Source organism: Streptomyces sp. NPDC040405 (assembly GCF_055595765.1).
Genome location: NZ_JBVIVI010000013.1, coordinates 57,672 through 113,978, shown reverse-complemented (window position 1 = coordinate 113,978; position 56,307 = coordinate 57,672). Strand labels below are relative to the sequence as shown.

Here is a 56,307-nt window from a genome sequence, read left to right as displayed (position 1 = left end):
GCGCAGCTTCGCCGCCAGCCCCCACGACTGGCGGCTGAGCTTCGATCCGGTCAGCCGGAGGCAACACGCCTTGGCCTCGTCATAGTCGGACTGCTCCCAGACCTGACGCGGCGGCACCGGGAAGACCCGCGAGCGGTGCGCCCCCAGCAGCGCGGCGGCCGACGCCTCCGCGGCGCGCCACCCGGACTCCAGCAGCCCCAGCGGCATGTCGACCGCGACCACGGCCGCGTCCTCCATCCCGGCCAGCAGATCGCTCAGCCCACCGGCCGTCTCGGCACCGGCGAACGCGCCACCGCGCAGGGTCACCGCGACCCAGCCGGAGGGGCAGGCGTCCACCCCCACAACGGCCGCGGGCGAACGAGGCACAGCATCGCGAGGGGAATCCATGCGCCGTATCCGACCATACGGCCAGGTTCCCGTACAGCCATGGCCAAAGGCTTCGGGCTCAGCCCCTCGCCGCCGTCCGGTACGGGCGGAAGAACGCGCGCAGCTCCTCCGCGTACAGCTCGGGCTCCTCGAACGGCGCGAAGTGGCCGCCGCGCGCGGGCTCGGTCACGCGCGCCACGTTCGCCGTGCGGTCGAGCCACGCCCGCGGCGGGCGGACGATGTCACCGGGGAAGAGCGAGAACCCGGACGGCACCTCGACCCGGCGGGCGTGCTGCTCGGGCGGGATCGCGGCGTTCGCGGCGTACATGCGCATCGAGGAGCCGATCGTCCCGGTGAGCCAGTAGAGCGTGACGTTCGTGAGGATCTCGTCCTTGGTGAAGCTCCGCTCGATGTCGCCGTCGCAGTCGCTCCACACCCGGAGCTTCTCGACGGTCCACGCGGCGAGCCCGACGGGCGAGTCGGTGAGCCCGAAGGCGGCGGTCTGCGGCTTCGTACGGTGCAGGGCGGCGTAGGCGCCCTCGGCCACGCCCCAGGCCATGACGTCCTCGAACCAGGCGTGCTCCTCGGGTGAGAGGTCCGCCGCGTCGCCGGTGAAGACGGGCAGGCCCCCGTCCATGCGGTGGACGCCCACGACCCGTTCGGGGTGGTGGAGCCCGAGGTAGCGGCTCACATGGGCTGCCAATGTCCCCGCCCGCCGCGCCGAACCGCTCATAGCCGAGAACGCCCATCAGCTCGGCCCACAGACGGGCGACCGCAAGGGAGTCGAGCGGCGGGCCGGTGGGGCGGTCGGAGTACCCGTAGCCCGGCATATCGGGCACGACCGCGTCGAACGCGTCGGCGGGGTCGGCCCCGTGGGCGCCGGGGTCGGTGAGGAGCGGGATGACCTTCGCGTAGCGCCAGAACGAGTCCGGCCAGCCGTGGCTGAGGACCAGCGGCAGGGCGGTCCCGGCCGGAGTGGCCGCCGCCCGCGCGTGCACGAAGGGGGCACCTCCCAGCGGTAGCTGGAGGAGGATGCCGAGGCCGCCGAGCCGGACGCGGAAGCGGGGCAGCCGGGCGAGCACCGCCTCCTGCGCGGACCAGTCGAATTCGTCCGCCCAGTAGGCGACGAGTTCGCGGAGGTAGCCGAGGTCGGTCCCGAGCGACCATCCGGCGTCCTCGGGCGCGTCCGGCCAGCGCGTCGCCCGCAGCCGCGCGCGGAGGTCGTCCAGCGCCGCGGGGTCGGTGTGCGGAAGGAACGGCTCGGGGCGGCGGGTGGCGTCGGACATGGGGCTCACCGTAAAGGCGGGCGCCACGGTGGCCTCTCCCCCTGTACGGGTCCCTTGCCACCCGCCCGCCGCACGGCAAGGGACCCGCGCACGCCGGAAATTCGGTGGCCGGACACCGCGCGCCACGCCACGCTTGCTGACCATGGAACACCAGTCCCACCAGATCCGTGCACGGCACACCCCGACCACCGTCACCGTCTACCAGGCGTACGGCCCGCACATCGGCCGTCCCGCGGTCCGCGACAGCCGCTTCCCCGCCGCGTGGAAGCGGGACCGGATGACGTGGATCAAGCCGTCGTTCCTGTGGATGATGTACCGCTGCGGCTGGGGTCTGAAGGAGGGGCAGGAAACGGTCCTGGCCGTCGAGATCAGCCATGAGGGCTTCGCCTGGGCGCTGCGCAACGCCTGCCTCTCCCACTACGTACGCGGCGTCCACTCCGACCAGGCGGCCTGGAAGCGCCAACTGCACCGGTCCCCCACCCGGGTCCAGTGGGACCCGGAACGCGACCTCCACCTGCGGCCGCTCCCGTACCGCTCGCTGCAACTCGGTCTGGCGGGCGAGGCGGCCCGCCGGTACGCGGACGAGTGGACGGTCTCCATCACCGATGTCACGCCCCTCGCCCACGAGGTCCACGCCCTCGTCCGGGCGGGCGACCTCGACGCGGCGGCCGAGCTCCTTCCCGAGGAGCGCCCCTACCCTGCGGCCGACTGCCTTCTCGCCCACCTTCGGGCCGCGTAGCCGAGGCACCGCGGAACCGAGGGGCTTGTCCATGGCGTTGACGCGCCCTGCCCTCCCCCATATCTTTCGTTCGAAGTTCTGAGCGACGTACGGGATTTCGAACGACAAGATTCGGAACGGGAGACGCATGCCCCGCACACGCTGGAGACTCGGCCTCAGCCTCACCATCGGCGCCCTGCTCGCCGGTACCGTCACCGCCGTCCCCACGTCCGCCACCGGCGCTCCCGCGCACACGGCGGCGGACGCCACCGCCTACACGCTGTCCGTCGATCCGGCCGCCAAGGGCCCGTCGATCGACGACTCGATGTACGGGGTGTTCTACGAGGACATCAACCGCGCGGCCGACGGCGGTCTGTACGCCGAGCTGGTCCAGAACCGGTCCTTCGAGTACGACCCCGCCGACCACTCCTCGTACACCCCCCTGACCGCGTGGAGCGAGACCGCGACCGGCGGCGCCACCGGCGAGGCGAAGGTCGTGGACGACGACGGTCGGCTGAACGAGCGCAACCGGCGCTATCTGCGGCTGACGCTCGACGGCACCGGCGGATCGGCGGCCCGGTACGGGGTGGCCAACTCCGGTTACACCACCGGGATGGCCGTCAAGGCGGGCGAGCGTTACGACTTCTCGGTGTGGGCGCGCACCGACCAGGCGTCCGGAACACCGCTGACCATCGGCCTCGACGACGGCTCCGGCGGCGACACGCTCGCGCGTCCGCTGCGCACCACCGTGCGCGGCGACCGCTGGACCAAGTACACCGGCACCCTCACCGCCACCACCTCCAGCACCACCGGACGGCTCGCGGTCGCCGCGGGCGGCGGTGGCACGCTCCGGCTCGACATGGTCTCGCTCTTCCCCCGCGACACCTACAAGCACCGGCCGAACGGCCTGCGCAAGGACCTCGCGCAGAAGATCGCCGCGCTGAAGCCGGGCTTCCTGCGCTTCCCGGGCGGCTGCCTGGTGAACACCGGCAGCCACGAGGCGTACGAGGCGCCGAACTGGCCGCGCAAGCGGTCCTACCAGTGGAAGGACACCGTCGGCCCGGTCGAGCAGCGCGCCGTCAACGCCAACTTCTGGGGCTACAACCAGTCCTACGGCATCGGCTACTACGAGTACTTCCAGTTCGCCGAGGACATCGGCGCTATGGCGCTGCCGGTGGTGCCCGCGCTGGTCACCGGCTGCGGCCAGAACAAGGCCACCGACGACCCGGCGCTGCTGAAGCGCCACATCCAGGACACCCTGGACCTCATCGAGTTCGCCAACGGGCCGGTGACCTCGGTCTGGGGCAAGCTGCGGGCGAAGATGGGCCATCCGAAGCCGTTCGGCCTGACCCATCTGGAGGTCGGCAACGAGGAGAACCTGCCGGACGAGTTCTTCGCGCGGTTCACCGAGTTCCGTAAGGCCATCGAGGCCGAGTACCCCGACATCACGGTGATCAGCAACTCCGGCCCCGACGACAGCGGGCAGACCTTCGACCGTGCCTGGGCGCTGAACCGGGAGGCGGGCGTGGACATGGTCGACGAGCACTACTACAACAGCCCGCAGTGGTTCCTGGAGAACAACAAGCGCTACGACACCTACGACCGCTCGGGCCCGAAGGTGTTCCTGGGCGAGTACGCCTCGCAGGACAACAAGTGGTACAACGCGCTCACCGAGGCGGCGTTCATGACCGGCCTGGAGCGCAATGCCGATGTCGTGAAGCTGGCCTCGTACGCCCCGCTGCTCGCCCATGAGAAGGCGACGCAGTGGCGGCCCGACATGATCTGGTTCGACAACTCCGCCTCCTGGGGCTCGACCAGCTACGAGACGCAGAAGCTGTTCATGAACAACGTCGGCGACGAGGTGGTGCCGAGCAAGGCGTCCGCCACCCCCGCCCCCAGCGAGCCGATCAGCGGCGCCGTCGGCCTGTCGACCTGGGCCACCAGCGCGGCGTACGACGACGTCAAGGTGACCGCGGCGGACGGTTCGACGCTGCTGAGCGACGACTTCTCGGGCGATGACGCCAAGTGGACCAAGGCCACCGGCACCGGGTCGTGGACGGTCCAGGACGGTGCGTACGTCCAGTCCGACGCCGCCGCCGAGAACCCCATGGTCACCGCGGGCGACAAGGCGTGGCGCGACTACGACCTGCGGGTGAAGGCGACGAAGAAGTCCGGCAAGGAGGGCTTCCTCATCGCCTTCGGAGTCAAGGACACCGGCAACTACTACTGGTGGAACCTCGGCGGCTGGGGCAACACCCGCTCCGCCGTGGAGAAGGCGGTGGGCGGCGCCAAGCAGACGATCACCGAGAACGGCACGAAGATCGAGACGGGGCGAACCTACGACGCCCGCGTCGAGGTGCGCGGCCGCCAGGTGACGCTGTACCTGGACGGCAAGAAGTGGGGCGGCTTCACCGACGACAAGGTGGCCGAGCCGTTCCGCCAGGTGGTGACGCGGGACAAGGCCACCGGTGAGCTGATCGTCAAGGTCGTCAACGCCCAGAGCACGGCCGCCCGCACCCGTATCGACCTGGGCGGGGCCAAGGTGGCGCGGACGGCGCGGCTGACCACGCTCCAGGGCGCGCCTGACGCGGTCAACAGCGCCACCGACCAGCCCATCAAGCCGGTCGGATCGAAGCTCGACGGGGTGGCGAACAGCTTCACCCACACCTTCCCGGCGGACTCGGTCACGTTCATGCGGATCAAGACCAAGCGCTGAGCCGGACACCGGATACGCCGCGGGGCGGGCCCCACCGGGCCCGCCCCGCTTCCGTGTCAGTCCTCGCGGGCGGTGGCGCGGCGGGCGCTCTCGCGGCGCGGCCGGAGCGGGGCGTCCTGGTCGCTGAACAGCTCCGGATGCTTGGCGCGGATCTTCTCCACATCGCTGAAGACCAGCCGCAGATGTGAGCGCAGCGCCCCGTCGGCGCGGTCCAGGTCGCCTTCCTCCAGCAGGTCCACCACGTCACGGTGCTGGCCGATCAGCAGCGACATCTGCTGGGTCATGGGCAGCGAGAGCCGACGGGCGCGGTCCAGCTGGGCCTTGGCCTGGCTGACCACCGGCCACGCCGAGCCATGTCCGCTCACCGCCATCAGCCTCTGGTGGAACTGCTCGTCCAGCTGGAAGAAGCCCGCCATGTCGGACTGGGCGTCGGCTTCCTCCTGCGCGGTGAGCAGCACCCGCAGCTCCGCCACATCGCGCGCGGTGGCCTTGCCGACGGCATCGCGCAGCGCCGCGCACTCCAGCGCCTCCCGGATGAACTGGGCGGAGGCCACATCGCGCTCGCGGATGCGCGAGATGAACGTCCCCATTTGCGGATAGATGTCCACCAGCCCCTCATCGGCGAGGAGGATCAGGCTCTCGCGGACGGGGGTGCGGCTGACCCCCAGCTCCGCCGCCAGGTCGTTCTCCGATACGGCCGAGCCGGGGGCCAGCTCCAGGCCGACGATGCGCGCGCGCAGCACCTCGTGGACGAGCTGCCGGGTGTTGCGCCCCCGGGAGCGTGCCGCGTGCAATCCCTCCGCCGATGCCATCCGACCCCTTCCGAACTCTTGACCGATCTCGCTGACGTACTTGTATGGTAGCCGACCAGCAGCCCGGGCTCCACTCCGGAGCCGGCGCAGTGAGGAGCAGATGCATGGCCACGATCACGGAGGCGACGGTCATCGTCACCTCTCCCGGTCGCAATTTCGTGACCCTGAAGGTGACCACGTCCGACGGGGTGACCGGTCTCGGCGACGCGACGCTGAACGGGCGCGAGCTCGCCGTCGCCTCCTATCTGGAGGACCATCTCGTACCGCTGCTGATCGGCCGCGACCCCGCCCGTATCGAGGACATGTGGCAGTACCTCTACAAGGGGGCGTACTGGCGCCGCGGCCCGGTGACCATGACCGCGATCGCGGCGGTGGACACCGCCCTGTGGGACATCAAGGGCAAGGTCGCCGGGATGCCGGTGTACGACCTGCTGGGAGGCAAGGCCCGCGAGGGGGCCATGGTCTACGGCCACGCCAGCGGCGGCGACATCCCCGAGCTGCTCGACGACGTCGCCTCCTTCCAGGAGATGGGCTACCGCGCGATCCGCGCCCAGGCCGCCGTCCCCGGTTCGCCCGGGACCTACGGCATCCGCCACGGCACGGTCGCCACGGTCTACGAGCCCGCCACCGGCGCCCTCCCCGAGGAGCAGCCGTGGTCGACCGAGGAGTATCTGGACTTCGCGCCGCGCTACCTGGAGGCGGTCCGCGAGCGGTTCGGCTTCGGCTTCCATCTGCTGCACGATGTGCACCACCGGCTCAGCCCCACCGAGGCGGGACGGCTCGGCCGCAGCGTGGAAGACCTGCGGCTGTTCTGGATGGAGGACCCCACCCCCGCCGAACTCCAGGACTCCTTCCGCCAGATCCGGCAGTCCACCACCACCCCGATCGCGGTCGGCGAGGTCTTCAACTCCATCTGGGACTGCCAGCAGCTCATCACCGAGCGGCTCATCGACTACATCCGCGCCTCGGTCGTGCACGCGGGCGGCATCACCCATCTGCGGCGCATCTTCCACCTCGCCGAGCTGTACCAGGTGCGCACCGGTTCGCACGGCGCCACCGATCTGTCCCCGGTGAGCATGTCCGCCGCCGTCCATCTGGACGTCACCGTGCCCAACTTCGGCATCCAGGAGTACATGGCGCACGACCCGCTCACCCATGAGGTGTTCCGGCCGACGTACGAGCTGCGCGACGGCGCGCTGCACCCCTCCGAGGCGCCCGGCCTCGGCATCGAGCTGGACGAGGAGGCGGCCGCCCGCTTCCCGTACGACCCCAAGTACCTGCCGGTGAGCCGCCGTACCGACGGGTCGGTGCACGACTGGTGAGCACCGCACAGCGGCTGTCCCTGGCCACCCTGCCCGCCGTCCCCGCGGCACTGCGCCCGCCGGTCGATCCGCGCGCGCTGCGCCCGCGGATCGTGCACCTGGGGATCGGCGCCTTCCACCGCGCCCACCAGGCCCTCGCCACCCAGACCGCCGAGGCGGCGCACGGCGGCGGATGGGGCATCGCCGGGGTCACCCAGCGCAGCCGGGCGGTGGTGGACGCGCTGCGCCCGCAGGACGGGCTGTACTCGTTCACCGAGCGGCGGCCCGAGGGCCCGGCCACCCGCGTGGTCGGCGCGGTGACCGAAGTGCTGCACGCCGCCGACGACGCCGCCCGGCTGAGCGAGCTGCTGGCCTCGGCGGACGTCACCGTGGTGACCCTCACCGTGACCGAGAAGGGCTACCGGCGCGACCCGGCCGGTGGCGGTCTGGCACTGGAGGACCCCCTCGTACGCGCCGACCTCGCGGGCGCCCCCGCCCCCGCCACCGTCGTCGGGCAGCTCGCCGCCGGGCTGCGCGCCCGGCTGCGGGCGAACGGCGCGCCGCTGTCGGTGGTGTCCTGCGACAACATGGCGGCCAACGGCGCGGTCCTGCGGCGTCTGGTACGGGACTTCGTGGCGGCGAGCGGCTGGGACGAGCGCGAGCGCCTCCTCGACTGGATGACCGGCTCGGTGGCCTTCCCCGCCACCGTCGTCGACCGCATCGTGCCCGCCACCACCGACACCGACCGCGAGACCGCGGCCCGTGCGCTCGGCGTGGCGGACGAGGGCGCGGTGACCGGCGAACCGTTCACCCAATGGGTGCTCCAGGACATCTTCGCCACCGAACGCCCGCGCTGGCAGGAGGCGGGCGCCCGGTTCGTCGCCGATGTGGCCCCGTACCAGTCCGCCAAGCTCCGGCTGCTCAACGGCGCACACTCGCTCATCGCCTACCGCGGCCTCGCCGAGGGCTGCGAGACCGTGGCCGACGTGCTCGCCACGCCGTGGGGCGAGGCGGCCGTGCGCGCGTACTGCGCGGAGGCGGCCCAGTCCCTGCCACCGGCCGAGGGCCTCGATCTGGCCGCGTACATCGACAGCCTGGTCGACCGCTTCGCCAACCCCGCCATGCACCACCGGATCCGGCAGATCGCCATGGACGGATCGCTGAAGATCCCCGAACGGTGGCTGGCGCCGCTGCGCGAGCTGCGCGCCACCGGACGGGACACCCCGCATCTGGCGTCCGCCCTCGCCGCCTGGGCCCGCATCACCCGCGACCACCCGCTGGACGACCCCGAGGCCGAAGCGCTGCGCCGGGCCTGGGACGCCCGGCCCGCGCGCGACGCCCTGCGCCGCCTGCTGAGCCTGCTCGGCGCCGACGACCTCGCGGACGACACCTCCCTGGTCACCTCCGTGGAAGCGGAGCTGCGCCCCGGCACCCGGCCGCGCTGACCTCACGCACCACCCCTTCAAAGGAGAGCCGCCTTGAAGACCCCCAGAGCAACCACCGCCACCGACCAGCCACCCCGGGACGAGCCCACGTCCGCCCAGCCGCCGCGCCCGCGCGGCATGCGGCACAACACCCGCTGGCTGATGGCCTTCCTCTGCTTCCTCGGCATGACCGTCAACTACGTCGACCGCGCCACCATCTCCATCTCCCTGCCCTACATGACCGATGACCTGCACATCGGCCCCGAATGGCAGGGCGTCATCCTCAGCATGTTCTTCGTGACCTACGCGCTGGGCCAGCTGCCCGCCGGGGCGCTGATCGACCGGTACGGCGAGAAGAAGATGTTCGCGCTCGGCGGGCTGCTCTGGTCGGTGGTCACCATCGCCACCGGGTTCGTCCGGGGCATCGGCAGCCTGCTCGTCGCGCGGCTGGCGCTGGGCGCGGGCGAGGCCCCGGCGTACCCCTCGTGCGCCAAGTCCGTCTCCCGCTGGTTCCCGGTCCGCGAACGGGCGCTGGCCAACAGCGTCTGGGACAACGGCGCCCGGGCCGGTACCGCGGTCGCCGCCCCGGTGGTGACCGCGCTGATCGCCTGGCAGGGCTGGCGGATGGCGTTCTGGGTCACTGGCGCGGTCGCCCTGCTGTGGGTCGCGCTGTGGCTGAAGGCGTACCGCGAGCCCTCGGCGGCCGGTGGGATCAGCGCCGAGGAACGCGCCTACGTCACGGCGGGCGGCGCCCGGCTGGAGGACGCCCCCGCCGAGGAGACGCCCGCCGGGGAGACGGCACCGGCGGAGCCCGCGGTGCGCTGGCGCGACCTGTTCCGGTACCGCACGGTCTGGGGCATGATGATCGGCTTCTTCTGCCTCAACTACGTGATCTACTTCTTCATCACCTGGTTCCCCAGCTACCTCGTCGACGCCCGCGGCTTCGACCTGCTGAAGCTCGGCTTCTACGGCGCCCTGCCCGGCCTCGTCGCCATCGGCGGCAGCCTGCTCGGCGGCTGGACCAGCGACACCCTGCTGCGCCGCGGCTGGTCGGTGACCCGGGCCCGCAAGACCTGCCTGGTGTGCGGGATGCTCTTCTCCTCCGTCATCGCCTTCGCCGTGCTCGTCCCGAGCGCCATGTGGGCCCTGACCCTGCTCTCCGTCAGCTACGCGAGCCTCGCCTTCTCCGCCGCCTCGGTGGCCAGCCTGCCCGCCGACGTGGCACCCACCCCGCGCCATGTGGCCTCGCTCGGCGGCATCCAGAACTTCGCGTCCAACCTGGCCGGTGTGCTCGGCTCGACCACCACGGGACTGCTGCTGGGCTTCTTCAACCACTCTTTCGTGGCGCCGCTGATGCTGTCCGGCGCCCTGTGCGTGGTCGGGGCCCTCACCTACGGCCTGGTCATCAAGCGCGTCGAACCCCTGCGGATGTCCGCCGCCTGAGCCCCTTTCACATCCGTACGTACCAGGAGAACCACCCCGATGAACGACGCCACCGCCGCCGTCCTGCACGGCCCGAAGGATGTGCGCATCGAGCGGCGCCCGATGCCGGAACCGGCCCCGGGAGAGGTGCTGGTGGAGATCGGCGCCGTGGGACTGTGCGGCTCCGACCTGCACTACTACGCCCACGGCGAGAACGGCCCCAATGTGCTCCGCTCCCCCACCGCGCTCGGCCACGAGGCGGCCGGAACGGTCGTGGCGGGCGACGGCCCCCATCCCGTCGGCACCCGGGTCGCGATCGAGCCCGCCATCCCCTGCGGACGCTGCCCCGCCTGCCGCGGCGGCCGCTACAACCAGTGCCCCTACGGCCACTGCTTCGGCTCCCCGCCCACCGACGGTGCGCTCAGGGGCCATCTGGCGGTGCCTTCGGAGTTCGCCCATCCGCTTCCCGCCGACTTCCCGCTCGCCGCCGGAGCCCTGATCGAACCGCTCGCGGTCGCCCTGCACGCGGTACGCCGCGCAGGCGTCGCGGCCGGGGACCGGGTCCTGATCACCGGCGCCGGGCCGATCGGCCTGCTCGTCCTCCAGGCGGCCCGCGCCGTGGGGGCGGGCGAGACCGTGGTGACCGACATCAACCCCGGCCGGCTCGCCCACGCCAGCCGCCTGGGAGCGGACCGGGTACGGGACACCGCGCACGAACCGCTGCCCCACGAGCAGGTGTTCGACGTCGCCCTCGACTGCTCCGGCATCGAGACCGCCCTCGTCGGCGCCGTCCGGGCGCTGCGCCCGGGTGGTACGGCCGTCGCCGTCGGCAACCCGGTGCGGCCGCTCACCGCGCTGCCCCTGGCCTGGATGCAGCGGCAGGAGCTGACCCTGGTCACCGCCTTCCGCTACGCCGGGGAGTTCCCGGCCGCGGTGGCCCTGGCCGCGGCGGGACGGGTCGACCTGGAGTCCCTGGTGACGGCCCGGTTCCCGCTGGAGCGGGCGGCCGACGCGCTGCACATGTCGCTCACCGACGGCCGGCAGCTGAAGGTCGTCATCGAGCCCTGAGCCGAAGCCGTCGCAGAGGGCGGCGCCGGGCCGTCGCAGGGGACGTCACGGAGACCGTCACAATGGGTCCATGTCCCGACGCACGCGCCGTACCACCCCCGTGACCTGCCCCTGCGGCCTGCCCGCGCCGTACGCCGACTGCTGCGGCCGCCTCCACCGGGGGGAGGCCCAGGCGGCCACGGCCGAACAGCTGATGCGGTCCCGGTACAGCGCCTTCGCGGTGCGGGACGAGGCGTATCTGCTCCGCAGCTGGCACTCGACGACCCGGCCGCCCCGGCTCGAACTCGACCCGGGCCCGCGGTGGGTACGGCTGGAGATCCTCGGTACGACGGACGGCAGCGCGTTCCACGCGACGGGCACGGTGGAGTTCCGGGCGCAGTACGTCGACGGCGGGCACACGGGCGAGCAGCACGAGAACAGCCGCTTCACGCGGGAAGGGGGCGCGTGGGTGTACGTGGACGGCGTGTCCCTGCCCTGACGCGCCCCCGGCGGGGGCGCGTCGGCGGCAGCCGAAGGCGTTTGTTCTTCATGATGTCGTCCACGCCTTCTGGCGCGCCGTCACCTCCATGGCGATGCTGGGGCGCTGTGCGTGGAAGCCACGCGCATCCCATGGCCCCATGGAGTTGCCATGTCTCCTGTCGCGTTCATCAGACCCGTGGCGGCGCTGGCCGCCGCCTGTGCCCTCGTGCTGGGTGCGGACGGCCGGGCCGCCGCCGACAGCACCCCCGCACCCGAGCCCCTTCCCCGCGCCTCTTCGGAGATGCTGCGGCCGATCGCCCCACCGGCCGCCGTCAACCCCCCGCCCGGCGCCCGGTCCATCGCCGACGGCGACGGCATCCGGACCGCCCGCTCGGAGCGGCCGGTGGCCCCGGGGGTGAAGCTGATCTCGTACGACCGGCTGGAGTCGGACAAGTGGCTGCGGGCCGACGCGCTCTCGGTGGACCTCGCGGGCTCCACGAAGGTCGACTATCTGCACCCGGACAAGGTCGCCCGGCGCGAGCCCGTCTCCCGGCTCGCCCAGGAGCACGACGCCGGGCCGGGGCGCCGCACCGTCGCCGCGATCAACGGTGACTTCTTCGACATCAACCAGACCGGCGCCCCCGAGGGCACGGGCATCGGCGACGGCCGGATCGTCAACTCCGCCGCCGCCGGCTCCGGCAGGGCGGTCGGCATCGGTCCGGCCGCCGCGGGGCGCGTCCTGCAGCTGTACTTCGACGGCACGCTGACGCTCCCGGACGGCCCGCGTCCGCTCGCGGCGATCGACGCCGCCAACGTCCCAGGAGGCGGCATCGGCGCGTACAACGCCCAGTGGGGCGAGGCGGACCGGGCGCAGACCGTGGACGGGGCGCGGCGCACCGCCGAGGTCACGGTCGTGGACGGCAAGGTCACCACGGCGGCCGGGGCGCCCGGCAAGGGGGCGATCCCGCAGGGCGCCACCGTGCTGGTCGGCCGCGACGAGGGGGCGGACGCCCTCGGCCGACTGACGGTCGGCGACGCGGTGTCGTGGGAGTACCGGCCCCGCACCGACGGCGGCGACACCCCGCGTACGGCGGTCAGCGGCCGGGAACTCCTCGTCGTGGACGGCGAACCGGTCGGCCACGAGGGCGAGGGCAACAACATCGCGGCGCCGCGCACGGCCGTCGGCTTCTCCCGGGACGGCCGGACGATGCAGGTCCTCACCGTGGACGGGCGGCAGGCGGACAGCGGCGGGGTCACCCTCACCGAGCTGGGCCGGATGATGAAGGACGCGGGCTCCTACAGCGCGCTCAACCTCGACGGCGGCGGCTCGTCCACGCTGCTGGCCCGCGAACCGGGCAGCGACACGGGCCAGGTGGAGAACAGCCCGTCCGACGGCAGCGAGCGCCCCGTGCCCAACGGCCTCGCCTTCACCGCCCCGGACGGCAGCGGACGGGTCCGGGGCTACCGGGTCGAGACGGCGACCGACGCGGCCGACGCGCCCACCGTCGACGCGGTCCGGGGCGGCCATCCGGAGCGGGTGTTCCCGGGGCTGACCCGCCGTCTCACCGCCGCGGGGTACGACGAGACATACGGCCCGGCCGAGGGCTCGCCGCACTGGCGGTCGGCCGACCCCCGGGTCGGACGGGTCGGTGCCGACGGTACGTTCACCGCGCGCCGCGGCGGCGATACGACGGTCATCGCGCGGCGCGGCGCCGCCCACGGCTCGCTCCGGCTGAGCGTGCTGGACGAGCTGGACCGGATCCGGCCCACCACCCGGCTGCTCGGGCTGGCCGACGCCGGGGCCACCGGCCGCTTCGGCGTCGTCGGCCTCGACGCGCACGGCACCAGCGCGCCCATCGAGCCGTCCGACGTCCGGCTGAGTTACGACCATGCGCTCTTCGACATCGCCCCGGACCCGGCGACGGGGAACTTCACCGTCAAGGCCCGCGGTAATCAGGCCGCGGGCCAGGTCAAGGTCGCGGTGGGCGGCGCCGAAACCGTACTCGCCGTCACCGTCGGCCTCACCGAGCGGCCGGAGGCGTCCTTCGACGACGCCGGGCAGTGGACGTTCAGCCAGGCCCGCGCGTCCGGTTCGGCGAAGGCCACGCCCGACGGCCACAGCGGCACCGGGCTGGAGCTGACCTACGACTTCAGCCAGTCCACCGCCACCCGCGCCGCCTATGTCACCCCGCCGCAGCCGATCGCGGTGGAAGGTCAGCCGCAGTCGTTCGGCCTGTGGATCAAGGGCGACGGCAAGGGGGCGTGGCCGACGCTGCACCTCAAGGACGCGACGGGTTCGGACCAGTTGCTGCGCGGCCCGTACGTCACCTGGACCGGATGGCGACATGTCGACTTCACGGTTCCGGCCGGGGTCGCGTATCCGCTGAAGGTGAGCCGCTTCTACCTCGCGGAGACGGCCGCGGGCCGCCAGTACACGGGCGGTGTCACCCTGGACGAGCTCACCGCCGAGGTCCCGCCCGAGGTCGACCTGCCGAAGGAGGACGTACCCCGCGATCCGCTCATCTCCACGGCCGCGCGCACCCAGGGCCGGGACTGGCGGTTCGCGGTGATGTCGGACGCCCAGTTCGTCGCCCGCGCCCCGGACAGCCCGATCGTGGCCCAGGCCCGCCGCACCCTGCGGGAGATCAAGGCGGCGAAGCCCGACTTCCTGGTCATCAACGGCGACTTGGTGGACGAGGGCTCCCCCGCCGATCTCGCCTTCGCCCGCCGCGTCCTCACCGAGGAGCTGGGCGATGAGCTGCCGTGGACGTACGTGCCGGGCAACCACGAGGTGATGGGCGGCTCGATCGGTGACTTCACGGCCGAATTCGGGCCCGCGCACCGCACGTTCGACCACCGGGGCACCCGGTTCCTCACGCTCGACACCTCCAGCCTGAGGCTCCGGGGCGGCGGTTTCGACCAGATCAAGGAGGTGCGCAAGCAGCTGGATACGGCCGCCGCCGATCCGGCCATCGGCTCGGTGATGGTGATCGAGCACGTCCCGCCGCGCGACCCCACCCCGCAGCAGGGCAGCCAGCTGAGCGACCGCAAGGAGGCCGCGCTGCTGGAGAACTGGCTGACCGACTTCCGCCGTACGACGGGCAAGGGCGCGGCGTTCATCGGCAGCCACGTGGGCACCTTCCACGCCTCACGGGTGGACGGCGTCCCGTATCTGATCAACGGCAACGCGGGCAAGAACCCCGCCACCCCGCCCGGCCAGGGCGGCTTCACCGGCTGGTCGATGGTGGGCGTCGATCGCGTCTCGCCGGGGCAGCGGGCGGCGGCGCGGCACGCACCGTGGACCGGCGGGCCCGACTGGGTGTCGGTGCAGACCCGCGCCCATGTGGACGGGCTGACGGTCACCGCACCGGCCGAGCTGCACACCGGACAGGACGCGGACGTCACGGCGGCGGTGCTCCAGGGCGAGGGCGCCGGTGCCCGCAGGGTGCCGGTCGGCTGGCCGCTCAGCGCGGACTGGACCGGCTCGCCCAATGTCTTCGTCGGCAAGGTGGCCCGCGACCGGCACTCGTCCCGCTATGTGGCGGCGTTCGACCCGGCGACCGGGAAGCTCACCGCGCTGCGGCCGGGCACAGCGACCCTCACGGTGACCGTGAACGGTGCGACGGCACAGGCGCGCTTCTCCATCACGGCGGCGGCCCGGGCCGAAGCGCCCGCGGCGTAGCCGGGCCGGTGGGGGCGGGGTGCTCCCGGCTTCCGGGCCGGGCCCCCGCCCCCCACCGGCATCAGGCGTCCCAGACCCGGCGGACCTGCTCGAAGCGGGTCGGCAGCGGAGGACGGCGCGCGGCGTACCGGGCGTTCGTACGGTGGACGAAGCGGCGCCAGGAGAGCACCAGCCCCTGCCGGGTGATGGGCAGTCCGGCGGCGACGGTCACCCCGTTGTCATGGGTGTGGTGCACCGTGAGCAGCAGCGCGTCCGGGATGGATCCCTCCAGTTCGGCGCAGAGCTCCTTGCGCACCAGCAGCCAGCGGCGCAAGACCAGGATCGTGCCCGCGTCCAGACCGTGCCGACGCGGGACCCGGTGCTTGCCGTGTTCGATGGTCACCCATCCCGCGTCCAGGTCGAGCGACGCCATGGTGCAGCGCAGCAGTCCGCCGTAGCGGGCACCGCTGGCCCGGGCCAGCCCCACGATCACCGCGAGCCGCACCGTCTCCGGCTTCGCGCCGTTCTCCAGGGCCTGCACCGACAGCAGCCGCCAGATCCACTCCGCCTCCGCGGCCGACACCACCGGACGCGGATACCGGTCCTCGGCGGTCTCCGTAGTCACACTGCCACCTCCCGCTTGGCACATTATTTACGCCGCCGGGCGGTCACAACCCCAGATCGCTCAGCCCGGGGTGGTCATCGGGGCGGCGGCCGAGCGGCCAGTGGTACTTGCGGTCCGCCTCTGTGATGGGCAGATCGTTGATGGACGCGTGGCGCTGCGTCATCAGACCGTCGGCGTCGAACTGCCAGTTCTCATTGCCGAAGGAGCGGAACCAGTTTCCGGACGTGTCATGGCATTCGTAGGCGAAACGCACCGCGATGCGATTGCCTCCGAAGGCCCACAGCTCCTTGATGAGCCGGTATTCCAGCTCGTTCGCCCACTTCCGGGCCAGAAAGCCGACGATGTCCGGACGGCCCTGGGGAAATTCCGTGCGGTTGCGCCAGCGGGAGTCGACGGAGTAGGCGAGGGCCACCTTTTCGGGGTCGCGGGAATTCCAGGCGTCCTCCGCCTGACGGACCTTCTGGAGCGCGGTCTCCCGGGTGAACGGCGGCAGCGGCGGGCGCGCGGTCACATTGTCTCCCTCTGTGGATGGGCAATAGACGACGGTCCACACGGTACGGTCGGCGCGTGCGTCTTCTGCTGATGTCGGACACCCATCTCCCACGGCGGGCCAAGGAGCTGCCGCGGGAGCTGCTGGACCATGTGGCGCGCGCCGAGGTGGTCATCCACGCGGGCGACTGGGTCGACACCGCCACCCTCGATCTGCTGGAGGCGCGCTCGCACCGGCTGATCGGCGTGTACGGCAACAACGACGGGTCCGAGCTGCGCTCGCGCCTGCCGGAGGTGGCGTACGCGGAACTGGGCGGGCTGCGCTTCGGGGTGGTGCACGAGACGGGCGCGGCGCAGGGGCGGGAGCGGCGCTGCGCGCAGCGGTTCCCGGAGCTGGATGTGCTGGTGTTCGGCCACAGCCACATCCCGTGGGACTCCGTCTCGGCCGACGGGCGGCTGCGGCTGCTCAACCCCGGCTCCCCCACCGACCGGCGGCGCCAGCCGTACTGTACGTTTATGACGGCCGCGATCGAGGCCGGGCGGCTGAGCGCCGTGGAGCTGCACCGGTTGCCGCCCCGCCGCTGAAGGCGCCGTTGCCTCGCGGTGTTCCCCGGGTGTGAATCGTCCGCCCGTTCCTCTCGCCATCAGTCGAGTTCACTCTTCCCTCATCAGCCCCTGTCCCGTCCCCCTCCGTGGTGCTGATGAGGAGTGACCGATGACGGTACGGAGCGCTGCTTCGGTGCGGCGCGCGGCGCTGGCCGCCGTGTCGCTGGGAATGTTCTGCGTCCAGCTGGACGCCTTCGCGCTGACTTTGGCGCTGCCCCGGATCGGCCGCGATCTCGGGGCCGATGGCGGGCTGTCGTGGGTGGTCAGCGGCTATCTGCTGGCGGCGGCCTCGCTGATGCTGGGCGCCGGGCGGCTGGGCGATGTGCTGGGGCGGCGCACGCTGCTGACGGCGGGCCTGGCGGTGTTCGGGGGCGCGTCGCTGGTGTGTGCGCTCAGCCCCTCGCTGCCGGTGCTGGTGGGGGCCAGGGTCGTCCAGGGAGCGGGCGCCGCGCTGGCCATGCCGGTGGGGCTGGCCCTGCTGACGCGCCTCTATCCGCCCGCGCGGCGCGGGCGGGCCCTGGGGTGGGCGATCGGCGTCGGGGGCGTCGCGACGGCGTGCGGGCCGTTCGCTGGCGGGGGGCTGACCGAGGCCGTGTCGTGGCGTGCGGTGTTCTGGCTCAATGTGCCGGTCGCCGCGCTCGCGGCGGGGTGCGCCGCGCGGGCGGCGGAGTCCCGGGGCGGGAGTGCGCCGCGCCCGGTGAACGGGAAGGGCCTGGTCGCGGCGACCGCGGCGGTGGCCGCGCTCGCGGTGTGCACCGAACGCGGGCCGGTGTGGGGCTGGGTGTCGGGGCGTACGGCCACCGCGCTGGCCCTGGTCGTCGCCCTGTTCGTGGTCTTCGTACGGTACGAACGGGCGGCGCCGTACCCGCTGGTGAGCCCGGCCCTTCTGCGCAACCGGCCGTTCGTGGCGCTCACCGCGGCCGGTGCGGTGGCCAACGCCGCGACCGTGGTCTTCCTGTTCGTGGTGCCGGTGTCGCTGCAGGGGCCGTGGCGGCTGTCGGCGGCGGCCGCCGGGGCGGCCTTCCTCGCGCCCGCCGCGGCCATGGCGGTGGCCGGGCCGCTGGCCGGGCGGGTCGCCCCGGCGCGGGCGGCCGGGGCGATGGCGGGGTGTCTGGGCCTGGGCGGTGTGGGGCTGTGCGCGGCGCCGACGGCCTCATCGCTGACGGGCTACGTTCTGGTGGCCACGGGCTGCGGGGCGGCGCTCGGGGTGGCGGGCGCGCTGGCCCTCATCGCCACCCAGGCGGCCGCGGGCCCCGAGCGGGCGGGCGAGGCGTCCGGCGTGACCAAGACGGCCATCACGACCGCGGGCGGCCTCGGGGTGGCCCTGTGCGCTCCTGCCACGGGGACGTCCCTGACCTTGGCCGGTGCGGGCTGCCTGGCCGCCGCGCTGCCGCTCGCCGTCGCTGCGCGGCGCGGCCCGGCGCCCCTCGGTGAGCGCACGGATTGAACCCGCGGCCAAGGTGCGACAAAGTGAAGATAAGGAACATATCCCTTATTCGGCCCGATGGCAGCGAACCGAGGTGGCCGCACACCGGACCCCGACCCGGCGAGGGCGCCATGGCGTACTACGGCGATGAGCACACTCCCCCGATGGGCACGCCCGCCCATGCCTCCCCCAGGAGCGCGTCGGGTGTGCTGCGCGCCCATGACGCCGGTCTGCTGGTGCTGCGGCTGGGGGTCGGGCTGATCGTCGCCGCGCGGGGGGCGCAGCATCTGTTCGGCTGGTGGGGCGGGCTCGGGCTGACCCGGACCGGCGTGGAATTCGGCCACCTCGGCTATCCGGCGCCCCGGGCGATGGCCGTCATCGCGGGGCTCACCGAAACCCTGGGCGGGCTGGGGCTCGCCGTGGGGCTGCTCACTCCGCTGGCCGGGGCCGCCGTGGCGGGGTGCATGGCCAACGCGGTCGCCGCCACCTGGAACCTCGGACTGTTCGGCGGCTTTGAGTTTCCGCTGCTCATCGGCGTCTGCGCGGCCGGGCTCGCGCTGACCGGATCGGGCCGTATCGCGATCGACGCGCTCATTCCGGGCCTGCGGTCGCAGCGGATCGGCTACGGTGTGGCGGCGCTCGTCCTCGCGGCGATCCTGGCGACGGTCACGATCCTGCTGCGCACCTGACGCGGCGCCCCGATCCGTCCTGCTTCCGGTGAACGGGGCGCCGCGGCTTTCCGTATGGCTCTGTACGCGCCCTGGCAGGCGGGGCGCGGACCGAAGAACCCTTACGGAGGACCAGCACATGAGTGAACGGTTCACTCCTCCCATCCAAGCCCTCCCGGACGGGGATGCCGAAGTCCGTCTGGTGCTCCATCTGCCGTGGGAAGTGGTTTCCGCGCTGGGTCAGGAGGCCGGGCGGCTGGCCGCCCAGATGCACCGGCCGGTGAGCCTGGACGAGGCGGTCAGCCACCGGCTGCGCACCCAGGCCATGAGCGGCGCCGCCCACGCCAAGCCGCCCCAGCTGGAGCGGAACCAGCCCGCGCCCACGCCGTCCCCCTCGGCGCAGTCCACGACCCGCTCCCCCGGCGAACAGGCCCGGCAGGCGATCGACAAGATCAACGGTTCCGCGCCCGCCGCCAACGGCGGCCACAACGGGACCACGCACAGCGGCGCAGGTCAGGGCGGTGCCCACAACGGCACCGAGACCTCCGGCCCGCCGCCCGGCGCGACCGCCGCGGACACACCGCCCTCCGACCGCGGAATCCTGGAACGCCCCGCCCGGGCCACCGGCCCGGTGAACGGGACCGCGCACGGCCCGGGGTCACTGAACGGCACGGCCACCGAGATCCCGAGATGAGCACCACGGCGTAGTCGCCGTACGCGTGAGGGTGCCGTCCGGCGGAGACGGCACCCTCACGCGTACGGCAGCCGCCCGGCGAGGTCAGCGGTGGAGAACCATCAGGTCCGGCCGTTCGAGGAACCGGGCGATGTCGCGCAGGACGAGCGAACCCAGCTCGCCGTCGACGAGACGGTGGTCGAACGACATGGTGAGGGTCGTGATGTCGCGCAGCCGTATCCGTCCCTCGTGTTCCCACGGCATTCGCCGCACCTGGCCGAAGCAGAGGATCGCCGCTTCGCCGGGGTTGAGGATCGGCGTCCCGCCGTCGATGCCGAACACACCGATGTTGGTGATCGTGAAGGTCCCGTTCCTCATCCGCTCGGGTGGCGTCTTGCCCGCACGGGCCTGCTCGACGAGGTCGGTGAGCGCCAGGGCGATCTCCCGCAGGGAGAGCCGCTGGGCCGCGGCGATGTTGGGGACGATGAGCCCTCTCGGCGTCGCCGCGGCGATGCCGAGATTGACGTCGGAGTACTGGACGATCTCACCGGCCGCGGCGTCCCACTTCGCGTTGATCCCGGGATGCCGTGCGATGGCGGTCAGCACTGCCTTGATGACCAGGCACAGTGGTGTCAGGCGCACATCCCCGAACGCCTTGTCGGCGCGCGCCCGCTCCAGCAGTTCGAGGGACCGCGTCACGTCGACGGTGACCCACTCCGTGACGTGCGGGGCGGTGAAGGCGCTCTCGACCATGGCCTGCGCGGTGTGCTTGCGCACTCCGCGAATCGGGGTGCGCACCACGTCGTCACCGGCGGGGCCGGGGGCGTTCGGCGTGGTTGCCCGCCGCTCGGCGAGGCGGTGCACGTCCTCGCGGGTGATGCGTCCCGAGGGGCCCGTGGCGGGCACCAGGCTCAGGTCGACCCCGAGGTCGCGGGCGAGCTTGCGCACCGGCGGGGCGGCGAGGGCTTTCCGGGCGGACGGTGTGACGGCCGGTGGCTCGGGCTTCCGCTTTCGCGGGCGCCGCGCCGTCCGCGCGTGCGCCGGACCATAGCCGACCAGGACGGGCTCGCGTGCGGGGGCGGACGGGGGCTCGCTCGGGGCGCCGTCCCGGACGGGAGGATCCACGAGGTCTGTGGCGTCGCGTTCGGGGCCCGCCTGCGGGGCGCTGTCGTCCTCGACCTCGAACGAGATGATCGGCGTACCGACGGCCACTGCCTCTCCCGCGGCGCAGAGGATCTCGGTGACGGTCCCGGCATACGGGCTGGGCAGCTCCACCACCGCCTTCGCCGTTTCGATCTCGGCGATGATGTCGTTCACGGCGACCGGGTCGCCAGGGGCCACCCGCCATTCGAGAATCTCGGCCTCGGTGAGCCCCTCGCCGACGTCGGGGAGCGGGAAATGCCTGGTCACGAGCATCGTGTCCTCCAGAACAGGTGTGCCGGACGGTTCACCCGGCACACACCCGGTCGACGGCGTCGAGGACGCGGTCGAGATCCGGCAGGTAATCGCCCTCCGCCCGCGCCGGCGGATAGGGGACGTTGTAGCCACCGACCCGTTCCACGGGGGCATCGAGGTCGTAGAAGCAGTGCTGCATGACCGTCGCGGCGACTTCGGCGCCCAGGCCGACGTTGACGGGCGCCTCGTGGACGACCACGACGCGTCCCGTCTTCGACGCCGAGCGGCACAGTGCGCCGGTGTCGAGCGGAGACAGCGAGCGGAGGTCGAGGACTTCCAGCGAACGGCCTTCGGAGGCGGCGACCTCGGCCGCGTTGAGCGCCACCGCGACCATGGGCCCGTACGCGACCACGGTGGCGTCGGAGCCCTCGCGCAGCACCCGGGCGCGTCCCAGCGTGTCGCCGTCCACGGGACGGTCGAGGCCGACCTCGGCCCGGTCCCAGTAACGGCGCTTGGGCTCGTAGAAGATGACGGGGTCGTCGCACGCGATCGCGGCGCGGAGCAGGTCGTACGCGTCCTGGGGGTGGCCGCACGCCACCACGCGCAGTCCGGCCGTGTGGCAGAAGTACGCCTCGTTCGACTCGCTGTGGTGCTCGACCGCGCCGATCCCGCCCCCGACCGGGATCCGGATGGTGACGGGGAGCCGCAGCAGCCCGCGGGAGCGCGCCCGCATCTTCGCCAGCTGGCTGACGATCTGGTCGAAGGCGGGGTAGACGAAACCGTCGAACTGGATCTCGCAGACCGGTCGGTACCCGCGCAGGGCCAGGCCGATGGCCGTCCCGACGATCCCCGATTCGGCCAGCGGGGTGTCCACGACGCGGTCGCCGAACTCGGCGGCCAGGCCATCGGTCACCCGGAACACCCCACCCAGGGAGGCGATGTCCTCGCCGAGCAGAACCACCCGCTCGTCGTCGCGCATCGCCTGCCGCAGGCCCTCGTTCAGCGAGCGCCCGAGCGTGAGCGCGGTCGTGGTCGTGGCGGCCTCGTCCTGGGTGTCTTTCCCGGCCGGGGCGGCCGCGGCGGTGGTGGTCACAGGAAGGACTCCTTGAACGTCTCGAAGGCTTCGCGTTCACGCCGCAGGGACTCGGGCTCCTCGCACAAGGTGGCGCGGAAGGTGTCGCTCAGAGACGGCTCCGGAAGGGCACGGCATTCCCGCCGCGTCCGCGTGGCCAGCTCCTCGGCGTCGGAGGCGACCGTGGCGAAGTAGTCCTCGTCGGCCCAGCCGCGCGCCGTGAGCAGCAGGCGCACGCGCTCCACGGGGTCGTGGGCCTGCCACCTGGCCGCCTCGGCCTCGTCGCGGTAGCGCTTGGGGTCGTCCGATGTGCTGTGTCCGGACATGCGGTAGGTGTGCGCCTCGATGAACCCCGGTGCGCCACCGGCCCGGACCCGCTCGACCATGCGCCGTGTGGCGGCGTGGACGGCCAGTACGTCGTTGCCGTCCACGGACACCGCGTCGAGTCCGAATCCCTTCGCACGCTCACTCAGCGGGCTCGCGTACTGCTTGCTCGCGGGTGTCGAGATCGCCCATCCGTTGTTCTGGCAGAAGAACACGACGGGCGCCGATGTCACCGCCGCCCAGTTGAGCGCCTCGCTGGCGTCCCCCTGGCTGGAGGCGCCGTCACCGAGGTAGGTGAACACCACGCTGTCGGCGGCGTCGTACCGGACGCCCATCGCATAGCCGACGGCGTGCAGTGTCTGCGTGGCCAGCACCAGGCTGTAGATGTGGAAGTGGTACCGCTCGGGGTCCCATGAGCCGTGGCTCGCGCCACGCCACTGAGACAGCAATTCCGTCGGCGAGATGCCACGGCACAGGGCCGCCACGTGTTCGCGGTAGGACGGGAAGACCCGGTCGTCCGCCCGGAGGGCGCGGATCGATCCGGCCTGTGCCGCTTCCTGCCCGAGGGACATCAGCCAGAGTCCCAGCTCACCCTGGCGTTGCAGGGAGTACGCCTCCTGGTCGAGGCGGCGCCCGAGCACCATGTCGCGGTACAGCCCACGGACCAGGTCGCCGGTCACCTCGAGCATGTCAGCGGCCGCCTGTTCGTCCAGCGTCCCGGCCGGATCGACCAGCCGCAGGACGCCGTCGGCGGAGGCCGCGGCGGATGACCCACCGGAGTGTGTGCTCATCCGTTCCTCCAGACGACCTTGACGACTTCGAGCGACCGGTTCAGGAACTTGATGAGCTGCCGCAACCTGATCTCGTCCGTCGTGTCCACCTCGATGGTGATGCGCCGCAGCCCGTCGATGGGCTCGGCGACGTCCATGGTGAGCACGTCGAACTGGCGATGCGCCAAGATCAAGGCGACCCGGGCGACCGCCAGGGGCGTGGCGACGACATCGATCCGCAGTACGGCACCACGAGGGCGTGTGCGGGGCTTCAGGGCTTCTGGGGGGGCAGCGCGTGTCGCTGACTGTGTCGCGGCTGACATGCGGACACGTTTTCAAGGGCCCGATCCGTGCACAACACACGTGTGCGCAGCGGTGCGCAGTACGCTCTTCTCGGGAAGTCCATCGCGTCGAGAGTGAGCATTGCGGGAAGCCCTGCTTACACTTGCGGCATGTCGGCACCCGCACACCTCGACTCGGTCGATCTGCAGATCCTGGAGTTGCTTCGAGCCGACGGGCGGCGCACCGTTCGTGACATCGCACGCCTGGTGCAGCTCTCCCCCGCACCGGTCCGTCGGCGCATCGCCCGTCTGGAGGAGTCGGGAGTCATCACCGGCTACACCATTACGACGGATCAGGCCAAGCTCGGCCAGGGCCTTCAGGCGGTCACCGAGCTGCGTTTCACGGGCGACACCGATATCCACGACATCCTGGAATTCGCGTCGACGCTGCCGGAGGTCGACGAGGTGCTGACGCTCACCGGCGATGTGGACGCACTCGTCCGGCTGCATGTCGACAGCGTCGACGACCTCCAGAAGGTGGTCAATCGGCTGCGTCGTAAGGGCGTTGGTGTGCTTCAGACGAAGACACTGATCGTCATCGACTCCTGGCAGCGCGGAACGCCCGTGCCCTGAGGTGGTCAGGACACGGGCGTTCAGTGCGCGGCAGGGGGCTTCGGTCAGGCCCCTTCGTCATCGTCCATGAGCGCGAGCAGCGGCTCCCGCTCGTCCTCGGGGACGTAGCCCGCGTAGTACTCGTAGAGCTTGCGCCGCGAGATGCTCGCCGCCGCCGGGCCGTCCCCGGCCCGGATCGCCTCCAGCACCTCCTCGTGGTGGCGGAGCGACTCCCGCATCAGCGCCGTGCTGTTGTGCGAATGGGCGACCTTGTCCGAGATCAGCGAGAGGACCGCGCCCCGGACCACCTGGTTGCACACCTCGATGAGGGAGTTGCGGCTGGCCACCGCCACCGCCTCGTGGAACGCGACGTCCGCCTTGCTGAACTCCTCGTACCCGGTCTCGATCGCGTCCGACATGACGGCGAGCGTCCGCTCCATGACGGACAGTTCCTCCTCGGACCGCAGCCGCGCCGCCAGCAGGCTCGCCGACCCGTCGAGGATCATGCGGAACGAGATCAGCTCGGCCATCGACACATTGTCGAACTGGACGAGCCGGGCCATCTCCTTGGTCATTCGGGCCGACGAGAACGGCAGGATCTCCGGCCCGTTCGGGTCCCCCGGGCGCGAGCGGACGAGGCCGTTGCTCTCCAGCACGCGCAGGGCCTCCCGCACGGTGGGCCGGCTCGCCCCGAACTGTGTCACCAACTCCCGCTCACTCGGCAGCCGTTGCCCGGGCTTCAGGTCACCGCGCGCTATCGCCTGCTCGATCTGTTCGACGATGCGCTGGTAGAGCCGTACCGGCGCTACCTGCCGGAACTGTGCCCCGTCGCTCAAGGCTTCTCCCCTTCGGGCGTGGTCGATGTCGTCTTCTTCTCCCCCGTGGGCACGCCGTGGACGTGGTCCGGCCAGGCCGGGACCGCCTCGGCAGGCCGGTTCCGTTCGTACCATGCCGCCGCTCTCAGGACGCCGAGATCGTCGAAACGGCGGCCCGAGATCTGCACCCCGACGGGACGGCGGTCCGCCGTAAAGCCGCAGTTGACCGTCGCGGCGGGCTGTCCCGACATGTTGTACGGCGCGGTGTAGCCGATGTGGGCCATGGTCTTGGCGTCCTCCGAGAACGGCATCGGCTGCTCGGCGGAGAACGCGGCGACCGGAGCCACCGGCGAGAGCACCAGATCGTAGGGGAGCGTCGACGCCACGGTCCGGGCCTGGATGCTCATGATCTGCTGGTAGCACTGGAGAACCCGCGTCCCCGGCACGTCCGCGCCGCCCTGACACCATCGGATGATGTGGGGGTGGACGCGCAGCCGCGCCTCGGGCGTGAGGGCGCGGAAGTCGTTCCAGGACCGCACCCGCAGGAACAGATCCAGGTCGTCCAGCAGCTCCTGGGTCATGAACGGCTCGACCGGCTCGACGATGGCTCCCGCCGCCTCGAAGGCCTCGGCCGCGCGGTTCACCGCGGCGAGGATCTCGGCGTCGCACGACTCCCCGCAGCCCGCGTTCAGGTGCACTCCCACGCGCAGTCCGCGCACGTCGCCATCGAGCGCGGACCAGTCGATGTCCTGCGGCGGCAGGCTCGTCCAGTCCCGGGGATCCGGCTGGCTCAGGACGCTCATGAGCAGGGCCGCGTCCGCCACGGTACGGGTCAGGGGACCGGCGGCGCGCCCCAGGTACGGGGCGTCCAGCGGGATCCTCCCGTAGCTGGGTTTGAGCGTGGCCAGGCCCAGCCAGGTGCCCGGCAGCCGGATCGATCCCCCGATGTCCGTGCCCACGTGGAGCGGGCCGTATCCCCCGGCGGCCGCGGCCCCGGCACCGGAGCTGGAGCCGCCCGTGGTCCAGTCGGGGTTCCAGGGGCTGCGCGAAATGCCGTGCCTGCTGGAGACGCCCGAGGAGAGCATGCCCCAGTCCGGCATCACGGTCGACCCGAGTATCACCCCGCCCGATTCGAGGACCCGCGCGGTGATGGGCGCGTCCGCGTCGGGGACGACCGGCTCGGTGCCCGCGTTGCCGGAGGGCATCGGGACGCCCCGGCGGGCCACGTTCTCCTTCAGGGTCACGGGCACGCCGTCGATGGGCCCGAGCGGCTCCCCCGCCGCCCATCGGGCCTCGCTGGCCTGGGCCGCCTTACGGGACTCGTCCGGATCTCGCACCCAGAACGCGTTGAGTACACCTTCCCGCGCCTCGATCACCGACTGGACGGCGTCGTGGACCTGGACCGGCGAAAGTGTGCGGTCGGCGAATCCGGCGACCATCTCCACGGCCGGCAGGACGGCCAGGGCCTGTTCGGTGAGCACCCGCACTCTCCATTCTCCCCCAGCTACCGCTGGGCGGTGCCCCGGCGATCCCGGGGCGTTCGAACCCTTGACAGGAACAGCTTCAGTCGACACGGTACCTGGCAAGCGAGCTTACTGGTCAGGCCAGTGATAACGGAAGGTGGCGTCCATGACGCGGGACTCCAAGGTCGTACGGCTTGCGGTCATTCCGGGCGACGGAATCGGCCCGGAGGTCGTCGCGGCGACCGTGCCCGCACTCCGGGCCGCACTGGAGGCCGACGGCCACCGGCTCGACGTGACCTCGTTCGACTGGGGAGGCGAGCGGTTCCTGACGCAGGGAGCGGCGATGCCACCCGATGCGGCCGACCTCGTCAAGAAGACGGAGGCCGTGTTGTTCGGCGCCGTCGGGCGTCCCGACGTGCCGGAGCACGAGCTGGTCTGGGGCTTGATCATCGGCCTGCGGCAGCAGCTCGACCTCGCCGTGAACCTCCGCCCGGTGCGCGCCTTCCCCGGGGTTCCCACCAAGGTGCGCGACACCGATGGCGTGGACCTGGTGATCGTGCGGGAGAACACCGAGGGCGAGTACGTCGGCGCGGGCGGCGTGGCGCACGCCGGGAGCGGACACGATCTCGGGATCGAGGTCGCCGTGCACTCCCGCCGTGCCATCGAGCGCGCGGCGCACCAGGCCTTCGCCCTGGCGGGCCGCCGGTCGGGGCGGCTGTGCCTGGTGACCAAGTCCAACGCGATGCGTTACGGCTATCCGCTGTGGGACCGGGTGGTGCGCGAGGTCGGCGAGCAGTACCCACAGGTCCAGCTGGAAACGGTGCTGGTCGACGCGATGGCCGCCCGTATGATCCAGGCTCCGCGCTCCCTCGATGTGCTGCTCGCCAGCAACCTGTTCGGCGACATCCTGTCCGATCTCGCCGCGGTGCTCGCGGGCGGTATGGGCATGGCGCCCAGCGCCAACGTCCTGCCCGGTGCGGAGGTGCCGGGGATCTACGAACCCGTCCACGGCTCGGCGCCGGACATCGCCGGAAAGGGCGTGGCGAACCCGGTGGCCTGCCTGCTCTCCGGCGCGATGCTGCTCGAGGACCTCGGACACGCCGGCGCGGCCCGCCGCGTCCGCGACGCGGTGGCGGACACCTTGCGAGATACCAGGCACCACACGGCCGACCTCGGCGGCAACGCCACCACGGCGGACGTCGCATCAGCGGTTCTGCACGCGATAGAAAACCAGGGGTAGGACGCATGAAATATCACAAGCGGCTGGCGCGGCACCGCGGGGCGGTCGCAGCCACGCTCGCATGCCTGCTGCTGGCTTCCTGCTCGGCCGGGTCCACGGCAACCGGCAGCGTGGGGAAGAACTCCCTGAACATCGGTCTCGGCGCCGAGCCGGCCAACTTCGACTTCACCAAAACCGCAGGTAACGCCATTCCGCAGGCACTGCTCTACAACGTCTACCAGAACCTGGTGAAGCTGGACCAGTCCGGCAAGATACGGCCCCAGCTGGCCACGTCGTGGAGCATGTCCAAGGACCGCAAGACGTACGTGTTCCATCTGGTGAAGGACGCCAAGTTCAGCAATGGCGCACCGTTCACAGCCGAGGACGCGAAATTCTCCATCGAACGCGTCACGTCCGACTGGACGGTGATACAGAAGTCCCAGATGGACGTCGTCGACACGGTGCGGGCGGTGTCGCCCACCGAGCTGAAGGTCACCCTGAAAAGGCCGAGCAACGACTGGCTGTACCGGATGACCACCCGCGTCGGCGCGATGTTCAGCCGGACCGGCGTGAGCAAGCTGGCCACTGAGCCCGTGGGCACCGGCCCGTACGTGCTCAAGAAGTGGAACCGCGGCGACTCGATCACGCTGGCCCGCCGTGAGGGCTACTGGGGGCGCGAACCGCACTTCAAGTCGGTCACCCTCAAGTACTTCAAGGATCCGACGGCCATGAACAACGCGCTACTCACAGGCACCATCAACGTGATCGGCGATATGCAGTCCCCGGATACTCTGTACCGGTTCCAGAACAATCCGAAGTTCAAGGTCATCGAGGGCTCGACCAACGCCGAGGTGGTCCTCTCCCTCAACAACAAGTCGGGCCCGATGCGGAACCAGAAGGCCCGTCAGGCAGTCCGCTATGCCATCGACCACAAGGCCCTGATGGACACCTGCTGGGCAGGCCGCGGGAAGCTCATCGGCAGCATGGTCCCGCCGACCGACCCGTGGTACCAGAACCTCACGAACCAGTATCCGTACGACCGGAACAAGGCGAAGAAGCTCCTCAAGGAGTCCGGCCAGGCCGGCCATACGTTGCGGCTGCGCATTCCGACGCTGCCTTATGCCACCGCGTGCGGCACCGTGGTCAAGAGTCAGCTCGAACAGGCGGGTTTCAAGGTCAAGCTCGACCAGCTGGAGTTCCCCGCCGCCTGGCTGAGCACCGTGTTCAAGAACGGCGACTACGACATGTCCATCATCGGCCATATGGAGCCCCGGGACATGCAGACCGTGTTCGGAGGCAAGGGCTACTACACCGGCTACGACAGCCCTGAATTCCGCGCGTTGCTGAAGAAGGCGGACCAGGGCACCAAGAAGGATCAGATCACCTACATGCGGGCGGCTGCCCGGCTTCTTTCCAAGGACGCCGCGGCCGACTGGCTGTTCCTGCTGCCGTACCTGACGGTGGCGGACAAGGACATCACCGGCCTGCCGGTGAACTACGTCTCCGAGTCAATGGATCTCACCGGCCTGGGCCGGTCGTGAAAGGCGGCCTCAACTCATGATTGTCCGTCTATTCCAGCGGCTCGGGATCCTCCTGGTCAGCCTTGTCGTGAGCTCCGTGCTGGTGTTCGCGTTCATGGCGGTGCTGCCAGGGGATCCGGCCCGCGTCGCCCTCGGCACCAGCGCGTCGGAATCTGCCGTGGCGCAACTGCGCGGGGAGTTCGGGCTCGACCGGCCGCTCGTGGCCCAGTATTTCAGCTGGATCCACGGGCTGGTGACCTTCGACCCGGGCACCTCCTACATCTCCCACACGGAGATCGGCCCGCAGATCGCCGACCGCCTCCAGGTCACCCTGTGGCTCGTCGGCACCGGGATGGCGATCGCCTGCATCCTGGCAGTCCCCATGGGCATCCTCATGGCCGTCCGGCACCGCAGGCCCTCCGGGCTCATTCTCTCGGCCCTCTCCCAAGCCGGCGTGGCCGTCCCGGCCTTCCTCGCGGGCATCCTCCTGATCACCGTGTTCGCGGTGGGGCTCGGGTGGCTTCCGGCGAACGGCTGGACACCCCCGGTGCAGGATCCGGTCCTGTTCCTCAAACAACTGGTGCTGCCCGCGCTCTCCCTCGGAATGGTGCAGGGGGCAGTGCTCACCCGCTATATCCGCAGCGCTGTGCTCGATGTCCTCCGGGAGGACTACCTGCGCACCGCTCGCGCCAAGGGACTTCGCCCGACGCAGGCGCTGGTGCGGCACGGCCTGCGGAACGCGTCGGTGCCCGTGGTGACCGTCCTGGCGTTGCAGCTCGCCACGCTGCTGGTGGGCGCCGTAGTCATCGAACGGGTCTTCGTCATCCCCGGGCTCGGGAGCCTGCTGCTGGACAGCGTCTCCAACCGGGACCTCATCCTGGTGCAGGACGTGGTCATGATCATTGCAACGGCGGTGCTGCTTGTGAACTTCTTGGTGGACATGGTCTATCAGCTGATCGACCCGCGGCTCAGGGGAGGCGCGTCATGACTGTTCTGGACACGGAAGCGGTCGGCGCGTCCGCGGCGACCGACGACCGCCGACGCCGCCGCCCGATGACGGGCAGCCTCTTGGTAGGCGGTTTCATCGTCATGGTCGTGTTCGGCCTGGCGCTGCTGTCCTTCGTGTGGACCCCGCACGACCCGACTCTGGTGAACACCTCGGCGCGGCTGCAGGAGCCGTCGCTGGACTACTGGTTCGGCACGGACAAGTTCGGCCGCGACGTGTTCAGCCAGATCCTGATGGGCTCGCGCACCACGCTGTTCGTCGGCTTCGTGGCGGTGGGGGTCGCCGCCGTGATCGGAGTGCCGCTCGGTATCGTCGCCGGAATGGCGCCCGGCTGGCTCGGTGAACTGCTGATGCGCGGCAACGACCTGCTTCTCGCCTTCCCGGCGCTCCTGTTGGCCATCATGTTCGCCGCCGTGTACGGCGCCAGCACACTGGTTGCGATGGTCGCCATCGGCATCGCGTCCATACCCCATTACGCCCGGTTGATCCGCGGCGGCACGCTGCAGGTCATGAAGGCCGAATACGTCATCGCCGCGCGCGCGGCGGGCCGCGGGCCGTTCTCGATCGGCCTGCGGCACGTCCTGCCCAACGTCAGCAGTCTCGTCATCGTGCAGGCGTCCGTCGGTTTCGCCATCGCCGTACTCGCCGAAGCCGCGCTGTCCTTCCTGGGCTTCGGAACCCCGCCCCCCACACCGTCCTGGGGCCGGATGCTTCAGGAGAGCCAGGAGATGCTGTCGGTCGCCCCCCGGCTCGCCGTGTTTCCGGGCATCGCGATCGCGGTGGTGGTGCTGGGATTCAACCTGCTCGGTGACGGCCTGCGGGACCGTTTCGACCCCAAGCTGGAGGACCACCGATGATCCCGGCACCTGACACGGCACCGGCCTCCGGACCGGGCTCCACCGAGGGCCGCGACGATGTGCTGACCGTGCGGAACCTCAACGTCGCGGTGGGCGATCGCAAGCTCGTCGAAGACGTCGACTTCACCATCCGGGCCGGCGAGCGGGTCGGCCTGATCGGCGAATCCGGCTCGGGCAAGTCGCTGACCGCGCTGAGCGTCATGGGCCTCCTCCCCGAGGGGCTGCGGACCACGGGGTCGGTGCGGCTCGCCGGAGTCGGCCACGACCTGGTGGGGGCCGACGAGGCGCGGATGTCCCGGGTGCGGGGCAAGGAGATCGCCATGGTCTTCCAGGAGCCCATGACCGCCCTCAACCCCACGATGAGGGTCGGGCGGCAGATCGCCGAGGTGCTGCTGATCCACCGGACCAGGCCCGACCGCGCCTCCGCCCGGGCCGCCGCCGTGGAACTCCTCGCCCAGGTGGGGCTCCCCGACCCCGCGACCGCCGCCGACGCCTACCCGCACCAGTTCTCCGGAGGCCAGCGGCAGCGGGTGGTACTGGCCATCGCCCTCGCCAACGACCCCGCGCTCCTGGTCTGCGACGAACCCACCACCGCGCTCGACGTCACGGTGCAGGCACGGGTGCTCGACCTCATCGTGCAGGGTGTCCAGGAGCGCGAGTCGGCCATGCTCTTCATCACCCACGACCTGGCCGTGGTGGCCACCGCCTGTGAGCGGGTCATGGTCATGTACGGCGGGCGAGTGGTCGAGTCCGGCCCGGTCCGGGAAGTGTTCACGCGCCCCCGGCACCGCTACACCAAGGGGTTGATCGGCGCCTCGGACCTGACCGTGGTCGACGATCGCGGCCGGCTGGTCACGATCGGCGGGTCGGTCCCGCCGGCGGGCCGGTTCCCCGCCGGCTGCGTCTTCAGGAACAGATGTCACCAGGCGACCGAGGAGTGCGCCACCAGGCCGGAGTGGGTTCCGGTCGGGCCGGACTCCGGCTACGCCTGCTTCCACCCGGTACCCGAGAGCGGTGCCTCCGGCACCGGCGTACCCACGAACCAGGAGGCCGGCCGTGGCTGAGCAGCCGACCAGCGCCCCCCTCGCCCCCGGGCCGGAGACCGCTGACCCCGTTGCCGCCATCAGCGTCCGCGGCGTCACACGCGACTACCGGCGCACCCGTACCTCGCTGCGCCGCCCCAACCCGCCGGTGCACGCCCTGCGCGGCGTCAGCTTCGACATCCAGCAGGGGCAGCGGTTCGGCATCGTGGGTGAGTCGGGGTGCGGCAAGTCGACCCTGCTGCGGATTCTGGCCGGGCTCGACCATCCCACCAGCGGCAGTGTCGCCATCGACGGCCGGGACATCACCGGACTCCGGGAGAGCCGGCTGAAGTTCGTCCGCGAGCGGCTCCAACTCGTCTTCCAGGACCCGATGAGCGCACTGGACCCGCGCATGCGCGTCGGCGACATCGTGGCCGAGCCGCTCGTCGCGCAGGGGCTCGGGAACCGCAAGGAGCGGGTGGCCGAGCTGCTCGAGGCCGTCGGCCTTCGCGCCGACGCGGCGAACCGGTATCCACACCAATTCTCCGGCGGCCAGCGGCAGCGCATCTCGATCGCGCGGGCCCTCGCCCCACGCCCGAAGATCATCGTGGCCGACGAGCCGGTGAGCGCCCTGGACGTGTCCGTACGGGCCCAGGTGCTCAACCTCATCGCCGACCTCGTCGACGAGTTGTCCCTCACGCTGGTCTTCGTCTCCCACGACCTGTCCGTGGTGCGCCATGTGTGCGACCGGGTCGCGGTCATGCACGCCGGACAGATCGTGGAGAGCGGGGCCACGGAGCAGGTGTACGAGGACCCGCAGCATTCCTACACACGCAGGCTGATCGCCGCCGTTCCGACCCTGGGCAAGGCACTGTCCGGAGTGTCGGCGGCCGACCTCAACCGGGAGTACCGACCGTGACCACCCACGCCCATCCCGCCGACGGTGAATTCCCCGTGGCGAGGGAGTTTCCCGAGGGGCTTCCCCTCGGCGACCACTGGGTCGAGGCACCCGCCACCGAGGATGTCCGCTTTCCCTACGACGGGACGCTCGTCGCCCGGGCCCCCGTCGGAGACACCGACCTCGCCCGCCGCGCGGTGGACGCGGCCCTCGCGGTCCGCGGGCAGGTCGGGCGGCTCCCCTCGCACACCCGCAGGGCCGCGCTGCTCGCGACCCATGAGGCGATCGCCTCCCGGCGCGCGGACTTCGAACGGCTGCTGGTGCTGGAAACAGGCAAGCCGCTGGTCGACTGCCGGGTCGAGGTGGACCGCACCCTGCTGACCCTGCTGACGGCGGCCGAGGAAGTGGCCCGGCTGCACGGGGAGACGGTGCCGCTGGACCTGCTGCCGTCGGGTGAGGGGCTGCTCGGCTTCTGGACCCGTAAGCCGATCGGCGTGGTCGTGGGCATCTCGGGCTTCAACTACCCCCTGCTGCTCGCCACGCACAAGATCGCGCCGTCGCTGGCCGCGGGCTGCCCGGTCATCGCCAAGCCCGCCCCGCAGACCCCGCTGGCCACCCTGTGGCTGGTGCACCTCCTCCGCGAGGCCCTGCGCGCCGAGGGCGCGCCGCAGGCCGCGGTGCAGCTGGTGACCGGGGGTCCCGAGGTGGGCGTCACGCTGACCACCGACCGCCGGATCGGGGCGGTGTCGTTCACCGGCTCCGCCGCCGTGGGCCACCAGATCGCCCGGGACGCGGCACCCACCAAGGTGCTGCTCGAACTCGGCTCCAACGCCGCCCTGGTGGTGGCCGCCGACGCCGACCTCGACGCCGCCGCCGACGCGGTCGTGCGCGGCGGGTTCTACGCGTCGGGCCAGGCGTGCATCAGCGTGCAGCGGGTCATCGTGGTGGACTCCGTACGGGAGGAGTTCGTGGCCCGCCTGACGGAGCGCGTGCCCCGGGTGGCCGTGGGCGATCCGCGCGATCCGCTGACCCGCGTCTCGGCGCTCATCGACAAGCGGTCGACCGAGCGGGTGCGCGCGTGGCTGGCGGAGGCGGTGGAAGCGGGGGCGTCCCTGGCGGCCGGAGGCCGGGTCGTCGACGGGGTGATCGAGCCCACCGTGCTGCTCGACGTGGACCGCCCCGTCGCCGTCTGGGACGAGGAGGTGTTCGGGCCCGTGGTCGCGGTGCGCTCCGTGCCCGACCTGGACACCGCCTTCGACATCGTCAACGACTCGCGCTACGGACTGCACGCGAGTGTCTACACCAGCGCCCTGGACACGGCGTTCACCGCTCTGGACCGCCTGGAGGTGGGCGGAGTGGTCGTCAACGAGGTTCCCGGCTTCCGTTCCGACGTCATGCCCTACGGCGGCGTGAAGGACTCCGGGGCCGGAAGGGAGGGCCCGAGGTTCGCCATCGAAGAGCTGACCGTGACCCGTATGGCAGTGATCCGCCCGACGACAACGAAGCCGTGAGGACCATGCAAGCAAAGGACCGCAGCGATGCGGTGGAAGCGTACTCCCGCCTGTTCAGGCTCGACGGCCGCAAGGCCGTCGTGGTGGGCGCGGGCAGTGGAATCGGCCGTGAGAGCGCCCTCGCCCTCGCCGCGCACGGCGCCACGGTCGTGTGCGCCGACCGGGACCTGACGGCGGCCGAGGAGACGGCGTCGATGGGGCAGAACCTCTCCGCGCACGCCCTCGATGTGCTCGACGGCGAGGCGGTCGCACGGGCCGCCGAGGAGCTGGGCGCCGTCGATGTGCTCGTCTTCACCGCCGCGACCAACGTGCGCAAGCCCCTGCTCGACTACACGGCCGACGAGTTCGAGCGGGTCGTGGCGCTCAATCTGCGCGCCTCCTTCGACCTGGTGCGGGCGTTCGGCCGTGGCATGGCCGAACGTGGCGGCGGAAGCATCATAGGCTTCAGCTCGATCCGCGCGGTGACCGTCGAGCCGGGGCAGGGGGTGTACGCCGCCACCAAGGCCGGGCTCGTCCAGATGCTGCGGACCGCGGCGGCCGAGCTGGGCCCGTCGGGCGTGCGGGTGAACACCGTCGCCCCGGGCATCGTGGACACCCCGCTGACCGCGCAGATCAGGGCCGTGCCGGAGTGGTCGGAGGCGTACGCGACCAAGAGCGCGCTGGGCCGCTGGTCCCGGCCGGACGAGCTGGCCGGTGCCGTCGTCTACCTCGCGTCGGACGCGTCGTCCTTCGTCACGGGGAGCCAGCTCTTCGTGGACGGAGGCTGGACGGCGATCGACGGACGCTATACACCGCCCAGCTGACCGGACTCCGACGGGTCTACGCCACCGCCGCCGGGCACCGCGATCACAGCGGTGCCCGGCGGCGGTGGCGTGTGGGTGGGCCGACGGATGCGCAGCGTCCCCACCGTGCCCTTGCCGGATGGCCGGACGGTTTGGCCGCCCCACTGACCCACGACGGCCGCACGCAGCAGCGTGCGGCCGTCGTGCCGGGGGCAAGGTCGCAGCGTCAGGCTCCGGCGAGCGGGGCGTCGGCGCCGTCTTCCGCTCGCCCGGACGGGGCGTCTGCCAGACCGTGGTTCAGCTCCAGTGCGTGCGCCGCGCCGATGACCACCCCGTCATGACCGTGGCCGCCCACGAGCATCATGCCGACCGGTAGACCGTCGACCAGACCGGCGGGGACGTTCAACGCGGGGTGCCCGGTGTGGTTGAACGCACAGGTGTTCGCGATGAGTCCGGGGTCGAGGGCCAGTTCGGTCAGCTCGACCGCCGAGGCGTCGGCATCGGGCAGCGGCGGCGCTGTGGTGCGGACGGTGGGCAGGACGAGGACGTCGACGTCCTCGAGCAGCTGGTCGTACTGCTGACGCAGGCGTATCGCCAGGTTCTGCGCCTTGGCGTAGTAGTGGCCGCCGTAGACATCCCACAGGTAACCGCCGACGGTCGCCGCGTATTTGACGCTGGCGAACAGCAGATCGGAGTGGAGCGCCCGGCCGCGGGCTGCCGCCAACGCCACCTCGGCGTCGTAGAAACCCTTGCCGGGCAGCCCGATTCCGTTGCCCTTCAGCATGAACTGCGCCCCACCCTGCAGCAGCACCGAGGAGTGGATGTCCATCGCGTAGGAGTGCAGCGGTGCCGAGACGTCGACGATCTCGGCACCGAGCGAGGCCAGCAGCGCCACGCGCGCCCGTACGGTCTCATCAACGGCGCTCTGCGCCTCATCGGCGGTGAATCCCTCCGTGAGCACGCCCACGCGCAGCCCCCGGAGCGAATCCCCCAGCATTTCGCCGTATGCCGGTACGGTGGTCTGCGCCCGCTGGCGCGGGTCGAGACCGCCGTCGAAACCCGCGATCACTTCGAGCAGCGCCGCGAGGTCCCGGGCGGTCCTCGCCATCGGCCCGACGTGGTCGACGCTGGGATCAATCGGCAGGCAGCCGGTGTACGGCACCAGACCGTAGGTGGGCTTCAGCCCGTAGATTCCGCACTGCGCAGCCGGGATCCGGATCGAACCGCCCTGGTCGGCGCCGATTCCGACGTCACAGGCACCGCTGGCGACCAGTGCCGCGACGCCGCTGGAGGAGCCTCCGGCCGACCGGGAGGTGTCCCACGGGTTGCGGACGAACCCATCGACGGAGGAGACGCTCGCACCCGACAGGCACAGGTCTTCTGTCGTCCCGATGCCGGTGATCCGGCCGCCGGCGTCAAGTACCCGGGTGACGATGGTCGCGTCGTAGGAGGGTGTATGTCCCCGCAGCAGCTGGGACCCACCGCCCATCGGAACACCGGCCACCGGGATCATGTCCTTCAGCGCCACGGTCCGGCCCGCCAGCCGCCCGGTGTCGGCCCCTCGCACATCGCAGCGGACCGCCCACGCGTTCAGCGGATTGTCCTTCGCGTCCGGCCGCTGCGAACCGGCCCTGGGGTAGCGGACCGGCAGTTGGTGGCCGCTCACCTCGTCCAGCCTCTCGCACGCCCGGAGCGCGCCCTGTCCGAGGGTGAGCATCATCCGAAGCTCGTCGTCGTCCATCGTGAGCCCGGCGTTCTCCGCGGCTCGCCTGACCGCGTCGAGAGAAAGCGGCGGAAGTGTCATCTCTGCTCCTTTGGGTGCGTGGAACTGGAGGAGGCGGGCGGGAGCGAATCAGTCGATTCGCTCGAAGGGTGCCTCGCTCTCTTCGTCCGGCGCGACCGTGAAGACGACCTTCTCGAACTTTCCGGTGAACGCGAATTCGCCGTCATAGCTCGGCGAGGAGGGCGACAGGGTGTCCCGGCCGACGTCGAGGCCCTGCCATCCGAAGAAGTGCGGGAGGACCCGCGGAATGACCTCGTCGCCGGCCGGCCTTCCTGACACGTACAGGTGTCCGACACCCTGCATGTCACCGGTCTTGACGAATTCGAAGGTCAGCTCCGCCGGGCCGGTCGGGAGTTCCTCCTCCGAGGTCACCGTGTACCGGGTGCCGAGGAAGTTGTACTCGTAGACCAGCCGATTGTCCTTGACGTACAGGACGTATCCGCTGCTGATGTTGCCCAGGGACACCAGGACACCCTCGTCCGACGCGGTGGCCCGGTCGACGAACGCGGTGATGCGGTGTGCGCGGTTCATCACCGGTGGCACCGCGGCGCCGGGCAGATGGGCCATGCCGGGGTAATAGGTGAAGGTGGTGCGCTTGCGCGGAGAGCCGGGACGCGGAATCTTCGCCCGGAGGGCGAATCCTTGGTCGTCCAGCGGCAGCACATCGTATTTCCCTGCTTCCACCCAGAAGCGGGAGATCATCTTCTGTAGTTGCTCGGGCCGCGCCTGCGCCAGATCGTTGCATTCCGAGAAGTCGGTGTCGTGGTGGTAGAGCTCCCACTGGTCCGCGTCGAAGGACGTTCCGCGTTCGTGGTAGGCGACGGCCTTCCAGCCGTCGTGCCAGATCGCGCGGTGCCCGAACATCTCGAAGTGCTGGGCGTCCTTGCGCGTCGGCGCGGTCGGCGAGTCGAAGGTGTAGCCCATGCTGACACCGTGGATCGGCATTTGCGGGATGCCGTTGTAGACCGCGGGAGCTTCCAGACCGAGCAGTTCGAAAAGAGTCGGGGCGATGTCGGTGACATGGTGGAACTGCTGCCTGATCTCGCCGGTACGCGGCAGCCCCCGGGGCCACTGCACGATGAGCGGGCAGCGGACGCCGCCCTCGTGGGTGTTCTGCTTGTAGCGCTTGAACGGCGTGTTGCCCGCCTGCGCCCAGCCCCAGGGGTAGTTGGCGTGAGCGCGCGTGGTGCCGATCTCATCGATCCGCGCGAGCATCTCCTCGAAGTCCTCGGGCAAACCGTTCTGATATGCGGTGGGGTTGAGCGACCCCTTCTGCCCGCCCTCCTGGCTGGCCCCGTTGTCCGAGAGCAGGATGGTGATGGTGTTCTCCATCCGGCCTACCTGCTCCAGGAACTCCATGAACCGGCCGATGTGGTGGTCGGTGTGGTCGACCATCGCCGCGTAGGCTTCCTGGAGGCGTGCGGACAGCTTCTTCTCGTCGTCCGGCAGCTCGTCCCAGGGAAGGACCCCGGGGTTGTGCGGCGCCAGTTCGGTGCCCTCCGGCAGGATGCCCCGTTCGATCTGGCGGGCGTGCCGGGTGGCGCGCTCGACGTCCCAGCCGTGGTCGAACCGGCCCCGGTACTTCTCCAGGTATTCCTGAGGAGCCTGGTGCGGGGCGTGCGCCGCACCGAACGCCATGTACATGAAGAAGGGCTTGTCCGGAGTGACCGACGTCTGGTCCCTGACGAATTCGATCGCCCGGTCGACGATGTCCTCACTGAGGTGATAGCCCTCTTCCGGGCTCTTCGGCTGATCCACGGCGTGGTTGTCGTAGAACAGCTCCGGATAGAAGCTGTCCGTCTCGGCTTCCAGGAATCCGTAGTAGCGCTCGAATCCGCGGGACAGCGGCCACTGGGTGTACGGCCCGGACGCGGTGGTCTGCTCCATCGGCGCCAGGTGCCACTTGCCCACGGCCATGGTGTTGAAGCCGTTGTCGCGCAGCACCTCGGGCAGTATCGCCGCGGCCTTGGTGATCTGTCCGCGCCCGCTGGGGAAGCCGGTGTCGAAGTTGGACAGCATGCGCATACCGACGGAGTGGTGGTTCCGGCCGGTCAGCAGGGAGGCACGGGTCGGCGAGCACAGCGTGGTGGTGTGGAAGTTCGCGTAGCGCAGGCCGCCGGTGGCGAGGGCGTCCATGGCCGGGGTGTCGATGTCCGAGCCGAAGCAGCCGAGGTCGGAGAAGCCGACGTCGTCGAGCACGATGACCACGACATTGGGCGTGCCCTCGGGAGGCGTTTGTTGCTCGGGCCACCACGGAGTCGACTCCTCGTAGGTGGTGCCGATCTTGCCTTGGAAGGTCCCGCTCGCGGACGGCGGGGGCGGAGAGGCGTTGGTCATCCAGAACGCTCCTTTGCGCGGCCGGCAGGCCCCCCTGGAGGCTCCGGGACGGCGCCCAGGTTAACTGGCCTTACCAGTAATATGGGCGTCAGTCTCACCCGCTCCCGTTGCCTGTGTCAACCACCGTGACCCCCCTGCCGGGGGCCGGAGGTGCGTGTGTTTCTCAGCCGGTGCCGGGCAGGTCCGCGGCGCAGCGGAACCCCATATGGCCGGTGCTGCTGTCGGGTGTGTTGGAAGTGCGGGCGGCGACGCGGTAGCGGTTGCAGTACGACGCGTGACACAGATAGGAGCCGCCGCGGATCACCTTCGCCTCCCCGGCGGAAGGTCCGGCCGGGTCCTGGCGGGTCTCCGGGCGGTCGGCGGCGTGCCATGTGGTGCTCCACCAGTCGGAACACCACTCCCAGACATTGCCCGAGGTGTTGTACAGGCCGAGGTTGTTGGCCCGGTAGGTCTTGACCGGCGCGGTCCCCAGATATCCGTCTTCGCCCGTGTTGACCTGCGGGAACTCCCCCTGCCAGATGTTGCAGCGGTGCTTCCCGCGGGGCAGCAGCTCATCCCCCCAGGGGAAGCGGGAGCGCTCCAGACCGCCACGCGCCGCCCTCTCCCACTCCGCCTCCGTGGGCAGGCGCTTGCCCGCCCAGGCCGCGTAGGCGGACGCGTCGCGCCAGGAGACGTGGACGACGGGATGGTTCGACAGCTCGGTCCAGGACGACCCCGGCCCGTAGGGAGCCCGCCAGCACGCCCCGTCCACCGCGAGCCACCAGGGCGCCTGCGCCACCGCGCCGTCGCGCACCATGCGCCGGGCGTCGGGGTGGACGAGTGCGTAGAACACGAAGGACCAGCCGTAGCGCTCGGCGTCGGTGCGGTAGCCGCTGCCGCGCACGAACGCCGCGAACTGCCGGTTGGTGACGGCGGTCGCGTCGATGAGGAACGGCGACAGCCGCACCTCCCGGACCGGGCCCTCACCGTCCTCGGGAAACGCGTCGGCGTCGTCGCCGCCCATCAGATACGCCCCGCCGGGAATGCGCTGCATGGCGCGGAGCGCCTGTGCCCGGTCCCGCTCCGGGGCCCGGAGCCCCGGCGCGATGGACGGCTCGGGGTTCTCGTGGTCGCCCCCGGACATGGGAGCGCAACATGCGCCTGACATCGTTCCTCCGACTGCGGCCGCGGTTTCGTGGGCTCGAGCGTACGACCCCGGTCACCGCGCCCAGGCGGGTGTCCAGGTCCCGGCGCCGGAGTCGCCGAACCGTCCGGAGCCGAAGTGATCGCGGAGGGCGGCGAGGGCCGGGTGGGAGTTGTCCCGGTGCCACAGCAGGGAGTGCGGGTAGACCGGGGCCGGGTCCCGCAGGGCGAGGCGGCGCAGGTCGTGGTCGGCGGGCCAGACGAGACGGCTCTGTTCGCCGACGAACGTGGACAGGGAGCGGGAGCCGGCGATGGTGTCGAGCACGGGCTCGGTGCCGAATTCGGGGCCGGTGATCTCGATGGTGAACCCGAACGCGGTGGCGAGGTCGTCGTAGTAGGCCGTCGACTCGCTGCCGGGAACGAGGCCGGGCATCCAGATCCGCTGTCCGGCCAGGTCGGCGGGGCTGACCGCCGGTGCGTCGGCGAGTTCATGGGCCGGTCCGGTGAGCAGCTGGACGGGCTCGTCGAAGGCCCGGGCGGCGCCGATGTCGTCGGGGAGCTTCCGGCCGGGCATGGTGACGGCGCGGAAGGACGCGTCGACGGCGCCGGAGCGCAGGGCGTCGACGGCCGTGTCGACGTCCACGAGGGTCACGACGTCCAACTCGACCTCGGGGTGCGCGCGCTGGAAGCCGCCCAGCACGGCGGACGGGGCGAGCCGTCGGCCGATCACGTCGACGCGCAGCGCGCGGCGGCCGGGGCGCACGGAGTCCACTGCCCGCGCTTCGGCCCGGAGGAGTTCACGGGCGTGGGGCAGAAACGCCTGTCCGTCGATGGTGAGCTTCGCTCCCCGCGCGGTGCGGGTGAACAGCCGCACTCCGAGGATCCTCTCCAGCGTGGCGATGCGCTTGGAGACGGCCTGCTGGGTGACCGCCAAGTCGGCGGCGGCGTCCTGGAAGCGCCCCGTCTCCACGGCGGCCACGAAGGTGCGTACAGCGTCGAGATCCACGCCGGGCAGGATACGCACAACCGTTGGTTGTGCCGCACGGCGCATCGGTTGTTTGATCCTGGCGTTCGCTCCTCGCTTTGATATCGGCGGTCAGCGCGGGGTTGTCCGGGTCGGCGGCGAGAGGTGCGTGGGGCATGTTGGGCAGGCGGGGGCTGGGGCGGCGGTTCGCATGGTTGTGGGCGGCGTTTGCGGTCAGCTCGTACGGCACCTCCCTCGGGTTCGGCGCCTTTCCGCTGATCGCGGTCCTGGTGCTGCACTGCGGACCGGCCGAGGTGTCGGCGCTGGCCGCCGCGGGGCGGGCCGTGGGGGCCGTGGTCGCGGTGCCGCTCGGTCCGTGGATGGAGTTCCGTCGTAAGCGGCCGGTCATGGTGGCGATGGATCTGACGCGGTTCGCGGCGATGATGAGCATCCCCGCCGCGTTCGCGCTCGGCCGGCTCACCTTCGCCCAGCTCCTCGCCGTCTCCATCACGGTCGCCGCGGCCAACATCGCCTTCAGCGCGGCGAGCGGCGCGTATCTGAAGGGGCTCCTGCCGCCGGCGGACCTGCTCACCGCGAACAGCCGCTTCGAGTCCACGACATGGACCGCGACGGTGGTCGGACCGCCGCTCGGCGGGGCCGCGATCGGGATGTTCGGCCCGGTGACGACCGTCGTGGCCGATGCGGTCAGCTACCTGCTCTCGGCGCTCGGCATCCGCGCCATCGGCGGGACGGAGCCCCGCCCCGAGCGGACCGGCGCACCGCGGCCGCGCGCGGGCGATCTGCTCGAAGGGTGGCGCCACATCCTCACCCATCCCGCGCTGCGCCCGCTGTTCCTCAACGCGATCGTGGTCAACGGCCTGATCATGGCCTCCGAGCCGCTGCTCGCCGTCCTTCTGCTGGGCCCCCTGGGGTTCGCACCCTGGCAGTACGGCCTCGTGTTCGCGGCCCCGTGCGTCGGCGGCCTCATCGGCTCCCGCGTGGCGCGCCCGCTCGCCGCCCGGTTCGGGCGGCACAGGGTGCTGCTCGTCGCCGGGACGCTGCGCGCGTGCTGGCCGGTCGGGCTGGCGTTCGTCCGGCCCGGTGTCCCCGGGATCGTCCTGGTCATGGCCCTCCAGTTCGGCCTGGTGGCCTGCATCGGCCTGTTCAACCCCATGCTGGCCACGTACCGGCTCGACCACACCGACCCCGGCCGGGTCGCCCGCACCCTGACCGCGTGGTCGGTCAGCAGCAGCGCCGCCATCGCGGCCCTGACCGCGCTGTGGGGCCTGCTGGCCGCTCTCACCGGTCCCCGTACCGCGATCGCCGCCGCCGGAGTGCTCCTGCTGGCCACCCCGCTGCTGCTGCCGCGCCGCGAGTACGCCATCGACCGCCCGTCCGATGGTCCTCCGCCGCACCGGCACCCGTCCCGGGCGGGAGAGAAGTGACCTGCCCGGTTCCGGGCGGGTTCATCCGCGGCCGTCCCTGGGGCGGTGGAGGTGGGCGCGCGCGACGAGTTCGACGGTGCAGGCAACGGCCACCGCCTGGATCGCCATCAGGGCGACGAGGACGAACAGCTGCACCGCTCCCGCGGCGACCGGGCTGGCCCCGCCCAGCAGCATGCCGACAAAAGCGCCCGGGAGCGTCACCAGACCCACGGTCCGCGTCTGGTCGAGACCGGGCAGCAGGGCATCCGACGCGGCCGGGCGCGCGATCTCCATGCGCGCGTCCCGGTCCGACAGCCCCAGGGCCATCCCCGCCTCGACCTCACCGTGCCGAAGCCTGAGTTCGTCCAGCGCCCGCCGCCCAGACAGCACGGTCGCGGTCAGCGCTCCCCCGATGAAGATCCCGGTCACCGGGATCAGCACGATGCCCTTCAGGGGCACCAGGCCGGTCAGCATCAACAGGCCCACGACCGGCAGCACGCTCCCCGCGATCGGCCACAGCGTCCACCACCACGACCGGTCCGGTGTCAGGCGCCGCCCGGCGGTCCACACCGCCACACCCAGCATCAGGACCAGGAAGGCCACCGTCGCAGGGCCCGAGCCCACCACCTTCGCGATGACCGTGGACACGACGGCCAGCTGGACCGTGGCACGCACACCGGCCAGCAGAACCTGCCGGGCCCGGTGCGTGTCCGCGTCCGGCGACAGGTGGAACAGGGCGACGACGCCGATCGCGGCCAGGAGGAGGACGACGAGCAGCACCGCCAGCGTGGTGTCGACCGGCAGCAGGGAGGAGGCTGCGCTCAGACGCATGGTGCGGGCTACCTTCCGTGACGGCTTCCGCTCTCGCCCGCGCCACGCGCCTGGCCGCGGCCGATGGAGGGAAGCGTACGCCGTGGTGTGCGGGGGCTTGCTGATCACCACGAGGAGCGCTCGGCAGCCCGGCCGAGGGGCGGGCACGGATGTGGGCGCGGAGATCCTGGATCTTCAGGAATCACGGTGACCGTACCGCCGGACAGGTCGATACTCGGAGCCATATCCCCATCCCGAGGAGACCGACATGTTCCGCGGCCTCAGCGCCTTCCCGCTCACCCCCACCACCGAGACCGACATCGACGAGGCGTCGTTCCGTACTCTCGTCGCCCGTCTCGCGGCCGCCGGGGTCGATTCGATCGGCGCGCTCGGCTCGACCGGCGGCTACGCCTACCTCTCCCGCGAACAGCGGGCCCGGGCGGCGCGGATCGCCGTCGAGGCCGCCGAGGGCGTACCGGTCATGGTGGGCATCGGCGCACTGCGCACCGCGCAGGTCCTCGCGCTCGCCGAGGACGCGCAGAAGGCGGGCGCGTCCGCGGTGCTGCTCGCCCCGATGACCTATCAGGCCCTCACGGACGAGGAGGTGTTCGGCCTCTACGAGGACGTCACCCGCGAGCTGTCGGTGCCGCTGTGCGTGTACGACAACCCCGGCACCACCCATGTCCACTTCACCGACGAACTCCACGCCCGGATAGCCCACTTGCCGAACGTGGCCGCCCTCAAGATTCCGCCCCTGCCCGCCGACCCGGCCCAGGCCGAGGCCCGCGTCGAGACGCTGCGAGCCCTGCTCCCGGACACCGTCACCATCGGTGCCAGCGGCGACTGGTCGGCCGCCACCGGGCTGAACGCCGGATGCGAGGCGTGGTATTCGGTCGTCGGCGGCCTGTTCCCCGCCACCGCGCTCGCCCTGACGCGTGCCGCCCAGGAGGGAGACGCCGCCCGGGCGACCGCCCTGTCGGAGCGGCTGGAACCGCTGTGGGAGCTGTACCGCACGTACGGCAGCCTGCGCGTCATGTCCGCCGCCGCCGAACAGTTCGGCCTGACCGACCGGCCCAACCTCCCCCGCCCCTTCCGCGAGTTGACCACTCTCGCGCGTCAGGAGCTCGCGGCGGTCCTGGCCTCTCTGGGGCTTACGGACCGCTGACCGGGTGGCCCTAGTCCTGCGGGACGTCCCTGACGAACACGATCCCGTCGGTTCCGGCCAGGTGTGCCGGGTCGAAGGAGGAGTAGCCGTAGTACGGGGACACGCGGGGAGCGGGCCGCGTGTCGCCGAGCGCGGTGGCCAGCCGGGAGGCATCGACGACGTAGCGGTCCTCCGGGAGCGCGTACAGGAGTCCTTCGACGGTGTCCGGTGGCGGGGCATCCACCCCCTGGTGCCGGATCGTGCCGAGAGCCGTGGCCAGGAAGGCGTACTCCGCGCCCAGGTGGGAGTGCACGATCGCGCCGGCGCTCCACCACTCCAGCCGCAGGCTGCCCATCCGCATCGTGCTCTTGTCCCGCTGGAGATGGCCGTTGTGGGCGTGGACAAGTGCTGGGCCCCGATCGGCGATGGCGAGGAGGTTGTCGGCCATCATCTGGCCCCGCAGGCCCACCAGCCGCGTCATGCGGCTCGGTGAGGTGTCGGCCATCCAGTGGTGGTAGCGCAGCAGGCCGGTGGCGGTGCGCCCGTACAGGCGTGCCCGGTCCCAGTCGTCCCGCGAGCCGACCGTGATCAGGTGCGGTGTCTCCGCGTCGAGCAGCGCCACCAGATCGTCGGCGAGCAGTCGCAGCTCCCTGGCCTCGGCCGACTGCCCCACGGACTGGGCGGGGTCCATCATGGCGGCGGAGTTGGTCCACCGGTCGTCGGCGCCGAGCAGCCGGTCGAGCGTTTCCGCCGTGCAGGGCAGCAGGTCCGCGTCGACCCGGGCCGAGAGGTAGTCGTGGAGTGCGGTGAGGGCCTGCCCGGGGCTCGCGGCGCCGGTGATCTCCAGCGGGCCGTCGAAACCGGCGAAGCGGAGCCGCTCGGACGCGGGTCGGCCATCGTTGGTGGCGCGCATCCAGCGCACGAGTTCGCGGTTGGCCGCGGACTCGCCGAACCCGTGGCTGAATCCATGCTCCATGACCTCGTCGAGGGTGCCCGTACCCGTGGTGACGTAGTCGTCCACGAGCAGGCCCCGCACGCAGTCACTCTCGATCGCGATCGTCCCGTAGCCCTCCTGCTCCACGAGCTGCCGGAACAGCTCGTTGCGCACGTCGAGCAGAGTGTCCTCGCCGTGGGTGGGCTCGCCCAGGGCGAGCAGCCGCGGCCGGGCCGGGAGCAGCCGCATGACGGCGGCGGCCTCGACGGCATGGGCGGTGTCCTTGATGTCGGTAGCCATGGCTTCAACGGTATCGTTGAACTTTCGGTGGAAACTTTTCCGCAATATCGGCAGGACAATGGGACGAAACCTTCAAAGCAGTGAACGGCTCAGGCCGGTCGATCTGGCGCGCGGGCACGGACTGTCCACCCAGGCGGTCAGGAATTACGAGGAGTCCGGCATCCTTCCGGCCGCCGGTCGCACACCCCACGGCTACCGCACCTACACCCCGCTGCACGCGCGAGCCCTGCGCGCGTTCCTCGCCCTGCTGCCCGGCCACGGCCACCGGACGGCGACGTCGATCATGCGGGCGGTGAACGAGGGCTCGGCCGAGGAGGCGTTCCGTCTCATCGACGAGAGCCACGCCCAGCTCCTCGACGACCGCCGGACCCTCCAGGCCGTGGAGAACGCCCTCCGCGACCTGGAGCCCACCACGGCGTCCGGGCCCGGGGCCACGTTCATCGGGCCGCTGGCAGAACAGCTCGGCCTCCGGCCCGCGACGCTGCGCAAGTGGGAGCGCGCCGGGCTGGTGCGCCCGCGCCGCGACCCGCTGACCGGGTACCGCGTCTACGACGAGGCCGACGTACGGGATGCCCGGCTGGCCCACCAACTCAGGCGGGGCGGCTATCTGCTGGAGCAGATCGCCCCGCTGATCGCCCAGGTGCGACAGGCGGGCGGGCTGGAGCCGCTGGAGGCCGCGCTGTCCGACTGGCGCGGCCGACTGTCCGCCCGCGGACGGGCGATGCTGACCGGGGCCGCCGAGCTGGAGGCGTACCTGCGCGAGCGCGGATGAGAGGTCGGTGGCCAGCCGAAGCCCTGAGTGGCTCAGTGGCCCTGCTCGTGTCCGGCGAACGCGGTGAACAGGCTTTGTGGTGCGTCGTCGCCGAACATCAGCTCGTAGAGTTCGTTGCCTTCGGTGGCGGCTTCGGCGCCACGCGGGAACATGGCCCGCTCGTACGCGGCGAGCGCGGCCTCGACATCACCGGGGTGCGCGGCGAGGGCCGCACCGAGTTCAGCGCCGTCCAGCATGGCCAGGTTGGCGCCTTCGCCGTTCGGCGCCGCGAGGTGGGCGGCGTCGCCGACGAGGGTCACCCCCGGCACCCGGTCCCACCGGTGCCCGACCGGCAGGCTGTTGAGGAGGCGCAGGACCGGCGCGGTGTCGCCTTCGGTGATCAGCGCGGTCAGCTCCGGCGCCCAGCCGTCGAACTCCCGCGCGATCCGCGCGGTGGCCGCGTCGGCGTCGGTGAAGTCGATGGCGGCGAACCAGTCCTGCGGCTCGGTGAGCGCCACGTAGGTGTGCAGGGCGCCGCCGCTCTCGCGGTGCGCCTGGATCCCCTTGCCCGGCGCGAGTGCGAGCAGCGACCCGCCGCCGACCGCTTTCGCGGCGGCGGGGTGCCGGACGTCGCTGTCGTACAAGTAGGTCTCGATGAACGCCCGGCCGACGTACTCGGGCGTGGCGGCGGAGAGCAGCGGCCGGACCCGTGACCACGCGCCGTCCGCGCCGACCAGCAGGCTTGTGACGACCGTGCCGCCGTCGGCGAAGGTCACCTCGTGGCGGCCCTCACCGAGGGCACGGGTGCCGGCGGCCTTGTGGCCCCATCGGACGGTGCCGTCCGGGAGCGAGTCGAGCAGGATCTGCCGCAGCTCGCCGCGTTGCACCTCGGGGCGTCCGCCCGTGCCGTCGTCGGGCTGGTCGAGCAGCACGCTCCCGTCCCGGTCGAGGATCCGCATGGCCTGGCGGCCCTCCAGGATGAGGCCGCGGAACTCGTCCATCAAGTCCGCTTCCCGCAAGGCGAGTTGGCCGTTGTAGTCGTGGATGTCGAGCATCCCGCCCTGCGCCCGGGCCGTCGGGGAGGGCTCCGCCTCGTAGACGGTGGCCGCGATGCCGTGGACGTGCAGGACGCGGGCGAGCGTGAGGCCGCCGAGTCCGGCGCCGATGATCGTCGCATCAGTGGTCATGGTGATTCCTCGTGTGTCGGACACCTGCCGGGCGGGCGCCCGGCAGGTGTTCCGGAACGATGCCGAAGCCCGCCGACAAACCGCCGAGACCGGATCGGCGACTCCGACAGATGACCGACACCGCGAGCTGCCGGGCTGGGGCATTCGGCGGTACATCGGCATGCTTTCGGGTTGCGGCGCCCACGGGCGGAACCCGCTTGGCGGCTGTGCCGCCCCACTGGCCGATTGACTTGGCGGACGGGAAAGGCGATCGCCTCTCCGGAGCGCTTCTTGTGAGGGCAGCCACGTTGATCAACAGGCGGAATGTACTGCGGGCGGGCACGGCGGGGGTTCTGGGCGCGGAGGCGGTGGGCCTGGCGTCACCGCCCGCTGCGGCCATGCCCTCCACCGAGACGGCGGAGCGGGTCGGCGAACGGGACTGGGAGCGGCTGGCGCAGGCGCTGTCGTCACGTTCCACGCTCTACCGGCCGGGAGACTCCGGCTATCCGCCGCTGGCGCTTCCGTTCAACCACCGCTACGCCGGGATCCGCCCCGCGGGAATCGTGGCGTGCGGCACCACCAGGGACGTCCGTACGGCGGTCGGCTGGGCCCGCGACGCGGGGCTGCCCGCCGTGCCGCGGTCCGGGCTGGGCCACAACTACGCCGGGTACTCCGCCACGACGGGGCTGCTGCTCAACATGGCCCGGATGAAGAGCATCGCCTCCACCCCGCGGCCCGGCGCCCGCTCCCGGGTCTACGGGCCGATGAGGGTCGTTCACGGCGCGGGGACCGTCACCGTGGGGGCCGGGGTCACCAACGGCGACCTGCACCCGCTGCTGGAGGACCGCGGCATGTTCGTGCCCACCGGCCGCTGCCCCACGGTCGGGGTGGCCGGGCTGGTGCTCGGCGGCGGTATCGGCTTCAGCGACAAGATGTTCGGCCTGACCTGCGACCGGCTGGTCTCGACGGACGTCGTACTGGCCGACGGCAGCGTGGTGGAGGCCAGTGCGGACGCCCACTCCGACCTGTACTGGGCCTGCCGCGGCGGCGCCGGGAACAACTTCGGCGTCAATACCTCCTTTACGTTCCAGTACGAGCGGTTCGAAGGCAACGTGGGCTTCTACCAGCTGCGCTGGAGCCTGGACGCGGTTCAGCCGGTGATCGCCGCCGCGCAACAGATCGCCGTCGACACCCTGGACGACAAGCGGTTCCACCTCCGCGTCGGCATCGGCACCCGCGGGGTCACCAGCGACCAGATCCGCGCCAACGCCAACGTCAACGCCATCGGCCAGTACTACGGCACCCTCGATGACCTGCGCGCCATCCTCGCTCCGCTGCTCAAGATCGGCACGGCTGAGGAGCGCGCCCGCAACAGCGCGTCCGTCCGGGAGGTCACTCCGGGCCAGGCGAGTGTGCTGTTGAGCGCCACCACGCCGGTGGACCAGTTCGGCGCCAAGTCGGCGGTGCTGACCTCCCGGACGCTGCTGACCGACGACCAGGTCGATGCCGCCGCACAGCATCTGCTGGACTGGCCGGGCAGCGGCAACGAGGACGGGGCCGGGTTCGCCATGTTCGCCCTCGGTGGCGAGATCAACCAAGTGCCGCCGGACGCCACGGCCTTCGTACACCGCAACGCCACGTTCATCTTCGCCGCCGAGACCACCTGGGCGGACTACGATCCGCAGCACGTCGCCACGGCGAATCTGCAGTGGCTCCGCGAGTTCTACTTCGGCATCTTCGGCGAGACGCCGTCCCGGCACTCCTACCAGAACTTCCCGGATCCGACGCTGAAGGACTGGCAGCGGGCCTACTACGGGGCGAACTACGACCGGCTGGTCCGGGTGAAGCGGACGTACGACCCGACCGACTTCTTCAGCTATCCCCAGGGGATCGGCACCTGACGCCTCCGGCCATGTGGTCGACCACCGCCCGGCCTGGCAACCCGCGTACCACGTCCTCCAGTTGGGCGATCCCCTCGCCCTGGACATGGAATTGGGCCGCCCAGCCGAGACCGTCCACCCGTTCCAGGATCGAGTCGATCTCGGCGCGGGTCGGCGCCGCTCGCAGGTGGGGCAGGAAGTTCAGCCGATGGCGGACCACTCTGGACGCCCTCCTTGAGCTGCCCGAGATCGACGGCCCGGTCGGGTACTCCGGGTGGAGGGCCCTCGGCATCCGGCTGGCGGTGGCCGAGGCCGCGCCGCGCATCGGGCCTCTCCGAGGCGGCGGCCCGCCCCGACACTCCGGGCTGGCGGCTCCCCGGCGGCCTGGTGGATACGCTGCTGCGCGCACGGGGCCTCGACGAGCTCGCCTTCGCGCTGTGCGCCCCGTTCCCCGACGTCGCCCAATCGACGCACACCGTCGCGAACCACTGCACGAACACTTGTTGGCCATGCTTGCCGAGCGGCAGGACGTCCCGACCGAATTGCGCAAGGACTGCATCGCCGCGCTCGTCCGCCTGCGGCATCCGGACCTCACCCGGTGCCGTTCGTCCGACCACCGCACCGCGCTCAGCCTGCCGCGGAGCCACCCCGTACCGGACGAGGACTGGCTGCGCCTGGCCTACCGGTACGAGGAGTTGACGCCGACGGACACGCTGCGCGAAGCACAGCCCGCCCGGGCCGTCGTCCGGCAATTGCTGGGACTGTTCCCCACACAGCGCGACCAGCCGCTCATCCGCCCGTACCGGTGCGCGCACGCCCGGGCACGGCGAATGGCACACGTCCAGCTGGGCACCGACCCGGACGCCTGGGCCATGGCCGCGCGCCTGCTGCCCGAATTCGAGGGGACATTCCCGGAGCTGCTGACCACAGCGACGGCCGTCATCAGCTGAGTCGGCCCAGGAGCTTGCCCAGCAAATTATTCTTTCGGCAGTAGCCGGAAGTCGTCAAAATCAAAGCCGGGCGCAACTACGCAACTCACGAGCACCTCTTCATCACTGGCCGGGCGAGCGGCCTGCCAGTGCCCAGCCGGCACAAGAGCTTGTGGTTGTTGTCCGCTGGCGATATCGGGCCCCAGCAGGATTGTCTCAGGATCCTCTTTTGGCTTCTCACCGGAACCACCCAGCAGTAGCAGCAAGGGGCCACCACGGTGCCACAGCCATAGTTCCGACGAACGCACGGTGTGCCACCGGGATTCCTCGTCGGGAGGCAAGAGGAAGTAGATGGCTGTGCAGAGGGACCTCCGCCCCGGATACCCCTCCGGCTGCACTTCCGTGTCACTGCGCCAAGTTTCCTTGTACCAACCTCCTTCGGGGTGTGCACTCATCCGAAGCAGACGGGCGGTATCGGGAATTGTCGGGTCGGTCATGGGCTTCCTTCCGTTCTTTGAGGGGAATTCTGCTTCTCTCCCCCGCCGGGGTCCAGGACGGGAGGGCCGCCCGGCAAGTGCAGCGTATCGGTGCAGCGGGGCACCAGCCTGGCCGTCGGCAGGCTGGACGGCCAGTAGTCGGTGGGCGCCTCGGGCGAGGGGCGGGCGGAGGCGTCGACGGCTACCTGCACGCGGTAGCCCTCTCGTAGACCGCCCAACACCGTCTGCTGCGCCTTGGCCGCGTCGGCGAGCGGATAGGTCGCGCCGACCGTGGTCACCAGCGCGCCCGAAGCGGCCTGCTCGGTGCTCAACCGTGCTCAGCGCTGGCCATCGGCATCGCCGATTGCCGCAGCAGTTGTTCGACAAGGCGTTCCTTGCCGAGGGCGAGGTGGCGGCGGTAGGTGCCGTAGGGCACCCCGAGCCGCCGGGCGGCGGCCTTGTGGGTGCGGGAAGCCGCGATGTAGGTGGCGGTGAGCGCCTCGTGGGCCTTGACGCCCGCGGGGTCGATCGGCAGCGCACCGAGGGCGGCGCTGATGGCATCCCGCAGGTCCGCGGCCGGGTCGGGCGAGCCCGGTGGCACGAGAGGTGAACGCAGCAGGACGCTTGTGGCGAACTCGCGCGGGGTGTGCCACGTGCGCAGTGCTTCGAGCACGCCATCCTCGAACGCGGCGCGCGGCAGGTCGCCAGGACCGTCGGCGGTGGGTGCTTCGATGGGCGCGGCCACGGCGCGGGCTCGGTCCCGCACCCACTGTTCCACGGTCTGCCGCCGCCAGTCCCGGCCGAAGACGTGCTGCTTCCGCCCGCCGACATCGACGGCCGCGACCTCCAGCAGCCCGGCCCCGGCCATGTAGCGCCGCCACCGCTCGCCGTCCTCGAAGACGGTGGCGGTCACCGCGCGTCCGGTGGTCCGCATCTCCTCGGCGATGGTGCGCCGGCTGATGAGGTCCAGCAAGGGAGAGGGCCGCTGGTGCCAGCCCGGCTGCACCGCGAAGCGGCGGATGCCCAGGTGCTCACCCGGTCCCAGGGGCGCGGCCGTCTCGACGTAGTCCCAGAATGCCGCGACCACAGGGTCCCCGGCCCGGTCCTCGGGCAGTGGGGTCTCCAGCCGCAACATCGCCATGAACCCCGTGGGGGTGGCGGAGCCGGTGTAGCGGTAGACGCGGAAGGCCGAGGGTTGGCGGCGCACCCAGTGCGCGGCCGCGGCTGCCGAGGCCAGTCCCTCCGCCTCTTCGGCCATGCGCAGGACGTCGGGCACGTCCTCGGGCCGCAGCGGGGTGTCCTCGACGTGGGGGTGCGTTCGCCAGGCGTACGGGTCGTCCGGGCCGCTTTGGTTGCGGAAGAGGAACATCCACTCCGCGACCCGCACCAGCGCGTCGCCCTCGGTAGCGGCGCGCACCGCCTGCAGGCCCGCGACCGAGATGCGGACGCGGATGTCGTCGTAGCGCTCGGGGTCCCGCCAGCGCAGGTCGGCCTCGAGTGTCGCCCGTACCGCGTCGTGCGGGTGCAGCCCTTCGGGCGTGGCCTCGATGTAGGGCTGCTGGCGCAGCCAGGAGAACACCGCCGCGGTGTCGGCCTCGCCCAATACCGCGCGTAACAGCGGTTCGCGGGTGACGTGGGCCTGCGCGACAACTTCGAGGGCGCGTCGGTGGACGCCGCTGGGCAGGTCGCCGACCAGCCGCTCGACCAGGGTCGTGAGCACATCGCCGGTGGGCTCCCACGGCGCCCCCGGCGCCGCGGCGGGCACAGACGCGGCGAGGGACAGGGCGAGCGGGCTGCCCCCGGCGAAGGCGATGAACGGGCCGCGCTGTTCGGCGGGCACGCCGCGGGCGGCCAGCAGGGCGTCGGACTGGGCCGCGTCGAGCGGCCGCACCCCCACCCCGGCGAACAGCGGCGCCCAGCCGGGATCCAGCGACCACTCGGGATCGGGGGCGACCCGGCTCGCGAGCACGACGAGCGCGTCCTCGGGGAGCCGGAGCAGGAAGGTCTCGCGCAGCCATGCCTCGAGTTGCTGGCACTGCTCGAAGGTATCGATCAGGAGCACCGCACCGGGCTCGGCACAGGCGGGTGCGGCGGCCTCCTCCAGACGCCGCGGATCCGCGTCCAGAAACCGGGCGTCGACCTGCACCACACGGCGCCCGGCGAGCTCCGCCCGCCAGGCGGCGTAGCGCACCAGCGAGGACTTGCCGATGCCGCCGGGCCCGTGGAGATACGCCACGAGCGGAGCGTCCCCCGCCCCCGACAGCATCCGGTCGAGCACCGCCCGCTCCGGTTCCCGGCCCACCAGCGCCCCGGCGCGTGCCTCGGCCAACCGGCCCGCCAGTCCCGTCGCCCCCAACCGGGCTGCTCCTCTCGTCAGGTCCGTCTTGGCGTCGAAGATCCGCTCGGTGAAGCGCTTCGGCGTAGACCGGGCCGGGTCCTTATGATCCGGCCTTGCGGCGCGGCGCGGCTGAACGAGGTGGCGTGGAGCGCATGTGGTCGCGCACCGGCGCCAACAGCCCGGCGAGAGCCTTGACGTCATCGCGCGAAAGCGGCTCGAACAGGAGGCCCCTGACCACCTCGATGTGACCCGGCAGCACCTTCCCGAGCAGCGCGCTTCCGGCGTCGGTGACGGTGACCGTGACGCTCCGCTCGTCGTCCGGAGAGGGCGTGCGCACGACCAGGCCCGCCTTCTCGAGCAGGCTTACCTGGTAGGTCAGGCCGCTGCGGCTGTAGACAACGCCGTCGGCGAGGTCGGTCATGCGGTGGCTGCCCGTTGGTGAGTCGCCGAGGCGGGCCAGCAGCTGGAATTGGATGTAGCTGAGGTCACCGGCTTCGCGCAGCTGTTGCTCGACCGCGTGCCGGAGCAGGCTGGCGACCTCGATGAGGTCGAAGTAGGCGCCGAGTTGTACGGGGTTGAGCGACGGCGGCGACTTGGACATGGCCCCAGTGTACTGCTTCGAATTCGAAGATTGACGTGTGGTGCGGGTGGGCAGTGCTGGGCCCTGCTGAGCACCGCAGGACGTGGAGTTCGGGCGTTGGCGCGGTACAGGGTGGCGGGCAGGAGGACGGCGCCGCCGTCCGCGGATCCCGAGGATCGGCCATGAGCATCCCCTACCTCGCCCAGCGGGAAGATCAGCAGCAGCTGGAGTGGATCGGCGGGAGCGTCTTCAGCGTCCTGCTCGACGCCGAGGCGACCGGCGGGCAGCTGACCGTCGGGCGCTTCGACGTCAGCGAGGGCGAAGCGCCGCCGTTTCACCTGCACAACAACGAGGACGAAGTCTTCCTGCTCCTGTCCGGTTCCGCGCTGGTGTGGGCCGGCGACGAGGAACACGAGCTGCGAGAGGGCGGCATCGCCTTCCTGCCCCGGCGCGTCCCGCACAGTTACCGCATCACCTCCGCGAAGGCCGACCTGCTGCTCATCGCGACCCCTGGCGGGCTGGAGAAGATGTTCCGCCACGCGGGCCGCGACCTGCGGGAACCACGTCCGGAAGGCTTCGAGATTCCGCAGCGGCTCCTGGCCGAGGCCGCCGAGCTGTCCGGCAACGTCGTGCTGGGCCCACCCCAGTGACACCGCGGTCGCCGCGGACCGTCGCCGCGGCCTCGCGAGCGACGCCACTTGCTTCGAATTCGAAGCAGCAGTAGCGTATCCCGCAGTTGCTTCAAATTCGAAGCAATCAAACGTGAAGCGAAAGCGAGAACTCCGATGAAGGCAGTGCGTTTCCACGAGTACGGCGGCCCCGAGGTCCTGCGCTACGAGGACGTGGAGCAGCCCGTCCCCGGAGCCGGGCAGGTCCGGATCCGCGTCGCCGCGACGTCGTTCAACTCCGTCGACGGCAACATCCGTGGTGGCTTCATGCGCGGCCCGATCCCGGTGGAGCTGCCGCACACGCCCGGCCTCGATGTCGCCGGTACGGTCGACGCGCTGGGCGAAGGCGTGGACGGCCTCGCGGTCGGCGATGAGGTCATCGGGTTCCTGCCGATGGACAAGACCGGCGCCGCCGCGGAGTACGTCCTCGCCCCGGCCGACGTTCTGGCGACGGCACCCAAGGACGTCCTGCTGCCGGACGCCGCGGCGTTGCCGCTGGTGGGGCTCACCGCGTACCAGGCGCTGTTCGACCACGGCAAGCTGACGGCCGGGCAACGCGTGCTGATCAACGGCGCCGGCGGAGCGGTCGGCGGCTACGCCGTGCAGCTGGCCAAGGGCGCCAAGGCCCACGTGATCGCCACGGCCGGCCCCCGCAGCGCCGAGGCAGTGAAGTCGGCCGGCGCCGACGAGGTCATCGACCACACGGCCACGAGCGTGCCCGACGCGGTCGCCGAGCCGGTCGACGTGGTGCTCAACCTCGCGCCGGTCGACCCGGCGCAGCTGGCCGCACTGGTCACCCTGGTCCGGCCGGGCGGTGTCGTGGTCAACACGACGGTGTGGATGCCCGCGCCCAGCGACGAAGAGCGCGGCGTGCGCGGCATCGACCTGTTCGTCCGCAGCGACGCCGAACAGCTGTCGCGGCTGGTGGCACTGGTCGACCGCGGTGAGCTGCGCGTCGCCGTCGCCGAGCGGGCGCCGCTGGCCGGCCTGGCGGCGCTGCACGCCCGGGCCGCCGAGGGCGCGGTGCACGGCAAGGTCATCGTCGTCCCGTCCGCCACCTGACCCCGGGTCGATCTGAGCCGCCGCCTGAGACGGCCGCCTCAAGCCCACCGGATACAGTGCGCGAGAGGGCAGCCCGGTCAGGGAGGGGAAGCGTGACCGACACCAGCACCCGGCCCGCCGGGGGTGAAGCACAAGCGCCACGGCAGAGCCGACTGCACCGCCTGATGCGCTACCTCCCCCTGATCGCCCCCGTCCTGCTGTGGGCCGTGCCCTGCTGGGTGCTCCTGCACACCAGCCAGCACTGGCCGCTGCCCGTCACGCTGATCGGCACCGCGCTGTTCGCCCTCGGTCTCATCGGTATGCCGCTCGCGATGGTGCGCGGCCACGGCCGGCGCCAGCAGGATCGGGCGGCGATCATCGGCGACACCCTGC

The 56,307-nt window shown here is 71.5% G+C and carries 50 protein-coding genes and 2 pseudogenes (2 of these 52 running past the window's edge); 30 read left to right on the top strand and 22 right to left on the bottom strand.

The features are described from left to right. Both ACZ59A_RS37475 and ACZ59A_RS37470 read right to left on the bottom strand, forming a co-directional pair. Positions 1–336, bottom strand: the 5' portion of a protein-coding gene (locus ACZ59A_RS37475) for a DUF429 domain-containing protein (RefSeq protein ID WP_470968319.1). It extends 327 nt beyond the left edge of the window; only the first 336 of its 663 coding nucleotides appear in the window; it begins with the start codon at positions 334–336; its stop codon lies beyond the left edge, outside the window. A 109-nt stretch (positions 337–445) separates the two neighbouring features. Beyond that, positions 446–1,652 (bottom strand): annotated as a pseudogene (locus ACZ59A_RS37470) (epoxide hydrolase family protein). A 142-nt stretch (positions 1,653–1,794) separates the two neighbouring features. On the opposite strand from ACZ59A_RS37470, the gene ACZ59A_RS37465 reads away from it, so the two are divergent. Beyond that, complete coding sequence (locus ACZ59A_RS37465) at positions 1,795–2,391, top strand: DUF4291 domain-containing protein (RefSeq protein WP_470968317.1); 597 nt, start codon at positions 1,795–1,797, stop codon at positions 2,389–2,391. 127 nt (positions 2,392–2,518) lie between these two features. Further along, entirely contained in the window at positions 2,519–5,086 is a 2,568-nt protein-coding gene (locus ACZ59A_RS37460; RefSeq protein WP_470968314.1) for an alpha-L-arabinofuranosidase C-terminal domain-containing protein, read from the top strand. A 56-nt stretch (positions 5,087–5,142) separates the two neighbouring features. On the opposite strand, the gene ACZ59A_RS37455 is transcribed toward ACZ59A_RS37460, so the two are convergent. Next, entirely contained in the window at positions 5,143–5,898 is a 756-nt protein-coding gene (locus ACZ59A_RS37455; protein ID WP_468050283.1) for a GntR family transcriptional regulator, read from the bottom strand. A 104-nt stretch (positions 5,899–6,002) separates the two neighbouring features. Between ACZ59A_RS37455 and manD the strand changes: the two genes are divergently transcribed. From manD to ACZ59A_RS37425, 6 genes are all read left to right on the top strand, one after another. Next, positions 6,003–7,220 (top strand): D-mannonate dehydratase ManD, encoded by a 1,218-nt coding sequence (manD, locus tag ACZ59A_RS37450; RefSeq protein ID WP_468050284.1) that lies wholly within the window; start codon positions 6,003–6,005, stop codon positions 7,218–7,220. Further along, positions 7,217–8,644 (top strand): mannitol dehydrogenase family protein, encoded by a 1,428-nt coding sequence (locus ACZ59A_RS37445; RefSeq protein WP_470968310.1) that lies wholly within the window; start codon positions 7,217–7,219, stop codon positions 8,642–8,644. The genes manD and ACZ59A_RS37445 overlap by 4 nt, the downstream gene beginning before the upstream one ends. A gap of 33 nt (positions 8,645–8,677) precedes the next feature. Beyond that, positions 8,678–10,066, top strand: a complete 1,389-nt coding sequence (locus tag ACZ59A_RS37440) for an MFS transporter (protein ID WP_470968307.1) — start codon at positions 8,678–8,680, stop codon at positions 10,064–10,066. A 39-nt stretch (positions 10,067–10,105) separates the two neighbouring features. Then, entirely contained in the window at positions 10,106–11,113 is a 1,008-nt protein-coding gene (locus tag ACZ59A_RS37435) for an NAD(P)-dependent alcohol dehydrogenase (RefSeq protein ID WP_470968305.1), read from the top strand. Between the two features lie 70 nt (positions 11,114–11,183). Then, complete coding sequence (locus ACZ59A_RS37430) at positions 11,184–11,591, top strand: YchJ family protein (protein WP_470968303.1); 408 nt, start codon at positions 11,184–11,186, stop codon at positions 11,589–11,591. Positions 11,592–11,741: 150 nt separating this feature from the next. Then, positions 11,742–15,254, top strand: a complete 3,513-nt coding sequence (locus ACZ59A_RS37425) for a phosphodiester glycosidase family protein (RefSeq protein WP_470968300.1) — start codon at positions 11,742–11,744, stop codon at positions 15,252–15,254. Positions 15,255–15,315: 61 nt separating this feature from the next. Here ACZ59A_RS37425 and ACZ59A_RS37420 read toward each other — a convergent pair whose 3' ends face one another. Both ACZ59A_RS37420 and ACZ59A_RS37415 read right to left on the bottom strand, forming a co-directional pair. Then, on the bottom strand, positions 15,316–15,858 hold the full coding sequence (locus ACZ59A_RS37420) for a tyrosine-type recombinase/integrase (RefSeq protein ID WP_470968298.1): 543 nt from the start codon (positions 15,856–15,858) through the stop codon (positions 15,316–15,318). Positions 15,859–15,901: 43 nt separating this feature from the next. Then, on the bottom strand, positions 15,902–16,369 hold the full coding sequence (locus ACZ59A_RS37415) for a nuclear transport factor 2 family protein (RefSeq protein ID WP_470968295.1): 468 nt from the start codon (positions 16,367–16,369) through the stop codon (positions 15,902–15,904). Between the two features lie 56 nt (positions 16,370–16,425). Here ACZ59A_RS37415 and ACZ59A_RS37410 point away from each other — a divergent pair, with 56 nt between their 5' ends. The 4 genes from ACZ59A_RS37410 (at position 16,426) to ACZ59A_RS37395 (ending at position 19,741) form a co-directional block, all read left to right on the top strand. Beyond that, positions 16,426–16,932 (top strand): metallophosphoesterase family protein, encoded by a 507-nt coding sequence (locus ACZ59A_RS37410; protein ID WP_468050292.1) that lies wholly within the window; start codon positions 16,426–16,428, stop codon positions 16,930–16,932. A gap of 130 nt (positions 16,933–17,062) precedes the next feature. Beyond that, positions 17,063–18,400 (top strand): MFS transporter, encoded by a 1,338-nt coding sequence (locus ACZ59A_RS37405; RefSeq protein ID WP_470968292.1) that lies wholly within the window; start codon positions 17,063–17,065, stop codon positions 18,398–18,400. 143 nt (positions 18,401–18,543) lie between these two features. Next, a complete protein-coding gene (locus tag ACZ59A_RS37400) occupies positions 18,544–19,068 on the top strand; it encodes a DoxX family protein (protein WP_470968290.1) in 525 nt (174 codons plus the stop codon). A 118-nt stretch (positions 19,069–19,186) separates the two neighbouring features. After that, positions 19,187–19,741, top strand: a complete 555-nt coding sequence (locus ACZ59A_RS37395; protein WP_470968288.1) for a hypothetical protein — start codon at positions 19,187–19,189, stop codon at positions 19,739–19,741. An 84-nt stretch (positions 19,742–19,825) separates the two neighbouring features. On the opposite strand, the gene ACZ59A_RS37390 is transcribed toward ACZ59A_RS37395, so the two are convergent. Genes ACZ59A_RS37390 through ACZ59A_RS37375 form a run of 4 tightly spaced genes read right to left on the bottom strand, consistent with a single transcriptional unit; the run spans position 19,826 to position 23,469 of the window. Then, positions 19,826–21,136 carry a dihydrolipoamide acetyltransferase family protein gene (locus ACZ59A_RS37390; protein WP_470968285.1) on the bottom strand — a complete coding sequence of 437 codons (1,311 nt, stop codon included), beginning with the start codon at positions 21,134–21,136 and terminating at the stop codon, positions 19,826–19,828. A gap of 31 nt (positions 21,137–21,167) precedes the next feature. Then, a complete protein-coding gene (locus ACZ59A_RS37385) occupies positions 21,168–22,208 on the bottom strand; it encodes an alpha-ketoacid dehydrogenase subunit beta (RefSeq protein ID WP_470968282.1) in 1,041 nt (346 codons plus the stop codon). Then, the gene (locus ACZ59A_RS37380; protein WP_470968280.1) at positions 22,205–23,302 is read right to left on the bottom strand and encodes a thiamine pyrophosphate-dependent enzyme; all 1,098 of its coding nucleotides are present in this window, start codon (positions 23,300–23,302) and stop codon (positions 22,205–22,207) included. Before ACZ59A_RS37380 ends, ACZ59A_RS37385 begins: the two co-directional genes overlap by 4 nt. Continuing rightward, positions 23,299–23,469 (bottom strand): hypothetical protein, encoded by a 171-nt coding sequence (locus ACZ59A_RS37375; protein WP_468050299.1) that lies wholly within the window; start codon positions 23,467–23,469, stop codon positions 23,299–23,301. The genes ACZ59A_RS37380 and ACZ59A_RS37375 overlap by 4 nt, the downstream gene beginning before the upstream one ends. A 264-nt stretch (positions 23,470–23,733) precedes the next feature. Between ACZ59A_RS37375 and ACZ59A_RS37370 the strand changes: the two genes are divergently transcribed. Beyond that, positions 23,734–24,195: an Lrp/AsnC family transcriptional regulator gene (locus ACZ59A_RS37370; protein ID WP_468050300.1), complete on the top strand. Its 462-nt coding sequence runs from the start codon at positions 23,734–23,736 to the stop codon at positions 24,193–24,195. A gap of 44 nt (positions 24,196–24,239) precedes the next feature. On the opposite strand, the gene ACZ59A_RS37365 is transcribed toward ACZ59A_RS37370, so the two are convergent. Together ACZ59A_RS37365 and ACZ59A_RS37360 are read right to left on the bottom strand one after the other, a co-directional pair. Continuing rightward, entirely contained in the window at positions 24,240–25,010 is a 771-nt protein-coding gene (locus ACZ59A_RS37365; RefSeq protein ID WP_470968276.1) for a FadR/GntR family transcriptional regulator, read from the bottom strand. Further along, a complete protein-coding gene (locus tag ACZ59A_RS37360) occupies positions 25,007–26,470 on the bottom strand; it encodes an amidase (RefSeq protein ID WP_470968274.1) in 1,464 nt (487 codons plus the stop codon). Before ACZ59A_RS37360 ends, ACZ59A_RS37365 begins: the two co-directional genes overlap by 4 nt. Positions 26,471–26,618: 148 nt before the next feature. Between ACZ59A_RS37360 and ACZ59A_RS37355 the strand changes: the two genes are divergently transcribed. From ACZ59A_RS37355 to ACZ59A_RS37320, 8 genes are read left to right on the top strand one after another with little or no spacing between them, the layout of a single operon-like run. Further along, positions 26,619–27,692: an isocitrate/isopropylmalate dehydrogenase family protein gene (locus tag ACZ59A_RS37355; RefSeq protein WP_470968271.1), complete on the top strand. Its 1,074-nt coding sequence runs from the start codon at positions 26,619–26,621 to the stop codon at positions 27,690–27,692. 5 nt (positions 27,693–27,697) lie between these two features. Continuing rightward, positions 27,698–29,212, top strand: a complete 1,515-nt coding sequence (locus tag ACZ59A_RS37350) for an ABC transporter substrate-binding protein (RefSeq protein ID WP_470968269.1) — start codon at positions 27,698–27,700, stop codon at positions 29,210–29,212. Between the two features lie 16 nt (positions 29,213–29,228). Then, a complete protein-coding gene (locus ACZ59A_RS37345; RefSeq protein WP_470968267.1) occupies positions 29,229–30,179 on the top strand; it encodes an ABC transporter permease in 951 nt (316 codons plus the stop codon). Then, positions 30,176–31,054 (top strand): ABC transporter permease, encoded by an 879-nt coding sequence (locus ACZ59A_RS37340; RefSeq protein WP_470968264.1) that lies wholly within the window; start codon positions 30,176–30,178, stop codon positions 31,052–31,054. The genes ACZ59A_RS37345 and ACZ59A_RS37340 overlap by 4 nt, the downstream gene beginning before the upstream one ends. Next, positions 31,051–32,118, top strand: a complete 1,068-nt coding sequence (locus ACZ59A_RS37335) for an ABC transporter ATP-binding protein (protein ID WP_470968262.1) — start codon at positions 31,051–31,053, stop codon at positions 32,116–32,118. Before ACZ59A_RS37340 ends, ACZ59A_RS37335 begins: the two co-directional genes overlap by 4 nt. Then, complete coding sequence (locus ACZ59A_RS37330; protein WP_470968259.1) at positions 32,111–32,995, top strand: ATP-binding cassette domain-containing protein; 885 nt, start codon at positions 32,111–32,113, stop codon at positions 32,993–32,995. Before ACZ59A_RS37335 ends, ACZ59A_RS37330 begins: the two co-directional genes overlap by 8 nt. Next, positions 32,992–34,485 carry an aldehyde dehydrogenase family protein gene (locus ACZ59A_RS37325; protein WP_470968256.1) on the top strand — a complete coding sequence of 498 codons (1,494 nt, stop codon included), beginning with the start codon at positions 32,992–32,994 and terminating at the stop codon, positions 34,483–34,485. The genes ACZ59A_RS37330 and ACZ59A_RS37325 overlap by 4 nt, the downstream gene beginning before the upstream one ends. A 5-nt stretch (positions 34,486–34,490) precedes the next feature. Beyond that, a complete protein-coding gene (locus tag ACZ59A_RS37320; protein ID WP_470968253.1) occupies positions 34,491–35,288 on the top strand; it encodes an SDR family NAD(P)-dependent oxidoreductase in 798 nt (265 codons plus the stop codon). Between the two features lie 205 nt (positions 35,289–35,493). On the opposite strand, the gene ACZ59A_RS37315 is transcribed toward ACZ59A_RS37320, so the two are convergent. The 4 genes from ACZ59A_RS37315 to ACZ59A_RS37300 form a co-directional block, all read right to left on the bottom strand. Next, positions 35,494–37,071, bottom strand: coding sequence for an amidase (locus ACZ59A_RS37315; protein ID WP_470968251.1), 1,578 nt, complete (start codon positions 37,069–37,071; stop codon positions 35,494–35,496). Between the two features lie 48 nt (positions 37,072–37,119). Beyond that, positions 37,120–39,387, bottom strand: a complete 2,268-nt coding sequence (locus tag ACZ59A_RS37310; RefSeq protein ID WP_470968248.1) for an arylsulfatase — start codon at positions 39,385–39,387, stop codon at positions 37,120–37,122. Between the two features lie 163 nt (positions 39,388–39,550). Beyond that, entirely contained in the window at positions 39,551–40,534 is a 984-nt protein-coding gene (locus ACZ59A_RS37305; protein ID WP_470968246.1) for a formylglycine-generating enzyme family protein, read from the bottom strand. A 51-nt stretch (positions 40,535–40,585) separates the two neighbouring features. Beyond that, the gene (locus ACZ59A_RS37300; protein ID WP_470968243.1) at positions 40,586–41,515 is read right to left on the bottom strand and encodes a LysR family transcriptional regulator; all 930 of its coding nucleotides are present in this window, start codon (positions 41,513–41,515) and stop codon (positions 40,586–40,588) included. 134 nt (positions 41,516–41,649) lie between these two features. On the opposite strand from ACZ59A_RS37300, the gene ACZ59A_RS37295 reads away from it, so the two are divergent. Further along, positions 41,650–42,918 (top strand): MFS transporter, encoded by a 1,269-nt coding sequence (locus ACZ59A_RS37295; protein WP_470968241.1) that lies wholly within the window; start codon positions 41,650–41,652, stop codon positions 42,916–42,918. Between the two features lie 21 nt (positions 42,919–42,939). Here ACZ59A_RS37295 and ACZ59A_RS37290 read toward each other — a convergent pair whose 3' ends face one another. Beyond that, on the bottom strand, positions 42,940–43,728 hold the full coding sequence (locus ACZ59A_RS37290) for an ABC transporter permease (protein ID WP_470968238.1): 789 nt from the start codon (positions 43,726–43,728) through the stop codon (positions 42,940–42,942). A 247-nt stretch (positions 43,729–43,975) separates the two neighbouring features. On the opposite strand from ACZ59A_RS37290, the gene ACZ59A_RS37285 reads away from it, so the two are divergent. After that, positions 43,976–44,872 carry a dihydrodipicolinate synthase family protein gene (locus tag ACZ59A_RS37285; RefSeq protein ID WP_470968236.1) on the top strand — a complete coding sequence of 299 codons (897 nt, stop codon included), beginning with the start codon at positions 43,976–43,978 and terminating at the stop codon, positions 44,870–44,872. 10 nt (positions 44,873–44,882) lie between these two features. On the opposite strand, the gene ACZ59A_RS37280 is transcribed toward ACZ59A_RS37285, so the two are convergent. Then, the gene (locus ACZ59A_RS37280) at positions 44,883–46,085 is read right to left on the bottom strand and encodes an erythromycin esterase family protein (protein WP_470968234.1); all 1,203 of its coding nucleotides are present in this window, start codon (positions 46,083–46,085) and stop codon (positions 44,883–44,885) included. A 58-nt stretch (positions 46,086–46,143) separates the two neighbouring features. Between ACZ59A_RS37280 and ACZ59A_RS37275 the strand changes: the two genes are divergently transcribed. Further along, positions 46,144–46,857 (top strand): TioE family transcriptional regulator, encoded by a 714-nt coding sequence (locus ACZ59A_RS37275; protein WP_470968232.1) that lies wholly within the window; start codon positions 46,144–46,146, stop codon positions 46,855–46,857. A gap of 32 nt (positions 46,858–46,889) precedes the next feature. Here the strand turns inward: ACZ59A_RS37275 and ACZ59A_RS37270 are convergent, their stop codons facing one another. Further along, positions 46,890–48,023, bottom strand: coding sequence for an FAD-dependent oxidoreductase (locus ACZ59A_RS37270; protein WP_470968230.1), 1,134 nt, complete (start codon positions 48,021–48,023; stop codon positions 46,890–46,892). A 377-nt stretch (positions 48,024–48,400) separates the two neighbouring features. Between ACZ59A_RS37270 and ACZ59A_RS37265 the strand changes: the two genes are divergently transcribed. From ACZ59A_RS37265 to ACZ59A_RS37255, 3 genes and pseudogenes are all read left to right on the top strand, one after another. Then, on the top strand, positions 48,401–49,903 hold the full coding sequence (locus ACZ59A_RS37265; protein ID WP_470968228.1) for an FAD-binding oxidoreductase: 1,503 nt from the start codon (positions 48,401–48,403) through the stop codon (positions 49,901–49,903). A gap of 188 nt (positions 49,904–50,091) precedes the next feature. Then, positions 50,092–50,238, top strand: a pseudogene (locus ACZ59A_RS37260) (alpha/beta hydrolase); the annotation flags it as partial. A gap of 153 nt (positions 50,239–50,391) precedes the next feature. Further along, positions 50,392–50,832, top strand: coding sequence for a hypothetical protein (locus ACZ59A_RS37255; protein WP_470968514.1), 441 nt, complete (start codon positions 50,392–50,394; stop codon positions 50,830–50,832). Positions 50,833–50,858: 26 nt separating this feature from the next. Here ACZ59A_RS37255 and ACZ59A_RS37250 read toward each other — a convergent pair whose 3' ends face one another. From ACZ59A_RS37250 to ACZ59A_RS37235, 4 genes are all read right to left on the bottom strand, one after another. Further along, positions 50,859–51,308 carry a cupin domain-containing protein gene (locus ACZ59A_RS37250; RefSeq protein ID WP_470968226.1) on the bottom strand — a complete coding sequence of 150 codons (450 nt, stop codon included), beginning with the start codon at positions 51,306–51,308 and terminating at the stop codon, positions 50,859–50,861. Next, positions 51,305–51,619, bottom strand: coding sequence for a hypothetical protein (locus tag ACZ59A_RS37245; RefSeq protein WP_470968224.1), 315 nt, complete (start codon positions 51,617–51,619; stop codon positions 51,305–51,307). The genes ACZ59A_RS37250 and ACZ59A_RS37245 overlap by 4 nt, the downstream gene beginning before the upstream one ends. Further along, positions 51,616–53,643: an ATP-binding protein gene (locus tag ACZ59A_RS37240; RefSeq protein ID WP_470968221.1), complete on the bottom strand. Its 2,028-nt coding sequence runs from the start codon at positions 53,641–53,643 to the stop codon at positions 51,616–51,618. Before ACZ59A_RS37240 ends, ACZ59A_RS37245 begins: the two co-directional genes overlap by 4 nt. 82 nt (positions 53,644–53,725) lie before the next feature. Next, a complete protein-coding gene (locus ACZ59A_RS37235; protein ID WP_470968219.1) occupies positions 53,726–54,226 on the bottom strand; it encodes a MarR family winged helix-turn-helix transcriptional regulator in 501 nt (166 codons plus the stop codon). A gap of 161 nt (positions 54,227–54,387) precedes the next feature. On the opposite strand from ACZ59A_RS37235, the gene ACZ59A_RS37230 reads away from it, so the two are divergent. From ACZ59A_RS37230 to ACZ59A_RS37220, 3 genes are all read left to right on the top strand, one after another. Continuing rightward, a complete protein-coding gene (locus tag ACZ59A_RS37230) occupies positions 54,388–54,855 on the top strand; it encodes a cupin domain-containing protein (RefSeq protein WP_470968216.1) in 468 nt (155 codons plus the stop codon). 135 nt (positions 54,856–54,990) lie between these two features. Continuing rightward, positions 54,991–55,935, top strand: coding sequence for an NADP-dependent oxidoreductase (locus ACZ59A_RS37225; protein WP_470968214.1), 945 nt, complete (start codon positions 54,991–54,993; stop codon positions 55,933–55,935). Positions 55,936–56,027: 92 nt separating this feature from the next. Then, positions 56,028–56,307, top strand: the start of a protein-coding gene (locus tag ACZ59A_RS37220) for a metallophosphoesterase (RefSeq protein ID WP_470968211.1). It continues 938 nt past the right edge of the window; the window shows 280 of its 1,218 coding nt (coding positions 1–280); the start codon lies at positions 56,028–56,030; its stop codon lies beyond the right edge, outside the window.

What these genes read in the sequence shown, in the direction of transcription:
- ACZ59A_RS37370 (WP_468050300.1), top strand. Translation starts at nt 23,734, where the DNA reads ATGTCGGCACCCGCACACCTCGACTCGGTCGATCTGCAGATCCTGGAG.
- ACZ59A_RS37465 (WP_470968317.1), top strand. Translation starts at nt 1,795, where the DNA reads ATGGAACACCAGTCCCACCAGATCCGTGCACGGCACACCCCGACCACC.
- ACZ59A_RS37400 (WP_470968290.1), top strand. Translation starts at nt 18,544, where the DNA reads ATGGGCACGCCCGCCCATGCCTCCCCCAGGAGCGCGTCGGGTGTGCTG.
- ACZ59A_RS37305 (WP_470968246.1), bottom strand. Translation starts at nt 40,534, where the DNA reads ATGTCAGGCGCATGTTGCGCTCCCATGTCCGGGGGCGACCACGAGAAC.
- ACZ59A_RS37345 (WP_470968267.1), top strand. Translation starts at nt 29,229, where the DNA reads ATGATTGTCCGTCTATTCCAGCGGCTCGGGATCCTCCTGGTCAGCCTT.
- ACZ59A_RS37310 (WP_470968248.1), bottom strand. Translation starts at nt 39,387, where the DNA reads ATGACCAACGCCTCTCCGCCCCCGCCGTCCGCGAGCGGGACCTTCCAA.
- ACZ59A_RS37235 (WP_470968219.1), bottom strand. Translation starts at nt 54,226, where the DNA reads ATGTCCAAGTCGCCGCCGTCGCTCAACCCCGTACAACTCGGCGCCTAC.
- ACZ59A_RS37355 (WP_470968271.1), top strand. Translation starts at nt 26,619, where the DNA reads ATGACGCGGGACTCCAAGGTCGTACGGCTTGCGGTCATTCCGGGCGAC.
- ACZ59A_RS37405 (WP_470968292.1), top strand. Translation starts at nt 17,063, where the DNA reads ATGACGGTACGGAGCGCTGCTTCGGTGCGGCGCGCGGCGCTGGCCGCC.
- ACZ59A_RS37290 (WP_470968238.1), bottom strand. Translation starts at nt 43,728, where the DNA reads ATGCGTCTGAGCGCAGCCTCCTCCCTGCTGCCGGTCGACACCACGCTG.
- ACZ59A_RS37230 (WP_470968216.1), top strand. Translation starts at nt 54,388, where the DNA reads ATGAGCATCCCCTACCTCGCCCAGCGGGAAGATCAGCAGCAGCTGGAG.
- ACZ59A_RS37320 (WP_470968253.1), top strand. Translation starts at nt 34,491, where the DNA reads ATGCAAGCAAAGGACCGCAGCGATGCGGTGGAAGCGTACTCCCGCCTG.
- manD (WP_468050284.1), top strand. Translation starts at nt 6,003, where the DNA reads ATGGCCACGATCACGGAGGCGACGGTCATCGTCACCTCTCCCGGTCGC.
- ACZ59A_RS37425 (WP_470968300.1), top strand. Translation starts at nt 11,742, where the DNA reads ATGTCTCCTGTCGCGTTCATCAGACCCGTGGCGGCGCTGGCCGCCGCC.
- ACZ59A_RS37380 (WP_470968280.1), bottom strand. Translation starts at nt 23,302, where the DNA reads ATGAGCACACACTCCGGTGGGTCATCCGCCGCGGCCTCCGCCGACGGC.
- ACZ59A_RS37225 (WP_470968214.1), top strand. Translation starts at nt 54,991, where the DNA reads ATGAAGGCAGTGCGTTTCCACGAGTACGGCGGCCCCGAGGTCCTGCGC.
- ACZ59A_RS37390 (WP_470968285.1), bottom strand. Translation starts at nt 21,136, where the DNA reads ATGCTCGTGACCAGGCATTTCCCGCTCCCCGACGTCGGCGAGGGGCTC.
- ACZ59A_RS37265 (WP_470968228.1), top strand. Translation starts at nt 48,401, where the DNA reads ATGCCCTCCACCGAGACGGCGGAGCGGGTCGGCGAACGGGACTGGGAG.
- ACZ59A_RS37395 (WP_470968288.1), top strand. Translation starts at nt 19,187, where the DNA reads ATGAGTGAACGGTTCACTCCTCCCATCCAAGCCCTCCCGGACGGGGAT.
- ACZ59A_RS37280 (WP_470968234.1), bottom strand. Translation starts at nt 46,085, where the DNA reads ATGGCTACCGACATCAAGGACACCGCCCATGCCGTCGAGGCCGCCGCC.
- ACZ59A_RS37285 (WP_470968236.1), top strand. Translation starts at nt 43,976, where the DNA reads ATGTTCCGCGGCCTCAGCGCCTTCCCGCTCACCCCCACCACCGAGACC.
- ACZ59A_RS37295 (WP_470968241.1), top strand. Translation starts at nt 41,650, where the DNA reads ATGTTGGGCAGGCGGGGGCTGGGGCGGCGGTTCGCATGGTTGTGGGCG.
- ACZ59A_RS37455 (WP_468050283.1), bottom strand. Translation starts at nt 5,898, where the DNA reads ATGGCATCGGCGGAGGGATTGCACGCGGCACGCTCCCGGGGGCGCAAC.
- ACZ59A_RS37340 (WP_470968264.1), top strand. Translation starts at nt 30,176, where the DNA reads ATGACTGTTCTGGACACGGAAGCGGTCGGCGCGTCCGCGGCGACCGAC.
- ACZ59A_RS37460 (WP_470968314.1), top strand. Translation starts at nt 2,519, where the DNA reads ATGCCCCGCACACGCTGGAGACTCGGCCTCAGCCTCACCATCGGCGCC.
- ACZ59A_RS37275 (WP_470968232.1), top strand. Translation starts at nt 46,144, where the DNA reads ATGGGACGAAACCTTCAAAGCAGTGAACGGCTCAGGCCGGTCGATCTG.
- ACZ59A_RS37335 (WP_470968262.1), top strand. Translation starts at nt 31,051, where the DNA reads ATGATCCCGGCACCTGACACGGCACCGGCCTCCGGACCGGGCTCCACC.
- ACZ59A_RS37315 (WP_470968251.1), bottom strand. Translation starts at nt 37,071, where the DNA reads ATGACACTTCCGCCGCTTTCTCTCGACGCGGTCAGGCGAGCCGCGGAG.
- ACZ59A_RS37270 (WP_470968230.1), bottom strand. Translation starts at nt 48,023, where the DNA reads ATGACCACTGATGCGACGATCATCGGCGCCGGACTCGGCGGCCTCACG.
- ACZ59A_RS37255 (WP_470968514.1), top strand. Translation starts at nt 50,392, where the DNA reads ATGCTTGCCGAGCGGCAGGACGTCCCGACCGAATTGCGCAAGGACTGC.
- ACZ59A_RS37250 (WP_470968226.1), bottom strand. Translation starts at nt 51,308, where the DNA reads ATGACCGACCCGACAATTCCCGATACCGCCCGTCTGCTTCGGATGAGT.
- ACZ59A_RS37430 (WP_470968303.1), top strand. Translation starts at nt 11,184, where the DNA reads ATGTCCCGACGCACGCGCCGTACCACCCCCGTGACCTGCCCCTGCGGC.
- ACZ59A_RS37350 (WP_470968269.1), top strand. Translation starts at nt 27,698, where the DNA reads ATGAAATATCACAAGCGGCTGGCGCGGCACCGCGGGGCGGTCGCAGCC.
- ACZ59A_RS37435 (WP_470968305.1), top strand. Translation starts at nt 10,106, where the DNA reads ATGAACGACGCCACCGCCGCCGTCCTGCACGGCCCGAAGGATGTGCGC.